Here is a 53,165-nt window from a genome sequence, read left to right on the forward strand (position 1 = left end):
GCCTCAACGTGTTCGACGCCGGCTGGGGCAAGCTGAACCACGACCGGCCCGAGGCCGTCGACTGCGCGGCGAGCTTTGCCTTCACGCAGGTGACCATGGTGACCACGTCCGCCGGCAACTGCCCCGAGGGCGGGGGCCGGCACGGCTGGGGACACGTCAACGCCGACGGGTCCTCCATCGCCCTGTGCCTGGACCGGCGGTTCGTCGCGGGCCAGTGCTTCCCCGCCGCACTGACCAAGCAGGCGGACGGGAGCATCAAGGGCACCGGGCTGCTGTTCACCGTCTGGGGCTGTGACCGGACGAAGGTGCCGACCGGCCAGAACGCGCTCATGGTCATCACCGCGCTGGTGAGTGACGGCCAGTGCCCTCAGCGCACGGGCCGCAAGACGCTCAACTGGACGGTCTTCAGCGGGTCGCGCACGTTGTGCGCGGTGCTGGTGCAGAGGTGAGCCCGCCCGCGTGCGTCGGGCCGTCGGCCCGGTCCGGGACACCCGGCCCGGGGCCGAACAGGTCGCCCTACTCCGCCAGCTCCGCCACGCCCGTGATCCGGTGGAGCGGATACGTGCGGATCTCGTCCGCCGTGTGGTCGTACGCCGTGACGTAACCGCCCTCCACGCGGACCGGGGCGATCACGCGCTGGCTCGCCGCGCCCTCCGCGTTCACGTAGCCGATCCACACCGCGGAGCCGGTCATCGCGGCGGCCTGGACGGTGACCAGGGTCTCCGCCGCGGTGGTGCGGGGCAGCGCGCCGGGCGGGGCGCCGGGGCCGGTCTCCGGCTGGGCCTTGACCACCGTCGCGGCGTCGTCCCCGGCCCGGATCGCCCGGACCGCCGCGCCGAGCAGCGTGGTGTCCGGCACGGGCGGGCCCTCGGGGACGGGGGCGGGCGCGGAGCGGGGCGGGGTGCGGTGGGCGCCGGCCCGGGTGATCAGGACGTCGCCGTCGGCGGACTCCGCGGCGGGGGCGTACCCCATCTCCCGCAACCCGTCGAGCAGGGACGCCGGATCGGCCCGCGCCGCCAGCACCGTCGGCGCGATCCGGCGCAGCCGCAGCCCGGCGGACCGCTTGTCGGCCAGGATCTCGCCGAGCACGGTCTCGTCGTCGCACCGTACGTACGAGGAGGCGGCGCCGATCCGGAGGTGCCCGTGGCGGCGGGCCACGTCGTCGATGAGATAGCTCAACGGCTGCGGCACCGGCGTACGGCTGTGCGTGGCGAGGAAGGCGTGCAGGTCGGCAGCGGTGCGCCCGGCGTCCAGGGCGCGGCGGACGGACCCGGGCGTGAAGCGGTACACCGTCGCCCCGCCCTTGGACTCGACGTCCGCGAGCGTGCCGAGCATGTCGGCCAGCGGGCGTTCCAGCGGGCCCGGCGCGACCGCCGTCAGGTCGGCCTGGAGCAGGACGTGGTCCAGCGGTTCCGGCAGCAGCGGGGCGAGCAGGCCGGCGGCCTTCGCGGGCCCCTCGGCGAGCAGGGCGCGGGTCTGGGCGGCGAGCGCGCCGCGCCCGGTGATGCCCAGGAGCTCCGACTCGTTCAGCGTCCACAGGGCGATCCGGGACCGCAGATCCGTGGTCCCCCCGGAGGCGGCGGCCCCGCGCAGCGGGCGCTCCCAGCGGAGCCGGGCGAGTACGGACTCGGGGTCGGGCGCGGTGCCGGCCGGCAGGGCGTCGAGCAGGGCGAGGACCCGGTGGCGTACCTCGGGCGCGGCGGACCGGTCCAGGTCCGGGCCGAGGGCGGACAGCGCCCGCCCCTTCGCGTCCTGGCCGCCGACCAGGCCGGAGGTCCGGGTGGCGGTGAGCCAGGCCGTCGCGAGGGAGACCCAGCGCTCCTGCGCGGGCAGCTCCAGCCACTCGTCGGACGCCGGCGTCGGCGCGTACCGCTCGTCCGCCTCGCCGTCGGAGGCCAGCAGTCCGGCCGCGTACGCGAGCTCCACCCAGAACGCGGCGACCGGCTCGGGGACGTCCAGCGCGGCGGCCGTCTTGCGCAGCTCGCGGACGCTCAGCCCGCCGGCGCGCAGGACGGCGGGGCCGCCGCCGTTCCAGTGCTTCAACAGCTCCTCGACGGTCGTCACCGCCAGGAACGCCTGGCCGGCCGCCGCGCTGTCCACAGCCTGTGGATCGCGTTCGGCGACGGCGGCCACCACCGGCGGCCGGGGCTCCGGCGTCCGGTGGGCGCGCCCGGCCCGCAGATGCAGCGCCGCCTCGCGCGGCAGCACGACGGTCCGGGTCGAGACGGGCAGCAGCAGACCCCGGTCCCGCAGCCACTTCACGGGCGGCGTCGGATTCGGCGTCACCTCCCCGTACGGCGGCCCCCACACGAGCCGGTCCAGGACCGCCAGGGCCTCCGTCGGCGCGGTGTCCAGCAGCTCGCCCATCCGGGCGCGGTCGGTGAACAGCCCGGTCAGGGCCGCCACCGCGGACACCGGGTCGTGCGTGGCGGGCAGCCCGGCGGCGGCCAGGATCTCCTGGAGCCGGCCGGGGGACATCCCCGCGGTGGCCTCGGCGACGGTCGGCCCGAGACCGGTGGGGGAGGGGTGCTGCGGCGACGGCGACAACAGCTCCCGCGCCGTGCGTACGAGCCGCAGCCGGTTGTCCTCGCCCCACACGAGCGCCTGCTCGCGCAGGGTCCCGACCGCGCCGGGCAGCGCCGCCACGATCGCGGCCCCCGCGTCGTCGCGCTGCTCGCCGTCGTCCTGCCCGTCCCCGGTCAGCAGCCCGAGCAGCGTTTCGTACGGTGCCGGGTCGGGCGCGACCGCCAGCGCCTCGGCGGCCTGGAGCGCGAACCGGTCCAGGCGTTCCAGGGCGCGTACGACGGACGCACGGGTGCCCGCGCGCGTGGCGAGCTGCGTGATGTCGCCCGGCACGGGGGAGAGGAGATCGGGACGCGCCCGCAGCAGCCCGGCCAGTGACTCGTCGTCCCGGGCGCGCAGTGCCTCGGCGAGCGTCCGCGGTGGTGTGGTCGTCCCCATCCGACCCACGGTAGCCGCTCCGGACAGCCCTGAGGGCGCTACCGTCGGTGCAGGCCGTGGCGGGGAACCGAGGGGAAGCGACGCGTGGGGATCGAGAGCGACCAGCTCGTCTACGACTACCTGAGCCGGGTCGGCGACCTGGCCCAGCGGCAACAGCTGCCGTCCGGCGCCCGGATGAGGCTGGTGGCGGAGCTCCGGACGGAGATCGACCGCCGGCGCACGGCCCAGCGGGCGCACACCCCCGGCCAGGTCCGCCGCATCATCGGCACCCTAGGCACCCCGGACGAACTGGTCGCGGCGGCGGCGAGGGCGAGGGCGTCGGAGCCCCCGGAGCCGCCGGAAATCCCGGAACCGCGCCGCGCGCGTCTTCCCGGCGGGGGGCGGCGCGGGGCGGACGCGGATGCGGGCGCGACCGGTCCGCGCCGGGTGAACCCGGACCCCGCGCCGCGCGGGCCGGGCGCGGACGCTTCGGCGTCGCGTGAGGCGGATCCGGACGCCGCCGCCCCGGGCAGGGCCGACGAGGACGCGTCGGCCGCGCGCCGAGCGGGCAAGGGGGCCCTCTTCCGGCGCCGGGCGGACCGGGACGCCGAGGCCCCGGACGTCTCCGTCCCGTCCCAGGCGGACCCGGACGCCTCCGCCCCGCACCGGCTGGGCATGGACGAGGCCGGTCCGGACACCGGTGACGGCGACTGGTGGCGTGACGAACCCGGGCCGTTCGGTGAGACCGGGCCCGGCGCGTTCGGGGAGTTCGGCCCGGGGACGGAGGTGCCGGGCTTCCGGGGCGGCGTCGAGATTCCGGCGCTGCTGCGGCCGCCGGAGGCGGAGGAGGAGCCGGAAGAGGAAGCGGAAGCGGAGGACGAGGCCCCGGAAGAGGCGGAGCCGGAGGCCCAGGCGCCTCCGGAGAAGGCCCGCCGCCGATTCCGCCGCGCCCGCCGCCCGGCCCCGGCGGCCCCCGAGGCGGCCCCGCGCCGGGGCTTCGGCCACCCCGTCCTGCTGCTGGCGGCGGCGCTCCTCGTGGTGGGCGCGGTGATGGGCTCCCTGCTCGCCCTGGCGGGCGGCTGGCTGCTCGCGTACAGCTCCCGCACCCTCTCCCGCGCCGAAGCGAAGTGGGCCGCGATGGGCCTGCCCGGCGCGGTGGCGGCGGCGGCCCTGGTCTGGCTCTGGGGCCGCATGGACGGCCGCTGGGGCGCTCCGATCCCGGAACACGGCATGCGGGACGCGCTGGGTGACGTATGGCCGGTCACGGTCCGCACGGCGGCGGTGGCGTCGGCCCTGTTCCTGGTGTGGCGGGCGAGGCGTCGGTAGAGGGGGCCGCCCGGCCGGGTCCGTACGGCGTTCAGAATGGGGGCATGACCCCCTCACCCCTCACGGTCGGCTTCGACCTGGACATGACGCTCATCGACTCCCGGCCCGGCATCAAGGCCGTCTACGACGCCCTCGTCGCCGAGACGGGCACCCCGATCGACACCGAGCTGGTGGTGAGCCGCCTGGGCCCGCCGCTGGAGGACGAGCTCGCGCACTGGTTCCCCGCCGCCGACGTACCCGCCGTGGCGAACCGGTACCGGGCGATGTACCCCGCGTACGCCATCGAGCCGACCCTCGCCATGCCCGGTGCCCGGGAGGCGATCGAGGCGATACGGGAGCGCGGCGGCCGCACGATGGTCGTCACGGCCAAGTACGAGCCGAACGCCAAGCTGCACCTGGCCCACCTCGGCATCGAGCCGGACGTCGTCGTGGGCGACCTCTGGGCCGAGCAGAAGGCGGTGGCGCTGAAGGAGCACGGCGCCACGGTCTACGTGGGCGACCACGTCGGCGACGTGCGCGGCGCCCGGGCCGCGAACGCCGTCCCGGTGGGCGTCACGACGGGCCCGTGCGACGCGGAGGAACTGCGTGCCGCGGGCGCGGACGTGGTCCTCACCTCGCTCATGGAGCTGCCCGCCTGGCTGGAGGCTCACGCGCAGCGCACGGCGTCCTGACCACCGTCCCCGAGCACGAAGTGCAGGCCCGGCCGGACGGCCGGCCCAGACGGCGGGGGGTCACACCGGCGACGGCTTCCCGGACGCGTGCGAGGCCGAGACCGGCGACGGCGTCGGGCCCCAGCGTGAGGGAGACCGGCACCGGAGGCGGTTGGAGCAACGAAGCTCAGGCATCTGGGCTGACCGGGGAGTAGAGTCCGCACGTGCGTTGATTTTCCGGGCGGCGGCCAAGCGCCGCCGCAGATGGTGCAGGAGCGACCCTGATGAGTTCGGGTCGCCTCATTGTTATGCCCATCATGATGATCCCGGAGATCACGAAATGACTGCTCAGAACCCCATTACCTACGATGCGTTCGTCGAACTCGCCGTCGCTGATCCATCTGTTGTTGGTCTTGTCCTCAAGGGATCCCGGGCTCACGAGGGGATGACCACCGAGCACTCCGACCACGACCTGTACGTCGTTCTCGCTGATGTCGCGACAACCGACCTCACCCGGTTCACGGGCCACCGCACCCCGGAACTCGACCTCGTCGTCCTGTCTCTCGACGAGTTCCGCGCCGCCGGAATGCCAGGCTTCGAGCGGTACGCCCTTGCCCGCGCCCGGATTGTGCTCGACCGGCTCGACGGGGCCATCGCCCAGATCCTGGCCGAAAAGGCACGGCTCGACGCCGACGAAGCCTTCCGAGAGGCGGACGCATGGCTCGATGCCTACGCCAACTCCCTCTACCGCTCGGTCAAGAACGACCGCGACGGGCACACGCTCGCGGCCCAGCTCGACGCCGCCGACAGCATCCGCTCCCTGCTGGAGCTGCTCTTCGCACTGGACCGTCGCCCCCGCCCGTACAACAAGTACCTGGAATGGGAGCTCGCCCGATTTCCGCTGCCCGGCTGGGACACCGGAATGCTGCTCGACGCTGCGGACCGCATCGCGGGAACGGGCGACGTATCCGCACAGCGCCGCCTCTTCGCCCAGGTCGAGGTGGTGGCCCGGCAGGCCGGGCACGGCGCGGTGCTGGACGCCTGGGGCGAGGACCTCCACCTGATGCGACCGCAAGAGAAGCGCGGTGTGAGAGCTCCCGGCCTCCAGGGACCAAGTTAAGCGGCAGGAGAAGCCCTCGGGTACAGATGGTCAGGCGGCCTGGCCGAGGCCGGCGGGGGGCAGGTCCTCGCGCAGCGGGGTGAAGTCGCTGTCGAGCTTTGAGTCGTACGCGTCGGGCTGGATGCCGAGTTCGGGTGTGGAGTACTCGCCGAACCGTTGCAAGTGCAACGCATTTCCGGCCAAAGGGGGCAGGGTGTGACTACCGCTCCCGCGACCCCGCCCGTGCCGAGCGGATCACGCCGGCCGCGGCGATCAGGAAGCCGACGCCCATCAGCATGCAGAGGGACCAGGCGATGGACGGCAGCGGATGGGTGCCGAGGAAGAGCGGGGCCATGGTGGCGACGGTGGAGAGGGCGCCGATGAGGAAGACGATCGCGCCGATCCGGACCAGCCGGTCGCCCGCGCCGGAAGATGAGGTACTCACCCCGTCAGGGTAGTTCCCGGGCACCGCGGAACCGGGTCCGGGTGGCGGGCGCAACCGTGTCCGGGTGACGCAGGTGCCGTTTCCGGACACAGTCCGGATGACCAGGCTTGACGAGGGGTACTTCCCCTGTGGAGGCTTCAGCCAGCAGGGGAGCACGACCACAGGACGGCCTGACCTGCTGAGGGCATTCGTTCCGGCATACGGGTTGAGATGGGGTGCGTGCTTTGCCGACTGGCAAGGTCAAGTGGTTCAACAGCGAGAAGGGCTTCGGCTTCCTCTCCCGCGACGACGGCAGCGACGTCTTCGTGCACTCGTCCGTGCTCCCGGCCGGGGTCGACGCTCTCAAGCCCGGTCAGCGCGTCGAATTCGGCGTGGTCGCCGGCCAGCGCGGTGACCAGGCGCTCTCCGTGACGGTCCTCGACCCGACCCCGTCCGTCGCGGCCGCCCAGCGCCGCAAGCCGGACGAGCTGGCGTCGATCGTCCAGGACCTGACGACCGTCCTGGAGAACATCACCCCGATGCTGGAGCGCGGCCGGTACCCGGACAAGGCGGCGGGGGCCAAGATCGCCGGCCTGCTGCGGGCGGTGGCCGACCAGCTGGACGTGTAGGGCCTCGGCCATGAGCGCCGGCCACGCCCCGCCGCGTCAGTCCGCGACCTACCGCGCCATCGCCGGCTGCGGCGGGACTCTCGCGGCCGTCGTCGTCATCGGGTTCGTGTGGGTGATGGCGACGCTCCCCGAGCCGCCACCGCCCGGCACCACGACCGAGAGCCAGACGGGTCCCGGCATGGAGCGCGACGCCGGGGACTACGCCAGGGCGCTCTTCGACGCCTCCCGCGACGCCCCGCTCACCGAGGCGCGGCTCGCCGCCGTTCCGGTGCCGCACGCGGGGGGCATCGAGGTCGCCGGGCTCTCCCGGGAGGGTGACACCGCTGTCGTCACCTTCTCCACGCACGCCCGCTACGGCCGCCCCGACGACCTCAAGGAGACGATGGCCTGCTTCCAGGTCGAGCTGGTCGCGCGGCTCGACTACCCGAATCTGAAGAAGGCACCCGACGCGTTCTGTACCGGGCGGGCCGGGAAGCGGCACAGGGAGCCGCCCGGCTCTCAGACGAACGACAGCGCGTCCGGGGCCAGCGGCGGGACCAGGCCCTCGGCCGCCGCGCGGGTCAGCAGGCCGCGGACCGCCGCGTAACCGTCCTCACCCAGGTCCGCGGTGAACTCGTTCACGTACAGCCCGATGTGCTGGTCCGCGACGGACGGGTCCATCTCCTGGGCGTGGGCCAGGACGTACGGACGGGAGGTCTCCGGGTCGTCCCACGCCATCCGGACCGAGGCACGGGCCGACTCGGCGAGCAGCTTCAGCCTGTCCGCGCCCAGCGAGCGCTTCGCGATGATCGCGCCGAGCGGGATCGGCAGGCCGGTGGTGTCCTCCCAGTGCCGGCCCATGTCGGCCAGGTTGTGCAGGCCGTAGTTCTGGTACGTGAAGCGCGCCTCGTGGATGACCAGGCCGGCGTCGACCTTGCCGTCCCGGACCGCGGGCATGATCTCGTCGAACGGCATGACGACGATCTCGCCGACCCCGCCCGGCACCACGTCGGCGGCCCAGAGGCGGAAGAGGAGGTACGCGGTCGAGCGCTCGCTCGGTACGGCGACGGTCTTCCCGGTCAGGTCGGTGCCCGCCTCGCGGGTGAGGACGAGCGGGCCGCAGCCCCGGCCCAGCGCCCCGCCGCACGGCAGGAGCGCGTACTCCTCCAGGACCCAGGGCAGCACCGCGTACGACACCTTGAGCACGTCCAGCTCGCCGCGCTCGGCCATGCCGTTGGTGATGTCGATGTCCGCGAACGTGACGTCCAGCGCCGGCGCGCCGGGGACCCTGCCGTGCGCCCAGGCGTCGAAGACGAACGTGTCGTTCGGGCAGGGCGAGAAGGCGATGCGCAGCGCGTCAGCCTGCGGTGTCGTCTCGGTCATGGCGGGTCCAGCCTTCCAGTACGGGTATGAGCTTCCCGAACGCCTCGGCCAGCGCGGTCAGCGCGTCGCCGATGCGCCAGGCGTCGCGGTCGCGGGGACCGACGGTGTTCGACACGGCCCTGATCTCCAGGACCGGTGCGCCGGCCAGGTCCGCCGCCTCGGCGACCCCGAAGCCCTCCATGGCCTCGGCGACGGCGTGCGGGTGGGCGGCCAGCAGGGCGGCGGTGCGGTCCGCCGTGCCGGTGACGGTGGAGACGGTGAGGATGTCGCCGGTCGCCGCCCCGGTCGCCCCGGCGGCGGCGCGGACGAGGGAGTGGGGCGGTACGTGCGCGGCGCGGCCGAAGCCGAGCTCCGTCACCGGCACGAAGCCCGCGGAGGTCTCGGCGCCCAGGTCCGCCGCGACGATGCGGCGGGAGACGGCCAGCGAGCCGACCGGCGCGGCCGGCGCGAACCCGCCCCCGATGCCCGCCGAGACCACCAGGTCGTAGCGGTCCGCCGCCAGCGCGAACGCCGTCGACGCCGCCGAGGCGGCCGGGCCCGCGCCGCCCGCGAGCACGTCCAGCGGGCCGGCGCGGTGGATCTCCGCGCCGCGCACGGGGCGGACCGCCGGCCCGGCCCCGTACGCGCGCGTGACCGCGTCCCGTTCCACCGGGACCGCGGTCACGACGAGTACACGCACGTCAGTCGGTCTTCTCCAGCTTGAAGTGCCAGATGCCGATCACCTTCGCGCCCTTGGTCTCCACGATGCTGATCCGCGTGTTCTTCGGGGCGGCCTCGCCGGTCTGGCTGGAGAAGAAGGCGCTGCCCGAGATGGACCGGTAGGTCTTCTTGAACGGCTCCGGCTCGCCGCGCTGGCCCTCGATGAAGAGCGTCCAGCCGTTGTCCGCGATCTCCGGGTCGACCCCGAAGTGGACCGTGTCCGACATCGAGACCTTGACGGTCTTCTCCGCCTTCTTGTTGAGGCACTTCTCGGCCTCGGAGTTCTTGAGCGCGTCGCCGTCGTTGTAGCAGGCGGCCTCGGAGCTCACCGAGTTGTCGCCGACCGTCACGGTGGCGAGCGGCGTCGGCTTGTCGCAGGCGGAGAGGACGAGGAGTCCCGCGGACACGGCACCAAGAGCGACGCCGATTCGACGGCCCTTACCGGAGAAGAACGCAACGGTCATGGGCCGAAGGCTATCGGTCGCTCCCGCTCACGCCACGCGGGGGTGCGGCGAGCCGCCCCGCGCGGCGCCCAGCAGCCCCCGTACGGAGGTGGAGGCGCCCAGTGCCAGCAGCCCTGCGGCGACGGACATGCCCAGTACGCCGTTGAGGGGGAGGGCGATGCCGATCGCGCCGCCCACCACCCAGGCCATCTGGAGCAGCGTCTCGGAGCGGGCGAACGCGGAGGTCCGCACCTCCTCCGGCACGTCGCGCTGGATCATCGCGTCCAGCGACAGCTTCGACAGCGCCTGCGTGAGGCCCGCCGTCGCGGCGAGCGCGGCGACCATGACCGTGGAGAAGAAGACGGCCGCCAGGACCGCCACGGCCAGGGCCAGGCCCAGCACCGAGGCGACGATGACCTCCGGGCCGCGGGCCCGCAGCCAGGAGCCCACCGCCGTGCCCAGCGCGTTGCCCACGCCCGCCGCCACGCCGACGATGCCCAGGGAGATCGCGGCGCTCTGCCCGGCGAGCGGGTGCTCGCGCAGCAGGAACGCCAGGAAGAAGATCAGGAACCCGGAGAGCGCCCGGTGCGCCGCGTTGGCCTGGAGGCCGTGCAGCACGGACGGGCCGACCGACCGCAGCCCCGGCCGCCGCTCGCGGCCCTTGGACCCGGCCTTCGTCGCCCCGTTCTTCGTCGCGGACGACCGCAGTGGTTCCGGGCGCGGCGCGCCCCCGCCGTGCGGCGGCACGAGCCGCGCCCGGTGCTCGCCCTTCGCCGAATCCACCTTCGGCGGCAGCGTGAACGCCAGGATCCCGCCGCCGACGAAGATCGCGCACGCGCCGTACAGCGGCCACTGCGGGCCGATCGTCTGGAGCCCGGCCCCGACGGGCGCGGCGGCCCCGGTGGCCAGCAGCCCGGCGAGGGTGACCCGTGAGTTGGCCTTCACCAGCGAGAACTTCGGTGGCAGCAGCCGGGGCACGACGGCGCTGCGCACCACCCCGTACGCCTTCGAGCAGACCAGCACGCCGAGCGCCGCCGGGTACAGCTCCAGGTCACCGGTGGCGACGGCGCCCGACATGGTCAGCGCCAGCACCGCCCGCGCCAGCATGGAACCGGCCATCGCGGCGCGGCGGCCGTGCGGCAGGCGGTCCAGGAGCGGGCCGATGACCGGGGCCAGCAGGATGAACGGCGCCATCGTCACCGCGAGGTACAGCGCGACCCGGCCGCGCGCCTGGTCCGTCGGTACGGAGAAGAACACGGTGGACGCGAGTGCGACGGTGATCATCACATCGCCCGCGCCGTTCACCGCGTGCAGTTCGATCAGCTTGCCGAGGCCGCTCTCGCCGGCGCCGTGCGCGTGCGTCGCCTTGCGGATGCCCCGGGCGGTGCCGGTGAAGGGGGCGCGCAGGGCATGACCGATCGACCGGCCCGCACTGCGGAGCGGGCCGGGACCGTCGTGCGACCTGGCAGAAGCCACTTGGTCATAGTGCCCCAGGACCGGGCCGGGCGAACCGGTCTCCCGGCGGGGCGCGGCCGGGACCGCCCCGTCGGGCCAGTGCCCGGCCGGGTCGCGGGGTGCGCAGCGAGGCCGGGAACGGTGGGTGCGCGGCGCCGGTCCGGGGTGCGGATACGGCGGCGTTTCGGACGGCAGGTGGGCGGGGAGCGGCGGAGAGGGTAGCGTGCGTAGCGCGCCACCGGCGGTTGTTCTCGGCCGCGCGCCTCTCGGCGATCCCGCAGAATGGATCGTGGAAGGCGTGCCCGAGGTCGGCTCAACGGGTGCGGACGTCGACGCGGCCCCCAGGTCCGCTCCGTCCTCGACCGTATGGCCGAAATCGATGGTCGATGTGTTGGCGCGCTCGTGAGACTGGCGTAGGAGAGAAGCGAGACCTGTGAGTGCTGCGACGACGCGAGGCCGTACGGCCCGTACCGCCCGTACCCCCGCTCCCGACCGTCTGTGCGCCGAGGCGGTAGACCTCGCCCGCGCGGCGGCGGAGGAGGCGGCCGCGCCGGGGGTCGTGGGTGAGCATGTGGCGGTGGTCTCCGAGGGGGACCGGGTCGTCACCCACTACTTCGAGTGCAAGGACCCCGGCTACCGGGGCTGGCGCTGGGCCGTGACGGTCGCCCGGGCCTCCCGCGCGAAGAACGTCACGCTGGACGAGACCGTGCTGCTGCCCGGCAGCGACGCGCTGCTCGCGCCGGAGTGGGTGCCGTGGAGCGAGCGGCTGCGGCCGGGCGACATGGGGCCGGGCGACCTGCTGCCGACCGAGGCGGACGACCTCCGGCTGGAGCCGGGGTACACCGGCGCGGACGAGGTCCCGCCGAACTCGGCGGTCGCCGCGGTCACCGGTGAGCTGGCCGACGTCGTCGACGTGGAGGACGCGGAGCTGACGACGCGACCGCAGGCGCCGCGGCGCGGGTCGATCGCGGCGGTCGCGGAAGAGCTGGGTCTGCGGCGGGCGCGGGTGCTGTCGCGTTACGGGCTGCACGCGGCGGCGGAGCGCTGGGACGAGGAGTTCGGCCCGAAGACGCCGATGGCGCAGGCCGCGCCGGCCTCGTGCGCGTCGTGCGCCTTCCTGATGCCGCTGGCGGGCTCGCTGCGGCAGGCGTTCGGTGTGTGCGCGAACGAGTTCGGCCCGGCGGACGGGCACGTGGTGTCGCTGTCGTACGGGTGCGGGGGGCACTCGGAGGCGGCCGTGATGCCGAAGCCGCCCGCGGCGGTGCCGCACGCGCTGGACACGGTGCGGGTGGACGAGTACCCGTTGCACGGTGAGCGGTCCTCGGACCCGGGCGACGCGTAGGGCCTGGCGCCCGGGCCCACGCGGGCTCGGGTTGCTCCGGCGCGCCGGTTCCGTCCTCAATCGCCGGACGGGCTCGATGCGGCCGGTATCGGCCTTCGGGTGCGGCGGGGGCCCTCTGCGGAACCCCGCGGACGACCCAGCCCGTCCGGCGTTTGAGGACGGAACCCTTGAGGCGGGGATCCCGCACCCCGGGGGGCGGCGAGTCGGAGGGCCCGGGCGGTACCCGGTAGCTTCGCGGGGTACGCGTTACCGGCACCGGCAGAGGGAGTACCCCCATGGGCATCAACGCGACGGAGGGCGACCCGTTCGGCACCGCGCGGCTGCGACGCGGCGTGCTCGCGGCCTGGGGTGCGGGACCGGCCCGGTTCCGGGAGGACGCCAACGCCGAGGAGGACCTCGCGCTCGGCGGCTACCGCGACCGCCTCGTGGTCGAGCTGGCCCAGAACGCCGCCGACGCCGCCGCCCGCGCCGGAGTCCCCGGCCGCCTGAGGCTCACCCTCCGCCCCGCCACCGACGGCACCCCCGCCGTCCTCGCCGCGGCGAACACCGGCGCGCCCCTGGACGCCACCGGCGTCGAGTCGCTGTCCACGCTGCGCGCGTCCGCGAAGCGCGAGGGTCACGAGGGCGCCGTGGGGCGGTTCGGCGTCGGGTTCGCCGCCGTGCTCGCGGTGAGCGACGAGCCGGCGGTCACCGGCCGGCACGGCGGCGTCCGCTGGTCCCTGGCGGAGGCCCGCGAACTCGCCCGGGAGGCCGCCGTCGGCAGCCCCGGCCTGGGCGACGAGCTGCGCCGCCGCGACGGCCACGTACCGCTGCTGCGGCTCCCGCTGCCCGCCGAGGGCACCGCGCCCGAGGGCTACGACACCGTCGTCGTGCTCCCGCTGCGGGACGGCGTCGCCGAGGACCTGGTCGAACGGCTGCTGGCCGCCGTGGACGACGCCCTGCTGCTGACGCTCACCGGCCTGGACGAGGTGGTCGTGGAGACCCCGGAGGGCGTACGCACCCTCCGCCGCTCCCAGCACGGCCCGTACACGCACATCGAGGACTCCGCGCACGGCACGCACCGCTGGCGCACCGCCGTCCACCACGGCCCCATCGAGCCCGCCCTGCTCGCCGGCCGCCCGCTGGAGGAACGCCTCCGCCCGCACTGGTCGGTGACCTGGGCCGTCCCGGTGGACGCGGACGGCGCCCCGGTCCACCCCCGTACCGCACCCGTCGTCCACGCGCCGACGCCCACCGACGAGCCGCTCGGCCTGCCCGCGCTGCTCATCGCCTCGCTGCCGCTGGACACCACCCGCAGGCACCCCGCCCCCGGACCGCTCACCGACTTCCTGGTGCAGCGCGCCGCCGACGCGTACGCGGAGCTGCTCGGCGGCTGGGAGCCGGTGTCCGTCGCGACGATCTCCCTGGTCCCGGGGCCCCTCGGGCAGGGCGGGCTGGACGGCGCGCTGCGCGGCGCGATCCTGGAGCGGCTGCCGCGCGTGGCGTTCCTGGAGCCCGCCGCCCCGCGCGAACCGGAGCGCTGGGAGGACTGGGACGAGGGCCTCCGGAAGGACAAGGACACCGTCGGGCTGCGCCCGGTCGAGGCCGAGGTGGTGGAGGGCGCCGGCGCGCTGACGGTCGCCGTGCTGGCCGAGGTGCTGCCGTGCCTGCTGCCCGCGGGTCTCGAACGCCGCGTCGAGCTGCGCACGCTCGGCGTCGCCCGCGTCCCGCTGACCGAGGCGATCGACCGCCTGGCCGGCCTGGAACGCGAACCGGCCTGGTGGCGCCGGCTCTACGACAGCCTGGCCGGGGTGGACCCGGACCGCCTGTCGGGGCTCCCGGTGCCGCTGGCGGGCGCCACAGCCGAGGCGCCTCCCCGTACGACCATCGGCCCCCGCCAGGTCCTCCTCCCGCTCCCCGACGCCCTGTCCGGCCCCGTCCTCGACCGCCTCGGCCGGCTCGGGCTCAAGGTCGCGCACCCGGACGCCGCGCACCCGCTCCTGGAGAAGCTGGGGGCCCTGCCCGCCACGCCGCGCGCCGTGCTGACGACCCCGCAGGTGCGGGCGGCCGTCGCCGGGTCGCTGGACGCGGGCGAGGTCTGGGACGAGGACGCACTCGACGGCGACGAGCTGGTGGAGACCGTGCTGACCCTGGTCCGGGACGCCGCCCTGGAGCCGGGCGAGGAGCCCTGGCTCGGCGCGCTCGCGCTGCCCGACGAGGACGGCGAACTCGCCCCCGCCGGGGAACTCGTGCTGCCGGACAGCCCGTTCGCCGGGATCATGCGCGAGGGCGAACTCGCGCTGTGCGACGCGGACCTGGCCGAGCGCTGGGGCGAACAGCCGCTCACCGCCTGCGGGGTGCTCGCCACCTTCGCGCTCGTACGGGCCACCGATGTCGTCCTGGACCCGGACGAACTGGAGCCCCGGGACGGCGACTTCGCGGAGCCGGGCGACGCCGGGCTGCTGGACGCGGTCGACGTGTGGTGCGAGGACATCCTCGACCAGTGGCCGGACAGCCCGGTGCCGCCGGTCGCCACCGAGCTCGTCGCCGTACGCGATCTGGACCTGGTGGACGACGACGCCTGGCCGCAGGCCCTCGCGATGCTCGCGCGGCCGCCGCTGCGGGACGCGCTCACCCAGCCGGTCCGGGTGCTGCTCCCGGACGGCACCACGGAGTCCGTCCGCCCGTACACCGCGTGGTGGCTGCGCGGCCACCCGGTGCTGGGCGGCCGCCGCCCGGCGGGACTGCGCGTCCACGGCGGCGACCCCCGGCTCGCGGGGCTGTACGACTCCGCCGACGCGACCGGCTTCGAGGACGCCGAGGTGCTGCGCGCCCTGGGCGTACGGACGTCGGTCGGCGCCCTCCTGGACGAGCCGGGCGGGGCCGCCGATCTCCTGGGCCGGCTCGCCGACGAGGACCGCCCGGTCACCGCCGTGCAGCTGCACGCGCTGTACACGGAGTTGTCCGCGCTCGACCCGGAACAGGTGACGCTGCCGGACGAGCTGCGGGCGGTCGTGGACGGCGAGGTGCGGGTGGTCGACGCGGCGGACGCGGTGATCGCGGACGCGCCGGACCTGCTGCCGCTCACCGGCGGGCTGCCGCTGCTGCCGGTCGCCCCGGCGCGGGCGGCGGAGCTGGCCGAGCTGCTCCAGGTGCGGCGGCTCGGCGAGAGCGTGGCGGCCGAGGTCACGAGCGACGGCGAGGAGCACGAGGTGCCCGAGTCCGTGCGCGTGCTGCTGGGGCCCGCCACCCCGGCCGCGTACGTCGAACACGCCGAACTCCGCGCGGGCGGCGTGGAACTGGACTGGCGGCGCACCCCGGACGGCGTGGTGCACGCCTCGACGCTGGAGGGCGTCGCGGCGGGCCTGGCCTGGGCCTCCGGCCAGTGGCCCCGCCGCTTCGAGGTCGCGGCGCTGCTCGAAGACCCGTCCCGTACGGAGGAGCTGGCCCGCGACCGCTGGTTCGACTGAGTCCGGTCGGCGGTGCGCAGCAGTCTGTGGCGTCTACACCGATATGGGCGGTCTTCGCAGAATCTTCAAATCCCGTACAACCGTTCACCTCGTTCGCCCGTCTGGTCTGTCGAGCCGTTCCGGCTCGACAGACCACCGGCCCCTGAGGTCCGCGCGCGGACCGGGCCCTTTCCTGCGGGGAACACACATGCGCATGCGCACAACCGCCGCCGTCGCCGTCGGCACCCTGGCCCTGACCGCCCTCGCCGTGCCGGCCGCCCAGGCCGACGGTGGTTACGGCGACACCGCCATCACCAAGGTCACGGTCAACGGCGGCAAGAACGTGGTTCTCGGTGTCAGCGAGGTCAAGAAGTTCACGGTCTCCGTGACGGCGAGGGACGACTCCGGGATCGAGGGCGCCGACATCAGCGTCCACGGACCGGGCTTCGGCTACATGTCCAGCACGACCAGGTGCTCCGGCAGCACCTGCTCGGCGACGTTCACCGTCGACCCGAAGGCCGACCTCATGTACTCCAACGACTACGCGGGGACCTGGTACGTCGACGCGTGGGTGGACGCCGGGGACGGCGACTACATCTGGAAGGAGAAGGCGGCCTCCTTCAAGTTCCAGCGTGCCTCGCGGCAGACCGTCAACGCCTCCCCCGAGCCCGTCAAGAAGGGCGGGACCATCACCGTCACCGGCTGGCTCTCGCGTGCCAACTGGGACGACTTCAAGTACCACGGGTATACGAGCCAGTCCGTGAAGCTGCAGTTCCGCAAGAAGGGCAGCAGCACCTACACCACGGTGAAGACCGTCAAGACGAACAGCAAGGGCGACGCGAAGACCACCGTCAAGGCGTCGGTCGACGGCTACTGGCGCTACAGCTTCGCGGGGACGTCCACCACCCCGGCGGCCACCGCCACGGGTGACTACGTCGACGTGAAGTAGTCCGGACGGGGCCGCCGTCTCACCCTCCGAAGCGGCGGCCCACCAGGCGCCACGCGTACTCCAGCACCACCGACGCCACGACCGCGACGCCCACCGCCGTCCACGGCATCCGGCTGCCCACCAGCTTCAGCGCGAAGAAGTCCTGGAGCCACGGCACCGCGAGCACCACCAGGAAGGCCAGGCCCATCGCGGCCACCAGGCAGACCCGCCACCAGGTGTACGGGCGGGCGATGATCGCCAGGACCCACATCGAGACCAGGAACAGCGTGAGCGTGGCCGCGCTCGTCTCCGCGTCCAGCGCGCCCGTGCCGGAGTAGTGGTGGCGGGCGATCAGGTACATCACGAAGGTCGCGGCGGCGGCGATGACGCCCGAGGGGATCGCGTACCGCATGACGCGGCGCACGAAGTGCGGCTGCGCGCGCTCCTTGTTCGGGGCGAGCGCCAGGAAGAACGCCGGGACGCCGATCGTCAGCGTGGACAGCAGGGTCAGGTGGCGCGGCAGGAACGGGTACTCGACCTGGAAGCAGACCACCAGGACGGCGAGCAGCACCGAGTACACGGTCTTGGTCAGGAACAGGGTGGCGACCCGGGTGATGTTGCCGATCACGCGGCGGCCCTCGGCGACCACGGACGGCAGGGTCGCGAAGCTGTTGTTCAGCAGCACGATCTGGGCGACCGCGCGCGTCGCCTCGGAGCCCGAGCCCATGGAGACGCCGATGTCGGCGTCCTTCAGCGCGAGGACGTCGTTGACGCCGTCGCCGGTCATCGCGACCGTGTGGCCGCGCGACTGGAGCGCGGCGACCATCTCCCGCTTCTGCTGCGGGGTGACCCGGCCGAACACCGCGTTCTGCTCCATCGCGGTGGCCATCTCGTCGGTGTCCTTCGGCATCCGGCGCGCGTCCAGCGGGTGCTCCGCGCCCTCCATCCCGAGCTTCGCGGCCACCGCGCCCACCGAGACCGCGTTGTCGCCGGAGATCACCTTCGTGGCGACCCGCTGCTCGCCGAAGTACGCGAGGGTCCGCCCCGCGTCGGGCCGCAGCCGCTGTTCCAGGACGACGAGGGCGGCCGGCTCCGCCCCCTCGGCCGCGTCCGGCGCGTCCAGCTCGCCCCGCGCCCGGGCCAGGAGCAGCACCCGGAGGCCCTGTTCGTTGAGGTGCCCGACCTCCGCGAGGGCCGGGTCGTCCTCGGAGAGCAGCACGTCGGGCGCGCCCAGCAGCCAGGCGGAGGACACCCCGCCGTCCTCGGTGAACGCGGCGCCGCTGTACTTGCGGGCGGAGGAGAAGGGCAGCGTTCCGGTGGTCGTCCAGCCGCCGTCCGCCGGGGCCGGGCAGGCGTCGATGATGGCCTGGAGGCTGGCGTTCGGCCGGGGCTCGGACGCGCCGAGGGCCCCCAGGACGCGGCGCAGATACGGTTCCTCGGAGCCGCCCAGCGCACGCAGCTCCGTGACGTCCATGCCGCCCTCGGTGAGCGTGCCGGTCTTGTCCAGGTAGACGACGTCGACCCGGGCCAGGCCCTCGATGGCGGGCAGCTCCTGCACCAGGCACTGCTTGCGGCCCAGGCGGACGACCCCGATCGCGAAGGCCACCGAGGTCAGCAGGACCAGGCCTTCCGGGATCATCGGGACGATCCCGCCGACGGTGCGGGCGACGGAGTCCTTGACGTTGTTGTCCTTGACCACCAGCTGGCTGATCACCAGGGCGGTCGCGGTCGGCACCATCATCCAGGTGATGTACTTCAGGATGGTCGAGATGCCGCTGCGCAGCTCCGACCGGACGAGCGTGAAGCGGGACGCCTCCTCGGCGAGCTGAGCCGCGTACGCCTCGCGCCCGACCTTCGTCGCGGTGAACGCGCCGCCGCCGGCGACCACGAAGCTGCCGGACATCACCGTGTCGCCGGCCTTCTTGAGGACCGGGTCCGCCTCGCCGGTGAGCAGGGACTCGTCCACCTCCAGGCCGTCCGCCTCGGCGACCGTGCCGTCCACGACGACCTTGTCCCCGGGGCCCAGTTCGACCAGGTCGCCGAGGACGATCTCGGAGGTGTGGATCTCGGCGGCCGCCCCGTCGCGCCGGACGACGGGTCTCGCCTCGCCGATGACCGCGAGGCTGTCCAGCGTCTTCTTGGCCCGCCACTCCTGGACGATGCCGATGCCGGTGTTGGCGATGATCACGAAGCCGAACAGGCTGTCCTGGATCGGCGCGACGGCCAGCATGATCACCCAGAGCACGCCGATGATCAGGTTGAACCGGGTGAGGACGTTGGCCCGGACGATCTCGGCGAGCGACCGCGAGGACCGCACCGGTACGTCGTTGACCTCGCCCCGCGATATCCGCTCGGCGACCTCGGCCGCCGTCAGCCCGCGTCCGGGAGCGCCGGCGCGCTGCTCCCCGGGAAGTTCGGATGCCCGCTGCGTCATGGTTCCGACGGTACGGGCGGATGGTCATGGGCACCCGCCGGAGCGGACGAAGACCGTACCGGGGGAGGAGGGGAATCGTCCCGTGGTTGTACGGAGGCTCAGCCGTCCTGGGCGGCCGCCGCGGCGGCCGCGCGCTTGAGGGCCGCGTCCCGGCCCCGTACGTACCAGATGCCGATCAGGCCGAGGCCCGCCCCGGCCAGGCAGGTCCACACCCACCACAGGTGGCCGTGGTCGTCGTACCAGCTGTAGAAGGGGATCTGGACGAGGAAGAGGACGAACCAGAGGATCGTGCCGCCGGTGATGGTCGCGACGACCGGGCCCTCCAGGGGCTCCGGCGCCTCGTGCTTGGGTGTCCACTTCGCCATGCGGTCAGTGTATGCGGCGCGTATGTAAGACCGTCGGGCCAGTCGGCCCAAGGGTCTACGCGCGGAGATAGCGATCTTCGCCTTATGTATTCATACTGAATCTGCTTACGGCTGGCTCGAATTATTCGTGTGAAAGTCCAAAGCTGACCACTTTTGAACCCCTCTACGCACCCGACTGAGGTCATACATGTCCCCCTCGGCCACCGCTAAGGTCGACGCCACGCCGCCTCCGCCCTCCCCGTCCTCCGGCGGCCTCGACGGCTTCTTCAAGATCTCCGAGCGGGGGTCGTCGGTAGCCCGCGAGATCCGTGGCGGATTCGCGACCTTCTTCGCGATGGCCTACATCATCGTGCTGAACCCGATCATCCTGGGCAGCGCGAAGGACATGTACGGCCACCAGCTCGACGGCGGCCAGCTGGTCACCGCGACCGTGCTCGCCGCCGCGTTCTCCACGCTGCTCATGGGCGTCATCGGCAACGTGCCCATCGCGCTGGCCGCGGGCCTCGGCGTCAACACCGTCGTCGCCCTCCAGCTCGCCCCCCGGATGAGCTGGGCCGACGCCATGGGCATGGTGGTCCTCGCGGGCATCGTGGTCATGCTGCTGGTCGCGACCGGGCTGCGGGAACGCGTGATGAACGCCGTACCGGGCTCGCTGCGCAAGGGCATCGCGATCGGTATCGGCCTGTTCATCCTGCTCATCGGCCTGGTCGACTCGGGCTTCGTCTCCCGCATCCCGGACGCCGCGCACACCACCGTGCCGCTCCAGCTCGGCTCCGACGGCCACCTCAACGGCTGGCCGGTCCTGGTCTTCGTCCTGGGCGCGCTGCTCACCCTGATCCTGATCGTCCGCAAGGTGCCGGGCGCGATCCTGATCTCCATCGTGGCGATGACCGTCGTCGCGCTGATCATCGACGCGGTCGCGGACCTGCCGGGCGAGGCGTGGGGGCTGACCGTGCCGGAGTGGCCGGGCAATCCCGTGGCCACCCCGGACTTCGGTCTGCTGGGTCACTTCAGCCTGTTCGGCGGCTTCCACAAGGTCGGCGTCCTGACCGGCATCCTGTTCGTCTTCACCGTGCTGCTGTCCTGCTTCTTCGACGCGATGGGCACCATCCTCGGCGTCGGCGACGAGGCGAAGCTGACGGACGCCAAGGGCAACTTCCCGGGCATCAACCGGGTGCTCTTCGTGGACGGTGTCGCGGTCGCCGCCGGTGGCGCCACCTCCTCCTCCGCCTCGACCTGCTTCGTGGAGTCCACGGCGGGCGTCGGCGAGGGCGCGCGCACGGGTCTGGCCAGCATCGTCTCCGGGCTGCTGTTCACGGTGGCGCTGTTCCTCACACCGCTGGCGACGATGGTCCCGTCGCAGGCGGCCACCCCCGCCCTGCTGGCGGTGGGCTTCCTGATCATCGCGGGCTCGGTGCGGGACATCGACTGGAGCGACTTCACGCTCGCGATCCCGGCGTTCCTCGCGATGGTCATGATGCCGTTCACCTACTCGATCACCAACGGCATCGGCATCGGCTTCATCGCGTTCAGCGTGCTGCGGCTGGCCACCGGACGTGGCCGGGAGGTGCCGGCGGCGATGTACGCGGTGTCGGCGGTCTTCGTCTTCTACTACATGATGCCGGCGCTCGGCCTCACGTAAGGGCGGTCCGCGGGCCGGCTCCGGTGGTCAGTTGACCTCCTCGGCCGGCACGCCGTCCGCAGGGCAGAGCTTCTCCGGCCCGTAGAACTTCTCCGTCTCGTCGACGGCCGCCTGGAAGCGCTCGTCGAAGTCGTCGCGAATGAGCGTCCGGACCACATAGTCCTGGACGCTCATTCCGCGTTTTGCGGCGTGCTGCTTGAGCCGGTCGAGCAGCTCACCGTCTATGCGCAGGCTGAGCACTGTCGATCCCATGCCAAGCAGGGTTACGCCCCACCGGCCCGCCGCGCGAGAATTTCGGCCGTCGGCTCACTCGTTTGGGTGATCGATTGGTAAACCTGCCCCTTTCACACCCCGTGCCGATCCGGACGGGCGGAGTGATCTCGCTCTCGCGCGTGTACCACAAGTGGTCTTTAGAGTAAGTAATGAGTTACGCTAACGAACATGCCTGACCTGATCCACGACAGCGACAGTGCCGCCGCCGTGAGCTCCCTCCGTTCCGCCGTCATGCTGCTCGGACGGCGCCTGAAGCATCAGCGCGTCGACGAGTCGCTGAGCCCGACCGAGATGTCGGTGCTCGGGACGCTCGCCCGTTGTGGTTCCGCCACCCCGGGTGAGCTGGCCCGCAGGGAACACGTCCAGCCGCCTTCGATGACCCGCATCGTCGCGTTGCTGGAATCGAAGGGTCTGGTCAGGCTGGAACCGCACCCCGATGACCGTCGTCAGAAGATGGTCAGCCAGACCGAGCAGGCCGAGGCGATGCTCGCCGAGAGCCGCAAGAAACGGAACGCCTGGCTGACCACGCTCGCCGAGGGCCTGGACGAGGACGAGTGGGAGACGCTGCGCAACGCGGCGCCCGTGCTGGAGAAGCTCGCCCACCTGTGAGAGACACGTCCCCGTCAGCCAGCAAGATGTCCACGCCGAGGAGGCGAACCCTTTTGAGTACGGGATCCGGAGCAGACTCCGCCCCCGCACCGACTTCCACCCACGAGAGCAAGACCGGCGGGACCTTCTCGTCGCTGAAGATCCGCAACTACCGCCTGTTCGCCACGGGCGCCGTGATCTCCAACACCGGTACCTGGATGTCCCGCATCACGCAGGACTGGCTCGTCCTGAGCCTCACCGGGTCCGCCGCCGCCGTGGGTATCACCACGGCGCTCCAGTTCCTCCCCATGCTGCTGTTCGGCCTGTACGGCGGCGTCATCGCCGACCGGCTGCCGAAGCGCAAGCTCCTGCTCGTCAGCCAGGCCGCCCTGGGCGCCTGCGGTGTCGTGCTCGCCGTCCTCACGCTCTCCGGCGTGGTCCAGGTGTGGCACGTCTATCTGATCGCGTTCCTGCTCGGCATGGTCACCGTGGTCGACAACCCGGCCCGGCAGGCGTTCGTCTCCGAGATGGTCGGCCCCGCGCAGCTGCGCAACGCGGTCAGCCTGAACTCGGCGAACTTCCAGTCGGCCCGGCTCATCGGTCCCGCCGTCGCGGGTGTGCTGATCACCTCGGTCGGCAGCGGCTGGGCCTTCATGTTCAACGGCCTGTCGTTCCTCGCCCCGCTCGTCGGCCTGATGATGATGCGGACGAGTGAGCTCCACAAGTCCTTCGTCGTGCCGCGCGCCAAGGGGCAGCTCCGCGAGGGGCTGCGCTACGTCTCCGGGCGGCCCGAGCTGATCTGGCCGATCGTCCTGGTCGGCTTCGTCGGCACCTTCGGTTTCAACTTCCCGATCTGGCTGACGGCCTTCGCGGACGAGATCTTCCACGGCGGCGCCGGGATGTATTCGTTCTTCAACATCCTCATGGCCGCCGGCTCGCTGGCCGGTGCCCTGCTCGCCGCCCGCCGCCGCTCCTCGCGGCTGCGGATGCTGGTCGCCGCCGGTACGGCGTTCGGCCTGCTGGAGATCGTCGCGGCGCTCGCGCCGAACGTCTGGATCTTCGCGATCCTGCTGGTGCCGATCGGCATGATCGGCCTGACGACCAACATCAGCGCCAACACGAGCGTCCAGATGGCGTCCGACCCGGCCATGCGCGGCCGGGTGATGAGCCTGTACATGATGGTCTTCGCCGGGGGTACGCCGGTGGGCGCCCCGATCGTCGGCTGGATCAGTGACGCGTACGGCCCCCGCACCGGCATGGTGGTCGGCGGCGCGCTGTCCCTCGCGGCGGCGGTCGGCATCGGTGTGATCCTGGCCCGCCTCGGCGGTCTGCGCCTCAAGGTGGACCTCCGCCCGGGACGCCCGCACGTCCGCTTCGTGCAGCGCGAGCAGCTGGCCACGGCGGCGTAGCGGTTTCGACGTCCGTACGCATGCGACGCGGCCCCGCTCCCGGTTCTCCGGGGCGGGGCCGCGTCGCATGCGCGCAGGCCGGGCCGGTTACGCTCGTCGGGTGGACCCGAAGACCAGAAACCGCATCATGGCGGCCGTGCTCGTACTGATGTTCGCCGTCGTCGCCGTGACGGCCGCCCTCGGCTGACGGGCGCTCCTACCAGGCGAAGTTCTCCGGCGACGGACCCGGGCCCGGGAAGATCTCCTCCAGCGCGTCCAGCACCTCCGCCGACAGCTCCAGCTCCACCGCGCGCAGCGCCGAGTCGAGCTGCTCCCGCGTGCGCGGGCCGGAGATCGGGCCGGTGATCCCGGGCCGCGTCAGCAGCCAGGCGAGGCCCACCTCACCGGGCTCCAGGCCGTGCTTGTCGAGCAGGTCCTCGTACGCCTGCACCTGCGCCCGCACCTTCGGGTCGGCCAGCGCGTCACCGGAGCGGCCGGAGGTGGAGCGGGCGCCGCCGCCCTCGCGCTCCTTGCGGAGGGCGCCGCCGAGCAGGCCGCCGTGCAGCGGCGACCACGGGATGACGCCGAGGCCGTACTCCTGGGAGGCCGGGATGACCTCCATCTCGGCGCCGCGCTCCATCAGGTTGTAGATGCACTGCTCGCTGACCAGGCCGTAGCTGCCTCGCTGCCGGGCGCGCTCGTTGGCCTGGGCGATCTTGTAGCCGGAGAAGTTCGAGGAACCGGCGTACAGGATCTTGCCCTGCTGGATCAGTACGTCGATGGCCTGCCAGATCTCCTCGATCGGGGTGTCCCGGTCGACGTGGTGGAACTGGTACAGGTCGATGTGGTCCGTCTGGAGCCGCTTCAGGCTGGCGTCGACGGCCCGGCGGATGTTGACGGCCGACAGCTTGTCGTGGTTCGGCCACGCCTCGCCGTCGGGGCCCATGTTCCCGTAGACCTTGGTGGCGAGGACGACCTTGTCGCGGCGGTCGCCGCCCTTGGCGAACCAGGTGCCGAGGATCTCCTCGGTGCGGCCCTTGTTCTCGCCCCAGCCGTAGACGTTCGCGGTGTCGAAGAAGTTGACGCCCGCGTCCAGCGCGGCGTCCATGAGGTCGTGACTGTCGCTCTCGTTGGTCTGGGGGCCGAAGTTCATCGTCCCCAGGACGAGGCGGCTTACCTTGAGTCCGGTGCGTCCGAGCTGCGTGTACTTCATGGGTCCCCAGCCAACTCCTTCGAGCGCGCTCGAAGCAAGCGTGCGCCCCCTACGGCCGTGCGAACCGGTCCAGCGCCGCGAGGATCGCCCGCCTCATCGCGGCCCCGCCCAGGTGCCCCGCGTCCTCGAACACCGTCAGCTCCGCCTCCGGCCACGCCTTGGCCAGCTCCCACGCCGTGCCCAGAGGCCCGCCCATGTCCCGCCGCCCGTGCAGCAGCACCCCGGGAATCCCGGCCAGCCGCCCCGCGTCCCGGATCAGCTGCCCCTCCTCCAGCCAGGCGCCGTGCGAGAAGTAGTGCGAGCAGATCCGCACCAGCGCCTCCCGCGCCCGGCCCGGCCGCCCGCTGTACGGGGGAGGCCCCGCGTGCGCCTCGCCCGAGAGCACCGCGTCCTCCCAGGCGCACCACTCGGCCGTCGCGCCCGCCCGTACCGCCGGATCGGGGTCCACGGTGCGCCGGGCGTACGCGGCGAGCACGTCCGGGGTCGCGTCGCTCGCGGCCTCCGGGACGTGGGCCCGGAAGCGGTCCCACGCCTCCGGGTAGAAGAGTCCGGCGCCCCGGTACAGCCAGTCGATCTCGGAGCGGCGGGTCGTGGTCACCGCCGGGATCACGATCTCGCTCACCCGCTCCGGGTGCCGCTGGGCGTACGCCAGGATCAGGGTGGACCCCCAGGAGCCCCCGAACAGCAGCCAGCGGTCGACGCCGAGGTGTTCGCGGAGCCGTTCCATGTCGGCGATCAGGTGGTCCGTGGTGTTGTGCCGCAGGTCGACGGCCGGGTCGCTCGCGTGCGGGACGGAGCGCCCGCAGTTGCGCTGGTCGAAGAGGACGACGCGGTAGCGCTCCGGGTCGAAGGACCGCCGGGGCCCCTCGGTGCAGCCGGAACCGGGGCCGCCGTGGACGACGAGGGCGGGCTTGCCGGCCGGGTTGCCGCAGACCTCCCAGTACACGTGGTTGCCGTCGCCGACGTCGAGCATGCCGTGGTCGTGGGGTTCGATCGGCGGGTACCTGTCGTCGGACATGACGCTGCGTCTCCCTGGGTCGGCGGCGTACACCCTAGGCATACGCGGTCGTAGCCTGGGCGGCGTGAACGCGACTCCCGAGGTACTCGCCGTGCTCGACGACCTGCTCGCCGCCGCATCCCCCGACGACCGGGGCGCCCTGTGGCAGCTCGACCGGCGGGGGAGGGAGCTGGACGCGAACCTCGTGCGGCTGCCCCCGGGCGCGGAGGTCGGGGAGCACCAGGAGGACGTGCTCGACGTCCTCCTGGTGGTCCTGGCGGGCAGCGGCCGGCTGACCCCGGGCGACGGCGCGGAGCCGCTGGCCCTGACCCCGACGACGGCGACCTGGCTGCCCCGCACCTCGCGCCGCTCCCTGCAGGCGGGCCCGGACGGTCTCGCCTACCTCACGGTCCACCGCCGCCGCCCCGGCCTGTCGCTGAAGCCGACGGTGTACGCGCGGGAGGGCGGCGAGGCGCCCTGCGCGCTGGACCGGGTGTGCCCGGAGTGCGGGCGGATGTCCCCGGAGTCGGCGCCGGTGTTCTGCAGCGCGTGCGGGGAGCGGTTCCCGGGGCGGTGAGGCCGCGTCAGTGCTTCGGCCTGCGCCTGCGGCCCATCAGGAGGATCCCGGCCGTGGCCAGGGTGAAGGCGCCGGCCACCGCGTAGAGGGTGGAGGACGTGCCGGTGTCGGCGAGCCAGCCGCCGTGCGGAGGCCGGTGGTGGCCGCCGTGGTCGGGCGGCCGGTGGTGGCCGCCGTGGTCGGGCGGCGCGGGGTGGGTGTACGTCGGGTGCGGGCCGGGGGTGGTGTCCGTGGGTGTCGGTGTGGGCGTCGAGTCCGTGGGGGACGGGGTGGGCGTCGGTGTCGAGTCCGTCGGGGAAGGGGTGGGGGTCGGGGTGGAGTCCGTCGGGCTCGGCGTGGGGGACGGCGACGGGCCCTCGCCCTCGCAGTCGATGTCGGTGGCGAACGGGAACTCGTGGATCTCGCCGGCGTTCACCGCTGTGCCGTCGTCGTTGAGCGGACCGGCCGTCAGCTCCCGTACGACGACCGAGCCCTCGATGTTGGAGGCGTCGAGGTCCGTGAGGTGGGCGCGGGGCGCGTAGATCGTGCCCTCCAGCGAGTCGCCGTCGGCGATCGTGATGTCGGTGGCGTCGGGGAAGTTCCACAGCATGTACGGGGCCTGGTCGCCGGAGACGCCCGCGAGGTTCGGGATGTGCCAGACGTACGTGCCGTCCGTGCCGGTCGTGTCGACGTCGACCACGAACGGGGTGTCCGCGTCCGGCTGGTTGTCGAAGGTGATCTCGGACAGGTTGTTCAGCTGCTCGCCGGTGAGCCGGAGCACGTTCGTCTCGCCCTCGGTGAGGGTGATGTGGGCGCTCGTCCCGGCGGGGAAGTCCGTCTGGTCGGGCAGCGGGGTGCCGGAGGCGTCGCGCAGGACGACGTTGGTCTCGCAGGTGTCGATGGCGTCCGAGCGGTCGCGGAAGTCCGCGAAGAGGGCGTCGAGGTCGGGCAGGCCCGTGGTGTCGGTGACGGACTCGACCGGCTGGCGCACCGTTTGCTGCACGCGGGGCGTCGAGTTGTACCCGGCCCCCTCGGCGACGATCTGGGTGTTCACCTCGGCGCCGTTGGAGTCCTCGTCCAGGACCGAGGAGCCGGTCGGGTCGCCGACCTTCACATAGCCGTCGTTGAGGACCTGGAGCACGCCCTGCGGGGAGCTGGCCGCGTGATCGATTCTGCCGCCGACGAGCAGGGCGGTCGGGTGGTCGTCGCCGGGCGCGGTGAACGTGCCGGGGGTGTGCAGCGCGACGTTGTACCCCGGCCCGTAGGTGAGGTTCCCGCCGATGGCCACCGACCCCTCGGTCTCCGTGCTGCCCAGGACGGCGTCGTCCTGGACCAGGATCCCGAAGCCGTTGTCCCCGGCCAGCGGGTTGCCGGAGTAGTCGGCCGCGGCGGGGGCGGTGGCGGCGGTGGCGGCGGCCAGGCACAGGAGGCAGGCCGTCGCGGCGAAGGCAGCGGTGCGTTTCATGCCCGGGAACGTAAGCCCGTGCGCCCGGCGGCCCCGGGCGGCGGGGCCGCGTGCCACCCGCACGCACGCGCCCGCGTCCCCCCACTGGCGGTCACCCGGCCGGACGCCGGTGCTCCGCGGGGCGGGGAACCGGGCGCGCGGGGGATACCGTCGTGAGGGGCGAGGGCAGGGGGCGGACGGCAGCTCATGGCGAAGCGGATGCTCAGCGTGGCGGTCGCGGCGGGGAGGGCCGTCGTCTCGTCGCGGGCCCGGGTGCGGGGCCGTCCGGACCGGTGGCGGCGCGGCAAGGTCCTGGCCGTCCTCGCCGCCCTGGCCGCGCTCCTGCTCCTCGCCCCCGGCCTCGTCCCCAACACCCCCGGCCGCCTCGGCAGCCTGCTGGAATCGTTCCTGCCCTGGCTCGGCCTGGCCGTCGTCCCCCTGCTGACCCTGGCCGTACTGCGCCGGTCCGCGCTCGGGCTGGTGGCGGTGGTCCTGCCGGTGGCGGCGTGGGCGTACGCGTGCGGCGGGCTGCTGCTTCCGGCGGCGGACCCGGGCCCGCGTGACCTGGTCGTGGTGCAGCACAACGTCAGCGACGTGAACGAGGACCCGGCGGGCACGGCCCGTACGCTGGCGGCCCGGGGCGCCGACCTGGTCGCGCTGGAGGAACTGGTCCCGGAGGCGTTGCCGGCGTACGAGAAGGAGCTGGCGGGGGCGTACCCGTTCCACGAGGTCCGGGGCACGGTCGGGATCTGGTCCCGGCACCCCCTGACCGGCACCCGGGCGGTGGACATCAAGCCGGAGTCCGTCGCGGAGCCGTGGAGCCGGGGCCTGCGCACGGTGGCCCGCACCCCGCACGGCGAGGTCGCGGTGTACGTGGCGCACCTGCCGTCCTTCCGGCTCGGCGCGGGCGGCCTCGGCACCGCCCGCCGCGACGAGAGCGCCCGGCTGCTCGGCCGGGCGCTGGACGCGGAGACGACGGGCCCGGTGATCCTGCTCGGCGACCTCAACGCCACGGTGGACGACCGGGGGATCGCCCCCCTGGCCTCCCGGCTCAACGTCTCGGAGCGCGGGTTCGCGTTCAGCTTCCCGGCGTCCTTCCCGCTGGCCAGGATCGACCAGGTGATGGCGAGGGAGGCCACGGTGGGCCGGGTCCGCACACTCCCGGCGACGGGCAGCGACCACCTGCCGGTGACGGCGCGGGTGACGCTGGACTGAGGGCGCCCGAAACCGGGTGGCACCTTCCGTGCGCCGTGCCTGGGGGCGCGCGGCGCGGGCCGGACGGGGTGTTAGGACGGCAACGAGTTCTGCGTCGTGCGCACGCCGACGGCGTAGTAACGCGCCTGTAACGGGCGTTCCCTAGCGTCCGGTTGCCAGCCGGTTCGCACCAACCCACATGTGGACCGGCCACGTTCGGAGAGCGCGGTCACCCCTACGCGCCCAACTGCAAAGGAATACCCTCATGTTGCGACACAACGTCATGCGCGGAGTTCTGGTCGGCGCCACCCTGGCCGGCCTCACCGCCTTCGGCTCGGGCGCGGCGACCGCGGCCGACGTCACCCCCTGCCACATCGACGGGTACGTCTGCATGACCACGAACGACATCTACCAGCCGAACGTGTACGTCGCCGACGGGAACGAGTACACCTTCCTGCGGGCCACCGAGGTCACCACCATCTCGAACGACACGTCGGTGCTGTACTGCGTCGACGCCGAGTACAACTTCACCGTGCGCCCGGGCCAGACGGTCCAGATCCCGCACACGGTCACCTCCCTGGGCCCCGCGTCCGGCGGTTGCCTCTCCTGATCCACGCCCCGGGCGCCCGCTCCGCGCTCCGGCGCGAGGGGGCGCCCCGGGGTTCACCGCCCCCCGCTCCCCGGCAGCCCCAGCCTCCCCGCCCGCAGCCCCGCCTGGAAGCGGGACGCCGCCTGCAGGGTGACCATCAGGTCGGCGACGCGGCGGCGGTACGTGCGGAGGGAGAGGCCGAGGTGGCGGGCGGCCGAGTCGTCGGTGCGGCCCGTGCTCAGCGCCTCCAGGATGCGGCGGGACTCCGGGGTCAGCTGCGGGGTGTCCGTGGCCAGGTAGGTGTCGTAGTCCGCCGACCGGTCCCACATCGCGTCGAACAGCGAGTGCACCCCGTCGATCATGTTCTGGGCGGTCGTCACGGAGTACGCGCGGCCGGCGGGCGCCTCGCGGCCCGCCAGGATCATCACCCGGCGGTCGATGATGATCGTCTCGTGCGGGAGCTCCGCGTCGGTGATGCGGACCTGGGCGCCCGCGCCCAGTACGAGGCGCAGGTGGTCGCGGGTGGCCTCGTCCGTCAGGGCCGCCGGGGTGAGCAGCTTCCGGGTCGTGAAGCCGGGGCCCGGGGTCGTCCAGGTCTTCGGCCGGGGCCAGGTCGTCAGGGTGCGGGCGGCGCACAGGAACTCGGTGCGGGCGGATTCGAGGAGGTGTCCGGCGCGCGTCAGCAGCTCCGCGTCGCCGTGGACCGAAAAGATCTGTTCGTTCCGCATACCGTCAGTCTGGCAGCACGTCTGGCAGTAACCTGCCACGCGCTGGGCCGTCTCCGGGGCGCCGGAGAGCATGAATCCATGACGACCACCACCTTCGCCCTCGGCGGCGACCTCCCCGTCAACCGTCTCGGCTTCGGCGCGATGCGCCTGGCCACGGGCACGTTCGACGGCCCCACCCGCTCCCCGGAGAACGGTGTCGCGGTCCTCCGCCGGGCCGTCGAGCTGGGCGCGAACCACATCGACACCGCCGCGTTCTACGCCCGGGGCGACGTCCGCGCCAACCGCCTCATCCGGGAGGCGCTGGCCCCCTACCCCGACGACCTGGTCATCGCGACCAAGGTCGGCCCCCTGCCCGGTCCGAACGGCATGCCCAGCGGCGAGGCCACGCCCGATCAGCTGCGCGCCCTGGTCGAGGCGGACCTGAGCGCCCTCGGCGTCGACCGGCTCGACGTCGTCAACCTCCGGGTGGGCGGCATGGGCGGCCCCGGCGGCGAGTCCGTGGCCGAACGGTTCGCCGTCCTGGCGGCCCTCCGCGAGGAGGGCCTGATCCGCCACCTGGGCGTCAGCAACATCGACGCCGCCCAGCTCGCGGAGGCCCGCGCCATCGCCCCGGTGGTCTGCGTGCAGAACCCGTACGTGGACGACCTGGCCCTGCTCGCGGAGTGCGAGGCCGCCGGGATCGCGTACGTCCCGTTCTTCCCGCTCGGCGGCGGACACGCCCCCCTGGACACGAGCCGCCTGGAGAAGGTCGCGGCCCGCCTGGACGCGACGGTCGCGCAGGTCCAGCTCGCCCGCCTCCTGGCCTCGTCCCCGGTCATGCTCGCCATCCCCGGCACGGGCGACCTCACGCACCTGGAGGAGAACATGGCGGCGGCGGACCTCGTGCTGAGCGAGGAGGACCTGGCGGAGCTGCGGGGCTGACGACCGCCGTCGGCTGGATCCGGTCGCTCGGAAGAGGACGTCTCGACCGGTGGCGGTCCTCTGCGCGAGGGTGGGGGCGAGGGGGTCGCCATGAGGGGAAAGCCGGGCGGGGCGGTTCGATGGCTGGCACCTGTGGTGGTGCTGGTGGAGGTAGGACTCGTCTGGGGCGGGGTCTTCGGGGTCGGTGAGGCCGTTGTCGTGGGGCTCGTCGTCGAGGGGGTGCTCGGCGGGGTCGTCCTCGTCGAGGTCGTCCTCGCCGGCCGGGCCTACAGCGCGTCCCGGCGGGCGGGTGCCGACGGGCAGGACGCGCTGGACCGGGCCCTGAGGGTCGTGCTGCCCGGGCCCCTCGCCAAGGTGGTCGGGATGGAGTTCGGGCTGTTCCGGGCGCTGTGGCGGTGGGTACGGCGGAAGCCGGACGTGCCCGACGGGTGCGCGGTCCTGGCGTACGGGGCCGAGATCAGGCCCATCATGTGGGTGATGGTCTTCCTCGCACCCCTGGAGATCGCGCTCGCCGAATTCCTCGTGCCCTGGGCCCCCGTGCGCATCGCCCTCCTCGTCCTCTCCGCGTACGGCGTGCTCTGGCTCATCGGGTTCGTCGCGGCCCTGTCCGTCCGGCCGCACGTGGTCGGGGGCGGCCGGCTCGTCCTCCGCTTCGCACACTTCGTGCAGGTCGCCGTCCCCCTCGACCTCGTCGAGTCCGTCCGCGTGAGCCGCCACAGCGGTTACCGCAGGGCCGTCCAGATCGACGACGGCGTCCTCGCGATGCCCATCGGCGACTCCACCACCCTCAGCGTCACCCTGCGCGAGCCGTACCCCGTCGCGCCCAAGCCCGGGCAGCCGCCGCGGGACGTCCGCGAGGTGCGGTTCGCCGTGGACGACCCCCGGGAGGCGGTACGGGTCCTCGACGCGAGGACGGCCTAGGTGTATCTAGCCCGCAGGATGGGGACCGGCCGCACGAGATCAGACGAGCGCCCTCAAGGCTGCGGCGGACGCGACAAGGCGGTTCTTGTCGAGGCGTTCGATCACGTCGGCGATCGTGCCCGGCGGATTCCTCCAGCTGTCGGCAATGCGCTGGATCTCCCCGTACACGATCTCAGGCGCCAGGTCGATCTGCGCTTCGAGGAACGCGTCCGGGTGGACGGCCTCCACATCCCAGGGTGCCAAGGCTTCCGCGGGGAAGTCTTTGAGGTTGAACGTCACGATCACCTGGGCCTTGGCGCGGATCGCCGCAGCGAGGACGTGCCGGTCGTCCTTGTCCGGCAGCTCCAGTATGTCGATGAGAGGTTCGTACCCCTTGATGAGGCAGTCCCGGACGGCCGCTTTCATGAGCCGCCGTGTCCGGGCCAGGGTTTCGGGGGCCAGGTCCGGGCGGTTGGCCCTCACGTTGCGAAACGTCTCGTCGAGGATGGCCTCCGTCCACTTCGCCTGCACGAGGCCGGCCCCCGCGACGCGGATGAGCACGTCGCGGAGGATGTTCGGGTAGAGCACATTGGCGTCGTAAACGGCGACGAAGGCCATCGACTACATCAGTCCTGTCTCCTGGCCGAGCTGAGAGAGCTCGTCCGCCGCTTCGCGACGGCGCCGGTCGTCGGCCTGCTTGTACTCCAGGAGCGACGAAGCGGTGATTCTGCGGTGCGTTCCGACCATGCGGCACTTGATTTCGCCGGCCTCCAGGAGGCCGATGAGGAAGGGCCGGGAGACGTTGAGGAGGTCCGCCGCCTGCTGGGTGGTGAGCTCGGCGGTACTGGGGACGATGGACACGCCTCGGCCGGCCCCCAGGTGGGCGAGGAGACCCGCGAGGAGCTCGACGGCCTCACGGGGCAGGGTGAGCGGCTCGCGCTCGTCGTCATCGAGGGGCTTGACGGCGATCTGCCCGAGGTCGGGGTGCTCGGTGAGGTAGCCGCGGACGCGACTGAGGGCCCGGTTCGCCGCGGCGGTCTTCTCGGGTGGGAGCTTCACGGGCCTGATGTCTGTCTTCGTCACGGTGCGCCCCTAAGTTTTTCGTGGCGGGTGGGCGTCGTTGATGGGCGGAGGGACTCAGTATCCGCAATATCCGCAACATGCGCAATAAATGTACGCGGGCGTGGCGGTCCGTTACCCCCATAGCGTCGCCTTGTCCCGGTCGCTCCTCGGACGTCGGGCCCACCAGGACCGCGTGCGGACCCGGCAGGCCGGCAGCTGGGTCGGCAGGGTGGGTGCGGCGATCACGCGATCGCGCCCGTGCTCTGCGTGCAGCCCGCACGCGGGCGCCCCGGCGGAGCCGCAGGCGGCTCGTCCGGCCCCGTTTCAGAGAGAGGCGTCGTCCACGAAGTCGGCTCCGGCGGCGATCGCGAGGTCGGGGCCGAGGGCGGCGGACGGGGTGTGGGCGCCGGGGCGGCCCTTGCCCGCGGCGAGACGGAGCGCGGTCTGCGCGGCCACGGCGGAGGTGAAGTCCATGGCGTCGCCGGCCCGCAGCCAGCCTTCGCGGACGGTTCCGTCGGGCCAGGTGACGACGGCGTGACCCCAGGTGTGGGGGCGCGGGCGCGGCGCGGCCTTGGCCTTGATCCCGGACATCCGGCCGATCGCGAAGGTCCGTACGGCGCGGATGCGCAGGACCGCCGACACCAGGGGCAGCATCGCCCGAACGGCGAACGAGGCGGGCACGAGGCCCGAGGTCGCCGAGGCCGAGGGGGCGCCGCTCACCCGGTGCGCGGCGACGAGTTCGCCGGAGGGGACGCCGACCGATGAGACGCGCTCCCCGTCCGGCAGGGTCAGGTGACGGACCTCCCCGCCGAGCCGGGTCCTGACCAGCCGGCCGTCGTCGTAACGGCGGCCTCCCATCGCGAAGCCGTCCACGATGCTGGTGGCGAGGGCGGCGCCCAGCACCCCCTCCTCGACGGCGGTAGAGGCGAGGGCGTCCACCCGCACGTGGCTGGGCACGGGCCGGCTCTCGCACAGGCGGGCCACGATCGCCTCGGTTCCGGCGACGCCGAATCCCGCACCGGTCACCAGGGTGCTTCCCGCGGCGGCGGCCTCGTCGTGCAGGGCGAACAGGCGGTGGAAGGCGACCGGGTCGTTGGCCTGGTCCAGGTAGTGGCCGCCCGGCAGGCAGGCGCGTGCGAGCGCGACGGCGCTCTCGGCGTAGTCGCCGATGGTGTTGACGACCACGGCGGGCCGCTGCCGGGAGATCTCGGCCGCCATGGCGTCCACCCCCGACGCGACGACGATCTTCGACTCGGCGTCGAGCCCGAGGCCGGCGGCGGCCTCCCGCAGCCGGCCGGCGTCGCGCCCGACCAGCACCGGGACGGTCCCGGCCGCCATGATCCGTGCCGCGACGGCCCGGCCGACCCGGCCGGTGGCCCCCAGAATCCACATCTCACTCCGTGCCATGACGCTTCCCCCTTCGAACGTGATGTCTCACTGTGTCATCACAAGGCTAGCACCGATGTCACAGTGAGACATCCCGATGGGTAGGATGGGGGCATGGCACGTTGGGACGCTGGAGCACCGGAGCGCCTGCGTCAGGCGGCGCTCGACCTGTTCGGCGAGCGCGGCTACGACGCCGTGACGGTGACGGAGATCGCGGAGCGGGCGGGGCTGACCCGCCGGACCTTCCACCGGTACTACCCGGACAAGCGGGAGATCCTCTTCGCCGGCTCCGAGCGGCTTCCGCCCGCCGTGGCCGACGCCGTCCTCGCCGCGGAGCCCGGACTCACGCCCCTGCGCGCCGCGCTGTCGGCCCTCCGCCGGATCGGCACGGAGGCCAGCGCGGTCGTCACCGACTCGGGGCGGCGCAGGACGATCATCGAGTCCAGCGCGGAGTTGCGGGAACGCGAGCGCAGCAAGGCGGCCGAGATCACCGCCGCTCTCCGGGGCGCTCTGGAGCGGCGCGGGGCCGGACCGGCCGAGGCGCGCGTGGCCGCACGGGTGGCCTCGATCGTCTCCGAGGAGGCGTTCGGGCGCTGGGTCGACGGCGAGGGCCCGTTCCCCGCGTGCTTCGACGCCGCCGAGGCCGCGCTCCAGGCGGTGCTGGCCGAGGGCGCCTGAGGCCGTCGGGGGAGCGCGCTACAGCCAGTCCGCCGCGTCCGCCATCAGCGCCTCCACCTCGTCGACCAGGCGCGCCGTGTGGAACCCGTCCGCCGCCGCGTGGTGCACCTGCACCGCGAGGGGGAGCAGGACGCGGTCGCCCCGCGACACGTACCGGCCCAGCGTGAAGATCGGGGCCAGGTGGTCGTAGCCGTCGCGGATGTTGAGGTTGAAGCCCGTGAACGACCGCCACGGCAGGCTCGACACGTCGAAGGAGTTCGGCGGGGGCGGGCCCTGCGGGAAGAACTCCGTCGCGCGGCCGTGCTCCGCCAGCAGCGGCGCCGCCGCGTCGTGGAACGCCCCGAAGTCCGCGTCGTAGGCCGCCCACACGCACGCGAACGTCTCCCGCTCCGCGTTGAACACCGTGAACGCCGGATGCGCCACCGGCCACACCGCCGGATCACCCGACTCCGTCAGGCACATCCGGAACTCCTCGTGCCGGTTCACCACCGTCGCCAGCGCCCACACCTGCGCCACATACGACTTGCGCGGCGAGCGCTGCAGCGCGGCGGTGAACTCCGTGACGTCCACCTCCACCGTCATCGAGTACGTGCACGGCACGCGGCGCCGGTAATGTGCGAAGTGCTCCCGGCGCGGCCAGGTGTCCAGGTCGATGGGGGTCGGAGCGTTCATCCGGGCATCATCGCAGCCACCGGCGCGCCCGCTCGAAGGGTTTTCGCGGCACTCGCTTGCCTTGGAGCGCACTCCAACTCCTACCGTCTGCCCCATGACCAGCGAACAGCAGAACGACCGGCACGAGCGTGGTTACGCGGCCCTCAGCGAGGTCGCGGACGGAGCCCAGGACGCCGTCATCGACGGCCTCGCCGACATCGCCCCGCACATGGGCCGGTACATCGTGGAGTTCGGCTTCGGCGACATCTACACCCGCCCCGGACTCACCCGCCGCCAGCGCCAGTTGGCCACCGTCGCGGCCCTCGCCGCCCTGGGCAACGCCGCGCCGCAGCTCCGCTTCCACATCGGCGGCGCGCTCAACGTCGGCTGCACGCGTGAGGAGATCGTCGAGGTCCTGATCCACGTCACCGTGTACGCCGGATTCCCGGCCGCGCTCAACGGCCTCACCGCCGCCCGCGAGGTCTTCGAGTCCCGCCCCGACGAGCCCGCGTTCGTCCCCGCCGACACCTCCGCCGACCAGGGCGGCGACCGCTTCGAACGCGGCCGGCAGGCCCTCGCCGACATCGACGGCCACGCCGGACAGCAGGTCATCGACTCCCTCAAGGACATCGCGCCCGACCTCGCCCGCTACGTGCTGGAGTTCTCGTTCGGCGACGTCTACTCCCGCACGGGCCTCGACCTCCCGACCCGCGAGCTCGTCACCGTCGCCCTGTGCACCGCCCTCGGCACGGTCGGCCCGCAGCTCCGCGTACACCTCCACGGCCTGCTCAACGTGGGCGGCACGCGGGAGGAGGCCGTGGAGGTCATCACGCAGATGGCCGGTTACGCCGGTTTCCCGGCCGCGCTCAACGGCCTCACGGCCGCGCGCGAGGTGTTCGCGGAGCGGGACGCCGCGTAGCCGCGCCGCCCCCAGGGCCCTACGTGGCGAGGGGCACCGGTTCGTCCAGCCTCGTCAGCTTCCGGGGGTTGCGCACCAGGTAGACCCGGCTGACCCGGCCGTCCTCCACCATGAGGCTCACCGCCGTGGCAAGCTCGCCGTCGATCTCGATGCGGCCCGCGGGTGCCCCGTTGAGCCACACGGCCGTCGCCGTGAGCCCGGCCGCCCGCGCGAGGACCTTCGCCACGAGCTCGACCCCGCGGATCGGGGCCAGCGCGGCGGGCGCGAGTCCGCCACCGTCGGCGATCAGGACCACGTCGGGCGCCATGACCTCGACCAGGGACTCCAACTCCCCGGTACGCAGGGCGAGCAGGAACCGTTCCACCACGGCCTGCTGCTCCGACCGGCTCACCCGCACGCGCGGCCGCCGGGCCGCCACATGCTCGCGTGCCCGCCGCGCGATCTGCCGGACGGCGGCCGCCGACTTCCCGAGAGCCCCGGCGATCTCGTCGTACGGCAGCTCGAACACCTCGCGGAGCACGAACACCGCCCGCTCGGTCGGCCCGAGTGTTTCGAGGACGGTCAGCATCGCGATCGAGATGTTCTCCGCGAGCTCCACGTTCTCGGCGACGTCGGGCGTGGTCAGCAACGGGTCCGGCAGCCACTCGCCCACGTAGTCCTCGCGGCTGCGCGCCAGCGTCCGCAGCCGGTTGAGCGACTGCCGGGTGACGGTCCTGACGAGGTACGCCCGTGGGTCACTCACCCGTGACCGGTCGACCCCGGCCCACCGCAGCCAGGACTCCTGCAACACGTCCTCCGCGTCGGCCGCCGAGCCGAGCATCTCGTAGGCGACCGTGAACAGCAGGCTGCGATGGGTGACGAACGGGTCCCGCGTCATGCCGTCGGCGCCGCGTCGGACGTCCCGGGCCGCGCGGCCAGGGGGATCTCGCAGGCTTCGGAGTAGCCCTGCGAGGTGACCCCGTGCGCCGTGTTGCACCTGGCCGCGAGGTTGGCGAAGCCGATGAACACCGTGAGCTCGACCAGCGCGGCCGGCCCGAGCCGGTCGAGCAGGCTCGCCGACAGCTCATCGGTGACCGTCGGCGGTGTGTTCGTCATCGCCTCCGCGTACTCCATGACCTCCCGCTCCAGCGGCGTGAACACCTCCGACTCGCGCCAGCGCGGGACCTGGCTCGCCTTGGTCAGGTCCAGACGCTGGTTCAGCGCCGCGAAGTAGTTGACGTCCAGGCACCAGCTGCAACCGATCTGCGCCGCGACCGCCATGTGCGCGAACGTCTTGAGGCTCGCGTCGGCCGCGTCCCAGGTCGCCACCTGGGACGCGAACTGCTGGTTGGCCTCAGCGAGCACAGGGTGGTTCCACAGCACCTCGTGGGGCTCCGGCACGGAGCCGAGCTGCTTGATCAGGTTATCGCGGAGCTCGGTGGGGATCTCGGCCTTGGGAATGCGCAGCGCCATGGTGTTCTCCGTAGTCGTTCGGCTGTTTGACATGGAGACACCGCCCGGCCGACGAATGTGACATCGGAGCGGGGCGCCGCGTTACGCGGCGGTGTGGCGGATGAACGTGTCCCAGGCGTCGGGGGAGACGGCGAGCGCGGGGACGGTGATGTCCTTGGAGTCGCGGACGTGGACGGTGTGCGGGCAGGTGGCGACCTCTCCGCAGGTGGAACAGTCGCCAACAGGCTGCGGTCAAGCGACGGCCGGCATCAAGCGTGGTCCGAGGCGAGCCTCTGCACAAGGGTGGCCGTGCAAACACAGGCGGCATCGCCACGAGGTACAAAAACTCGCCGTCCGCTACGAAGCGACCGTCCAACTCGCCTTGATACGAAAGTCACTGTGACTGCAGGTCGACCTCGCTGAGGAAAGTCAGCACCCGGCGCCAGGTCAGTTCGGCTGCTGTCGGGGAGTGGTCGGGGAGTTCATGGTCGGTGTAGAAGTGGCCGACGCCTGGGTAGCGGAAGACCTCCAGGTTGACGGCAGACTCCTCAGCCGACCGACAGAGGGCGGCAACGCGATCGGGTGGCGCGAACTCATCGTGCTCTGCCGCGTGCAGTTGCACCCTGAGACCTGGACCAACGGTGGCGGGAAGGTCGGCAGCGGCATGCAGGAGGAGAACGCCCGCGGTGGCGGAACGCTCGGGCCAGAGATCGGCGACGACACCTGTCCCCATGGATACGCCTGCGAGAACAGTCTGGTCCGGCATCCCCGCGAGGGTCTGCCGGGCGCCCTTGACCACTGCTGCCCATCCGATCCGGTCGAGCAGCTCGAACCCCCCGTCGAGAGCGGAAGCGGTCTCTCCATCGAAGAGGTCCGGAGTGACAACCTCATGCCCGGCACGACGCAGTCGCTCGGCAGCGAAGAGTTCGACGGAGCGCAGGCCAAGAACGGAATGGAAGAGAGCAACGTGGGCCATCAGATCATCGTGCCGCACGAGACGGCAGTCGTGACCAGCACATGCACAACACGCCCTAACCGACCTCGGCCAGGGAGACGATCCTGGACGCCGTCTGCCGGGAGACCGCTGAGGAGACCGGCCTGACCCTCGACCGGGTCACCGGCTACATCGGGCACTTCGACCACTGGAACAGCCGGGGCGGAACCACCCGCCAGTGCAACTTCGCGGTCACCGTGAAGAAGACCGCACCCGCCGTTTCCACCGAGCACGATGCCCACCAGTGGGCCCTCCCCGGCGAGCGGCCCGAGGTGAGCGACGTTGTACGCGCCCTGCCGACCAGCAGACGCCGAACACGGAAGGCCCTTCCGCTCCGCCCGGGACGCGTTCCCGGGCGGAGGCGTCGGTCATCCCGCACTCACTGCCGCGCGCGAGGCGTTCGCGGAGCGGGATGCGGCGTAGCCTTACGCGGCGGTGTGGCGGATGAACGTGTCCCAGGCGCCGGGGGAGACGGCGAGTGCAGGGACGGTGGTGTCCTTGGAGTCGCGGACGTGGACGGTGTGCGGGCAGGTGGCGATCTCTACGCAGTCGCCGCCGTTCGAGCCGCTGTAGCTGGACTTGGACCAGGAGAGTGCGACCTCGACGCAGTTGCCACCGTTGGTGCCGCTGTAGCTGCTCTTAATCCACTTCAGGTCAGTGCTCATAGTCCTTCGCCGTCTGCTTGATTAGCTCGCGCGACTCTTCCAGCCCGTGAGCATGGGTCCGCAGCATTCCATACGTGCTGAACAAGATTCCCAGCTGGGGCTGCTCGCTGACAAGAAAGTTTTGTCCCTGCACCTCCAGGTAGGCGAGCCGCCGCCGGTCGACGGTTTCCAGCAGGACGAAGGGGCCGTTCAGCCCGACGTGCGTCTCCCGATGGGGCGACATCACCTGGATGCTCACGTTCCGCAACTCGCTTACGTCAAGGAGGTGTTGAAGCTGCGCCCGATGAACCCTTCGTCCGCCGATAGGGCGAGTAAGTGCGCTCATTTCCAGGACGAAGCTGACGTCCACCAGTGGCCTGCGTGTCAGCAGCGCCTGCCGCGCAAGGCGTCCGGCTACCAACCTGTCGATCTCGTCGTCATCGAGGGGCGGACACGCTGCGCGGTGCAGCGCGTAGGCGTGCGCCTCGGTCTGGAGCAGGCCAGGCACGGTGCTCGACTCGTACTCGTACCGTGCGACGCATTTGGCTTCCTCGTCAGCGAACGGCGCGAACCAGGAAGCCAGATGGCTGAACTTCAGCTTCAGCGCCGCGGCGATCAGCGCACCGCTCGCACCTGTGGCCGAGTCCGCCTTCGGGACGAAGTCCCCCTTCGGCGGCCTGTGCCCCCGTTCCACCATCGCTACCTGCGACTTGGAGAAGTCGATCTTGAGCCCCAGCGCCTCCTGGGAGAGTTCAGCCAACTCGCGGTAGTGCCGTAGCAGCGCCCCGAACATCGCAACGGTTCCACCATCGGCACCACTGGAGTGCACAGCCCCACCTCCAAGTTCACAAGAGTGCACAGACTGCCTGTGTCCCTGGTCACGTTAAGTGCGGGCGCCGACGCTTACCGTATGGAACCGAAAAATTCACCGAACCCGGTGCCCTGCTGGATTCCCGCGAGCGGCCATGCCCTGCGTCACGCGGGCATCCACTTCGACGCGGTCCGGATCTCCGGCGTACTCGGCGAGCAAGTCTCGTACGAGATCATGCAGTTCACGGACTTCCAGGCCGGGCCGATCATCCGCTCCTGGATCGGGATGCGGAGCATGTACTTCCTCGTCCCGCCGGGCACGGCGAGTGCCTATCGCTGGCCGGCGGGCGTGGACGCGCTCGTGCGGAAGGGCTCGGACTTCGTGGGCGTGCCCGCGCTGCGCGGGCTGACGTACCCGCTGGACTGGCGTTCGGAGCCGACCGCCGAGGATCCGTTCGTGGATACAGCACTTCTGTTCGAGCTGCTGACCAAGGTGGTGTCGGGCGGAATTTCTGCTGTACGGTGACGGCGTCGTTACGCTCCGTGCGCATCGCGCACGGGGCGGCCCCCGGGGGTGCTAGCAACACCTGGTCCGGGGGCCTTCACCCACAGATGGATCTGAGGTCCACCGAAGATGCTTTGGCATGCTATCTCGCCCTCCCGCGCCTATGTGAAGGCCGCGCACGATGTCGTGCGTCATTCGAATCTGAGCAGTGACGCAAAGGTTCTGATCATGTATGTGCAGGGTTTGCCCGAGTCCTGCGCGAGCGAGGCGCTGAGCGATCACGCGAAGAAGATCGGGATCAAGGGCCGGGCGTATCAGCGGGCCAAGGGCCAGCTGAAGGAGGCCGGTTACGTCCACGAGTGGCGGTGGCAGGGCCAGGGCGGGCTGTGGATGACGGATCAGCTGTTCTCCAACGTGCCGCTCTCGGACGAGGAGGCGCGGAGGCTCAGGAGCGCGAACGCGCAGGCCGAACCGGCTGATCGGTCACCGGCGGGCGGTCAGGCGAGCACTCGGTCGGTCGGTCCTTCCCAACCTTCGGTTGAGGAAGAACGTGAGGAGAACAACCCCCACCCACCCACCGAAGCGCCTGCGGCCGAAGCGCCCGCAGTCGAGGCGCCCGCGACCGACGCGCCTGCGGCCGAAGTGGCCGGGCCGGTCGCGGCGGCCGACCCGGACGTCGCCCAGGCCGAGCGCGTGCTGCTCTCGCTGCGCCACGCGAACCCGCAACTGCACCTCGGCGTACGCGAGGCGCGCAGCCTGTCCGGGACGGCGGCGGACTGGCTGCGCAGGGGCGTGAAGGCGTCGGAGCTGCGGCAGGCGCTGGTGAACGGGCTTCCGCCGGAAGGTGTGCGGTCGGCGTTCGGCTTCGTACGCCACCGCCTCGTACAGAAGCTGCCGGAGGCACCCGCGCCCATCGCGCCGGTGGCGACGGTCAGGCCGCCCGTGACGTGCGAGGGGGGCGGGCCGGAGCATGTGTTCCGGCCCCGGGCGGACGAGACGTTGTGCGGTCCGTGCGCCCAGCAGGCGGCCGAGGAGGCGCACTTCGCGAAGTGGCCGCCGCGACGGCCGGACGAGGATGTCGAGGTGCCGGAGCGGCGGCCGTGGCGGGAACGGGTCACGGCGGTCCTGCAAGCGGGCGCGGAAGCGCCGTGATGCGCACGTCCGTTCGTGGTGTGGCGGTCTTTGCCGTGGATGCGGCGAGGCGTGGACAGTGGTGGCCGGGGGACGGTTCGGACTGAGGAGGACCCGTGGTGGATACCGTGGTGCAGCTTTGGGACGGCGTACGAGCGGTGCGCGACCCCGCGCGGGTGCGTGCGCAACTCATGGAGGCCGGGCGTACGTTGTTCGCCGTGTACGGCTACGCCCACACGTCCGTCGAGGACCTGTGCGCGGAGGCGCAGGTGGAGGTGCGTGACTTCCACCGCGAGTTCGCCTCGCGCGAGGCGCTGCTCACCGACCTGTACGACGAGGTCGCGATGACCGGGATGCAGGCGGCGCAGGCGGAGCTGGCGGCGGAGGGCATGGAGACCTGCCCGACCGAGGAGCGCGTCCGCAGGCTCTTCGACGCGTACGTCCGGGCCGTCACGAGGGACCCGCGGGCGGCCAGGGTGGCCTTCGTGGAGGTGCTGGGCGTGAGCCGGGCGATGGAGGAGCACCTCACGATGTGGCGCTCGGTGTGGGTGGAGTTCCTGACGGCGGAGTCCGAGCGGGCCCGGACGCGGGGGCACGGGGTGGACGGCGACCTCGCGGTGGTGGTGAAGGTGCTGACGCGGTCGGTGGACGAGCTGCTCGCCCACCACGGGCGCAGGCCGCGCCAGGTGCCGCCGGCGTGGCTGACCAGTGAGTTCACTCGGCTGTCGATGGCGATGATCGGTCCGGCGCATCCGGACGCCCCGGGGTCCGCCGGTGGTGCCACCGTTTGACAAGACGCGTTGCCGGGTCGGCAAATGGAACCATGGCAGACCCGATGGGTGACGAGGACCTGGCCGCCGTCCTGACCGGCGTCGGACCCCGCCTGCGCGCGTTGCGCACCGAGCGCGGGACGACGTTGACGCAGCTGAGCGAGACGACGGGCATCTCGCTCAGCACGCTCTCCCGCCTGGAGTCGGGCGGCCGCAAACCGACCCTTGAGCTCCTGCTGCCCCTGGCGAAGGCGTACGGCGTGCAGCTGGACGAACTGGTCGGGGCGCCGGACACGGGGGATCCCCGCGTCACCTTCCGCCCCTTCAAACGCCACGGGATGACCTTCGTCCCGCTCACCCGGCACCTGGGCGGCGTGAACGCGTACAAGCAGGTGATGCCGGGTGCGACGGGCCCGGCCGGGCCGGTCGAGCAACGCGTCCACGAGGGCTACGAGTGGCTGTACGTCCTCTCGGGCCGACTCCGCCTGGTCCTGGGCGACCACGACCTGGTGCTGACGGCGGGCGAGGCGGCCGAGTTCGACACCCATACGCCGCACTGGTGGGGGGCGGCCGGGCCGGAACCGGTGGAGTTCCTGAGCCTGTTCGGTCCGCAGGGCGAGCGGATGCACGTACGGGCGAAGCCCTCGGGGCGCGAGTGAGGGGGGCGTCCTGGTCCGGAGCACCTCCGGCAAGGCGGAAGTCCTGGGGCGAGGTGCTGCGACGAGGAACGCCTGATGGCTTCGACCAGCCGGGTGATCCATACGGTCCGGCCGGTCAGAGGGTCCAGGCAGGTCGCCACTCGATGGTGTCCTGGGCACGCCTCAACGCCTGAGTGGGGAGTGGGTCTCCCCGCACGAAGAGGGTCCAGCGCCAGGGGCCGTCCTCCCATTGCTGTCATCCTCGCGGCCCGGTACCGCTCCTGACCGCGGAGACGGCTCCGGTGGGCCCGTGATGCCGGGGTCACGTCCAGGCGACGGCCACGACGACCGCCCCGGCCGTGAGCGTGCCGACGCCGTAGAAGGCCCACGCCTTCTTGTTGCGCATGCCGATCAGTGCGACCGCCGCCACCAGGACGTCCAGGGCGAGCTTCACCCACATCTTGGCGTCGATCACCGGCAGGTCCAGGGAGTGCCTGGTCCAGATCAGCCCCGCACCCGTGACCAGCTGGACGACAGCGCTGACCGCCATGTAGCCGGCCGTCACCGGGTCCTTGCCCCGCAGCTGGTAGAAGAGCCCGCCCATGATCGCGGCGAAGCCGAAGAGGTGGAAGACGAGAAAGACGTACCGGAGAGCGTCCATGGCGATGAACCTCGCTCCTTCTGAACTCACGGGACAGCGCGAAGAACCTCTGAGGGGACGCGGCCGGCCCTGATCGATGACTTCCTCATCTGCGACGAAACGGCCGACCGACCTGTGAGGTCCGGAGGCCCGAGGTCCGGGGAGATGCGGGTCACACGGCGGGGCCAGGCCGTCTCATCCGTCCAGCAGGGGGCGCTGCCGACCGGCGAGTCCCGGCGCCCCGGACTCCTGCCTCGGCGGCTCCGGCGAGGCGACTTTGGCCCACGCGTGCGGATCCGGCCAAACGGCCCTCACTTTCCGGGCTCTTTCCTGGCCGTTACATGGAGTTAACCTTGCTCACGACTTTGCCTGCCTATGGTGTTCTTGACCAGCGATTGACGATCTTTTGGTTCGAGCCAGGGGCGTGCACCTGCCGGAAGGGAAGAGCGTGCTGCGAGCCACTACGACCCGAAGCGTGTCGGCGTTCTGTGCCGTCCCGCCGCCCGCGTCTCCGCTCCTCGCGGCTACGGCTTCCCTGACGCACCCCCACACCTCTGGCCGTCCCGCCAACGGCAGCCGGGCCCGGGACCATCCCTCCCGTCCGGAAGCCGCTCGGTGAGGCTTCGACGCCTTCGGCCCGTTCGACCTGCGGTGACCTGATCGGGTCACCCCAGGCTCGCCACCGTCCCACACGGACACGCGTCGAGCGGATCCGCAGCCCCCTTCGGGGCCGCACCCCAGATGTTCCGCTGCTGACCGAGCGGAACGGCCCCCCATATCTCTGTCAGGCAAGTCCGACGCGCCGTTTCGACGCGCCAGGAGGAATCACCACACCATGCAGCCCTTCATCGACAACGCACGTGCCTTCGGCCGGCGCCCCGAGAAGTTAGCGGGCCTCGCCGCGGGCCAGTCTCCCGAGGCCCTGTTCATCACCTGCTCCGACTCCCGGGTCGTACCGGCTCTGATCACGGGCGCCCGGCCCGGCGAGCTGTTCGAGCTGCGCACCGCCGGCAACATCGTTCCCCCGTACGCCTCGGCCACCCCCACCGGCGAGGCGGCGACGATCGAGTACGCCGTCGAAGTCCTCGGCGTCAAGAGCATCGTGGTGTGCGGCCACTCCCACTGCGGCGCGGTCGGTGCCGTGGTGCGCGGTGACGACCTGGCCTCGGTTCCCGCCGTACGGGACTGGCTCGCGCACGCCGCGAAAGAACCCGCGTGCTCCGATCCCGCCGACCCGACGGTCGCCGAGGCCGTGCAGAACCACGTCCTGACGCAGCTCCTGCGGCTGCGCTCCTACCCCTGCGTCGAACAGCGCCTGCAGATCGGTGAAGTCCGGCTGCACGGCTGGTACTACGAGGTCCACACCGGACTCGTACGCGAACACCACGCGGGCACCGACACGTTCGAGACGCTCTGAAGGGACGGGTGATCACCATGCTGACCAGGTTCCCTCATTTACGTGAGGACTTCCTCGCCTCCGTCGTCGTCTTCCTCGTCGCTGTGCCCCTGTGTGTGGGGGTGGCGGTCGCCTCCGGCGTCCCGGCCGAACTGGGGCTCGTCACCGGCATCGTCGGCGGCCTCGTCACCGGCCTCATGCGCGGCAGCAGTTTCCAGGTGTCAGGACCGGCCGCCGGCCTGACCGTGATCGTCTTCGAGGCGGTCAGCGAGTTCGGGGTGGGCACGCTCGGAGTGATCGTGCTGATCGCCGGGCTGCTTCAGCTCGCCATGGGGTTCTTCCGGATCGGCCGCTGGTTCAGGGCGATATCCGTCGCCGTCGTCGAGGGCATGCTCTGCGGCATCGGCCTGGTGATCATCGCCGGGCAGATCTACGCCGCAGCGGGCCTGAAGGCTCCGGAGACCGGCATCGGGAAGATCACGGGCCTGCCCCGCGCGTTCGCCGACGCGTTCGGGAGCACCGAGGCCCTGGCTTCCCTCGCCACGGGCGCGGGCACCATCGCCGTCATCGTGCTGTGGAGGAAACTGCCTAAGCGGGTGCAGTCCGTGCCGGGGGCCCTCGCCGCGGTGGTGCTGGCGACGGCCACCACACTCGCCCTCGGACTGCCGGTCGCCACCGTCGAGGTGGAGGGCCTGCTCGGTGTCGTCCAGCCGCCCGACGCCGAGGCCTTCGGTGACCTGGCCACTCCCGCCATCTGGGGCACGATCATCGCGTTCGCGCTGATCGCCTCGGCGGAGAGCCTGTTCAGCGCGGCAGCCGTGGACCGGCTGCACGACGGTCCGCGCACCGAGTACGACAAGGAGATGGTCGCCCAGGGCACGGGCAACACGGTCTGCGGACTGCTCGGTGCCCTGCCCATGACCGCGGTGATCGTCCGCAGTTCGGCCAACGTCAACGCCGGTGCGAAGACCAAGGCCGCACGGGTTCTGCACGGTGTGTGGCTGCTGCTGTTCGCCGCCGCGCTCCCGTCCGCCCTGGCGCTGATCCCTCTGCCCGCGCTCGCCGGCATCCTCGTGCACGCGGGCTGGAAACTGATCCCGTTCCGCCAGGTCGCCGCGTTGTGGCGGGAGCACCGGGGCGAGGCGGCGATCCTGGTGGTCACGGCCCTCGCCATCGTCGTGGTGAACATGTTCGAGGGCGTCCTGATCGGTCTGGCCCTGGCAGTCGCCAAGACCGCCTGGGAGGCCTCTCACGTCAAACTGGAAGTCATCGACAAGGGCGCCGGCCCCATCGAGGCCCACCTGGCAGGCAACGCCACGTTCCTCCGCCTGCCGAAGATCCTCGACACACTGGAGTCCCTCCCGCAGGACCGCCCGGTCGAACTCGACCTGACAGGACTGCACCACCTCGACCACGCCTGCCGCACAGCGCTGGAGAGCTGGGCCGAACGGCACAGTGCGACCGGCATCGAACCGGTGAAGCTCACCACCGTGTCCTGAACTGACGAACGAAGGTCTCGGGCACACCACCACCGACATGGCAGCCGGCGGCTGGAACGTTTCAGCCGCCGGCTGCCGCGACCGTCGCCCCCGCGTACGCGCCGCCCACCCCCCACGCCTGGTGCATCGCGTCCGCGAAGGCCGCCGCCAGGTGGTGTTCGCCCGTGGGGTTGGGGTGGGTGCCGTCGTACGTGGAGGTGTGGATGTCGTACGCCGGAGGGTGGGAGGCCAGGAGGAGGGGGGAGGCGGGGGTGGCCAGGTCGGCTGTCGCCTTCGCCAGGAGGTCGTTGAAGCGGGCGCACTCCGCCGCGAAGGGCGCGTCCGTCTCCGCGCGGATGTTCGGGATCACCGGGAGCAGGACCACGCGGATGCGCGGGTCCGCCTCGCGGGCCGCGGTCAGGAACGCGGCGGCGTTCTCCGCCGTCTGCGCGCTGTCCGTGTAGAAGCCGAGGTCTATCAGGCCGAGGGAGACGAGCAGGACGTCCGGGCGGTGCGCGGTGACCGCGTCCGCGATCAGCGGGGCCATGTGGAGCCAGCCCTCGCCCCAGCCCGCGAGGTGACGGCGGGCGGCCGGCGGGAAGTCGCCGGCGGCGTACGCGGACGAGGAGGCCGTGCCCGTGTCCGCGTCGTACAGGCCCGTGCGCGGGCCCACCAGCTCGTGGGGGCCGTCCGGTGCCGCCTCCAGGTGCTGCCACATGCGGTAGCGCCACGTGAAGTCGCCGGCGCGCCCGATGGTCATGGAATCGCCGACACACATGAAACGCATGGCGTCATCATGGCGGATCTTGGCTACGCGCCGGTAGGTGACGATGGACACTTGTGCCATGCGTTCGTACCGACTGACCTCCTCCCTCGGCGCCGCCGTGCTCCTCGCCCTCGCCGCGGCCCCCGCGCTCGCCGACGGCGGGGCCGACCGGAGCTTCACCATCGAGGACCCCCGGATCACCGAGTCCAGCGGCCTCGCCGCGAGCCGCCTCCACCCGGGGATCTACTGGACGCACAACGACAGCGACGACGGTCCGTACGTCTTCGCGGTCGACTCGCGGACCGGGAAGACCGTCGCGACGATCACCATGAAGGGCGTCGGGCAGCCCCGCGACGTCGAGGCCATCTCGATCGGGCCGGACGGGAACGTCTACGTCGGCGACATCGGGGACAACCTCAACGGCAGCTGGGACCACGTCTGGATCTACCGGTTCCCCGAGCCGAAGACCCTGAAGGACGCCACCGTCCGGGCCACCCAGTTCGACGTGACGTACGCGGACGGGCCGCGCAACGCGGAGGCGCTGATGGTCCATCCCAGGACGGGGCGCGTCTACATCGCGTCCAAGAACGAGGACGGCGGCGGCCTCTACGAGGGCCCCGCGAAGCTCACGACCGGCGGCGACAACGTCTTCAAGCGGGTCGGCGAGGTCCCCTGGGTGACGGACGGGGCCTTCTCGCCGGACGGCAAGGAGCTCGTCCTGCGCTCCTACTTCAGCGCCCGCGGCTACGCCTTCGCCGACGGGCGCCTCGGCAAGGACTACGACGTCGAGGCGCCGCTGCTCCGGCAGTCCGAGTCCGTGACGTACACGGCGGACGGCTCCGCCCTGATGTACGGCTCCGAGGGCGAGCGGAGCAGTGTCGTGCGGGTGGACCTGAAGACGAGCGGCGACGGAGGCGGCGGCGGGGCCGCGCACCGGGCCGGGGGGACGAAGGACTCGGCCGACGAGGGGGACGGGGTGCCGGTGAAGAACACGACGCTGACCGGCGGCATCGTGCTCGCCGCCTTCGCCCTCGTGCTCTTCCTGGGCAGGCGGCGCCGCAAGGGGTGACCGGTCAGGACTCCATGGGCCGGATCTCGTAGTGCAGGGTCCGGTCCCGTTTCAGCCGGTGGGTCAGCGGGACCAGGACCCCCTGTGTCGCCGGGTACTTGCGGGACAGCATCCGCGACGCGTGCGTGTTCTCCTTCGAGCCCGCCTGGAGGAGGCGCGCGTGGGCCTCGATCTGCGGGCCCGTGGGGTGGCCGCGCACGGTGCACGGGCCGATCCGCACCACGGGGTGGTTGCGCATGCGTTCCACCTTCCACGCCGAGGAGAACGTCCGGATGTACGCGTGGTCGCCCTCGACCGCGATGTGCACGGGGGTGTCGGCGTGCGTCCCGTCCTGCCGCCGCGTGCTCAGCAGGACGGTGTACTGCTTCACGAAGGGCTTGAGCTGGGGGACCGTATCCATACCTCCATGGTCCGCCCGTACGCTCCCGCGTTCATCCGGGCGGCGGGCACCGCGCAGGCGTTTCGCGTAAGGTCCCCGGACCATGAGCCACCGCACCCCCGAGCCCTTCGCCACGCCCCGCCTGGAGGCCCTGCCTCTGCGGGTCGAGTACGCGGAGGAGATGGCCGCCGTCCTGGCGGACCCGGCCCTGCACACCTTCACCGGGGGCGCCCCGGAGACCCCGGAGGCGCTGCGGGCGCGGTACGCACGGCAGACGGCCGGCTCGCCGGACGCGGGCGAGCTGTGGTGGAACTGGGTGCTGCGGGCCGGTGACGGTCTCGTGGGGTACGTGCAGGCCACCGTGCGCGGCGACCTCGCCGGGATCGCGTGGGTGGTGGGCGTTCCGTGGCAGGGGCGGGGGTACGCCCGCGAGGCGGCCGGGGGCCTGGTCGCGCATCTCCGCGAGGCGGGCGTGCGCACTGTGATCGCCCACATCCACCCCGAGCACGCGGCGTCGGCCGCCGTGGCCGCCGGGGCGGGCCTGGCGCGGACGGGGGAGCGGGAGGACGGCGAGGAGCGGTGGGAGCTGGCCTTCTAGCGCCTCAGGCGTCCGGCGTAGGGGGCTTGGCGCGGCCCGCCTGGATCAGTTCGGCGACATCGAGGCACACCTCGGCGCCGATCGATGCGGGCAGCGGCGCCTGCTGGCCGGGGGCGTACACCTCGTGGCGGTCGTACGAGCTGCCCAGCGGTTCCGTGAGGACGTGGACGCGGCTGTGCTTCCGGTCGAGGATCACGTACACGGGGATCTTCGCCTCGGCGTACGCGGAGACCTTGTGCCGGAGGTCGCTGGCGTAGTTGCTGGAGGTGACTTCCAGGACCAGGCGGAAGACGGCGGGGTCGTAGCTGTTGTTCTTGACCAGGTGTTCAGCGTAGTCCGCGTCCACCAGGGCGAGATCGGGGATCGCGAAGTCCTCGGGGCCGCCCGGCAGCCACAGGCCGATGCCTTGGAGGACTCGCGATTCCGTGCTGTGCAGACCTGCGGCGAGGAACGGGATCATGAGCGTGGTCAGCGCGTCCGCGTGCGGGCCGTCCGGGGGTGGAGCCACGGTGATGATGCCTCCGATGATCTCGACGCGATGGCCGGGATTCTGCTCGGCGAGCCGGTTGGCCGTGACGAGCAGGGGCTCCGGTCCATCGTCACAGGGGTGCTCGACTGCTGCTGCAGACATTGCGGGCCTCCTGGAATGGCTGGTGTCGAGACCATCATCGTAGGGCGGGACAGCCCCAGACCGTGTTCCTGGCATATGCCACACGGTCGAGTGAAGCAGAAACGGCCCTGCGCACCTCTCGGTGCGCAGGGCCGTTCCGGGGCGTACGGGCTACAGCTTCTCGATCACGTAGTCGATGCAGGCCGTCAGGGCCTGGACGTCCGCCGGGTCGATCGCCGGGAACATCGCCACGCGGAGCTGGTTGCGGCCCAGCTTGCGGTACGGCTCGGTGTCCACGATGCCGTTGGCGCGGAGCACCTTGGCGACGGCGGAGGCGTCGATCTCGTCCGCGAAGTCGATCGTGCCGATGACCTGGGAGCGCTTGGCCGGGTCGGTGACGAACGGGGTCGCGTACTTGGACTCCTCGGCCCAGCCGTACAGGTGGCCGGAGGAGGCGGCCGTGCGGCCGGTCGTGAAGTCCAGGCCGCCCTGGGTGTTCATCCACGTGAGCTGCTCGTTCAGCAGGAAGAGCGTGGCGAGCGCCGGGGTGTTGTACGTCTGGTTCTTCAGCGAGTTGTCGATCGCCGTGGGCAGCGAGAAGAACTCCGGGATGTGCCGGCCCGAGGCGTGGATACGGGCCGCGCGCTCCAGGGCGGCCGGCGAGAAGACGCCGATCCAGAGGCCGCCGTCGGAGGCGAAGGACTTCTGCGGGGCGAAGTAGTAGACGTCCGTCTCGGCGATGTCGACCGGCAGGCCGCCCGCGCCGGAGGTGGCGTCCACCAGGACGAGCGCGCCCTCGTCGGCGCCCGCGACGCGCTTGATGGGCGCGGCGACACCGGTGGAGGTCTCGTTGTGCGTGAAGGCGTAGACGTCGACGCCCGCCTCGGCCTTCGGGTCCGGGTGGGTGCCCGGGTCGGACGCGATGACGGTCGGGTCCGCCAGCCACGGGGCCAGCTTGGCGGCCTTCGCGAACTTCGAGGAGAACTCACCGAAGTTGAGGTGCTGGGACTTCGACTCGATCAGACCGTGCGTCGCGATGTCCCAGAAGGCGGTGGAGCCGCCGTTGCCCAGGATCACCTCGTAGCCCTCGGGGAGGGAGAAGAGGTCGCGTACGCCCTCGCGCACCGCGCCGACCAGGTTCTTCACCGGGGCCTGGCGGTGGGACGTACCGAGCAGAGACGTGCCGGTGGCGGCCAGCGCGTCGAGCGCCTCGGTCCGCACCTTGGAGGGACCGGCGCCGAAGCGCCCGTCTGCGGGCTTGATGTCAGCGGGAATCTGGATGTCGGCCACGAGTCGGAGCGTAGCCGCTCGGTGCGGCGGGCTGCGCCCCCTGTCCGTCCGATGAGACAGAGAGTCCGACTCGTGGTCTTCGGAGGAACCTCCGTACGTACGGCGTCAGCGCAGCGTGACCGGGAGTTCGTACAGGTCGTTCTGCGTGACGATCGGCTTGTTGCGCAGCTCGGACGCCGGGACGGCGAGGGACAGCTCCGGGAAGCGGGCGTACAGCGCGGGCAGCGCCACCGACGCCTCCAGGCGGGAGAGCGCGGCGCCCGGGCAGACGTGCGGGCCGTGCCCGAAGGAGATGTGGCGGTTCGGGGAGCGGGTCACGTCGAACTCCGTGGCCGACGGCCCCCACTGGCCCTCGTCGTGCGCGATCGCCGCGAACGAGGTCATGACGCCCTCGCCCTTCGGCAGCACCCGGTCGCCCACCGGGATGTCCTCCGTGGCGAACCGGATCAGGATGTGCGAGGTCGGCGCCGACCAGCGCAGCGTCTCCTCGATCACCGCGTCCCAGCCCACCTCGCCGGCCAGCACCGCCCGCCGCTGCTCGGGGTGGGTCTCCAGGGCCACCACGGCGTTCACGATGAGGCTGATCGTCGTCTCGTGGCCCGCCGCGATGATCAGCTTCAGGGTGTTGAGGATCTCGGCGTCGGTGAGGTGGTCCCCGTCCTCGGACGCCAGGAGGAGCGCCCCGGTCAGGTCGTCGCCGGGGGCCTCCTTCTTCTCGTCCAGGATGCGCGAGAACAGGGTGTGGATGTCCGCCATCATCTGCGGCACCTCGGCGCGGGGCGTCATGTTGGAGAAGAACTTGTCGAACAGTTCCTTCATCCGGGGCAGGTCCGCCGAGTCGATGCCCATCAGCTCGCTGATCACGTTCATCGGCAGCGGGTAGGCGAACTCCGCCTTCAGGTCCACCGTTTCGCCCGCCGCGTGCTCCTCCAGGCGGTCGAGCAGCACCTTCGTGCGGGCCTCGATGCCCTCGCGCAGCCGCTCCACCCGGCGCACGGTGAGCGCCTGCGCGACCAGGCCCCGCAGCCGGCGGTGCTCGGCGCCGTCGGCGGTGAGCATGGTGCGGCCGGGGTTGACGAGGCCGATGAGCGGCCAGTCGAGCGGGATCTCGCCGCGCTGCCAGGCGCCCCACACGTTGATGTCCTTGACCAGGCGGCTGTCGGTGAGCAGCGCCTTCGCCTCGGCGTAGTGCGTGACGGTGTAGACGGGCACGCCGCCCGGCAGTTCGACCTGGACGAGCGGGCCCGCCGCGTGCAGCCGCGCGCTCTCGCCCGCGAGGTCGGTGACGAAGGGGTCGAGGACGATGCGGTCGGTGGCTTCTGTGGCGGGCGCGGTGGTCATCTGGGGCCTCCAGGGGGTGTCT

57 protein-coding genes and 2 pseudogenes (1 of these 59 only partly in view) are annotated in these 53,165 nt (G+C 72.2%); 28 read left to right on the forward strand and 31 right to left on the reverse strand.

All coding sequences use genetic code 11. From position 1 onward, the window contains the following. Window positions 1-449, forward strand: the 3' portion of a protein-coding gene (locus ACLQ2N_RS23030; protein ID WP_425815958.1) for a hypothetical protein. Its footprint begins 427 nt before the window's first position; only the last 449 of its 876 coding nucleotides appear in the window; its start codon lies off the left edge, out of view; its stop codon occupies window positions 447-449. Window positions 450-516: 67 nt separating this feature from the next. Here ACLQ2N_RS23030 and ACLQ2N_RS23035 read toward each other — a convergent pair whose 3' ends face one another. Then, window positions 517-2,961, reverse strand: coding sequence for a helicase C-terminal domain-containing protein (locus tag ACLQ2N_RS23035; protein WP_425815960.1), 2,445 nt, complete (start codon window positions 2,959-2,961; stop codon window positions 517-519). Between the two features lie 84 nt (window positions 2,962-3,045). On the opposite strand from ACLQ2N_RS23035, the gene ACLQ2N_RS23040 reads away from it, so the two are divergent. Then, a complete protein-coding gene (locus ACLQ2N_RS23040) occupies window positions 3,046-4,266 on the forward strand; it encodes a hypothetical protein (protein WP_425815962.1) in 1,221 nt (406 codons plus the stop codon). 44 nt (window positions 4,267-4,310) lie between these two features. Then, the gene (locus tag ACLQ2N_RS23045; protein ID WP_425815964.1) at window positions 4,311-4,937 is read left to right on the forward strand and encodes an HAD family hydrolase; all 627 of its coding nucleotides are present in this window, start codon (window positions 4,311-4,313) and stop codon (window positions 4,935-4,937) included. On the opposite strand, the gene ACLQ2N_RS23050 is transcribed toward ACLQ2N_RS23045, so the two are convergent. Beyond that, window positions 4,885-5,097: a DUF6177 family protein gene (locus ACLQ2N_RS23050; protein WP_425815966.1), complete on the reverse strand. Its 213-nt coding sequence runs from the start codon at window positions 5,095-5,097 to the stop codon at window positions 4,885-4,887. The genes ACLQ2N_RS23045 and ACLQ2N_RS23050 overlap by 53 nt on opposite strands. Window positions 5,098-5,256: 159 nt before the next feature. Between ACLQ2N_RS23050 and ACLQ2N_RS23055 the strand changes: the two genes are divergently transcribed. Continuing rightward, window positions 5,257-6,036 carry a hypothetical protein gene (locus ACLQ2N_RS23055; protein ID WP_425815968.1) on the forward strand — a complete coding sequence of 260 codons (780 nt, stop codon included), beginning with the start codon at window positions 5,257-5,259 and terminating at the stop codon, window positions 6,034-6,036. A 30-nt stretch (window positions 6,037-6,066) separates the two neighbouring features. On the opposite strand, the gene ACLQ2N_RS23060 is transcribed toward ACLQ2N_RS23055, so the two are convergent. Continuing rightward, on the reverse strand, window positions 6,067-6,204 hold the full coding sequence (locus tag ACLQ2N_RS23060; protein ID WP_425815970.1) for a hypothetical protein: 138 nt from the start codon (window positions 6,202-6,204) through the stop codon (window positions 6,067-6,069). A 31-nt stretch (window positions 6,205-6,235) separates the two neighbouring features. Further along, window positions 6,236-6,460, reverse strand: coding sequence for a hypothetical protein (locus ACLQ2N_RS23065; RefSeq protein WP_365679101.1), 225 nt, complete (start codon window positions 6,458-6,460; stop codon window positions 6,236-6,238). A 224-nt stretch (window positions 6,461-6,684) separates the two neighbouring features. On the opposite strand from ACLQ2N_RS23065, the gene ACLQ2N_RS23070 reads away from it, so the two are divergent. Both ACLQ2N_RS23070 and ACLQ2N_RS23075 read left to right on the forward strand, forming a co-directional pair. Next, entirely contained in the window at window positions 6,685-7,068 is a 384-nt protein-coding gene (locus tag ACLQ2N_RS23070; RefSeq protein WP_073964676.1) for a cold-shock protein, read from the forward strand. Between the two features lie 10 nt (window positions 7,069-7,078). After that, window positions 7,079-7,654 (forward strand): hypothetical protein, encoded by a 576-nt coding sequence (locus ACLQ2N_RS23075; protein WP_425815972.1) that lies wholly within the window; start codon window positions 7,079-7,081, stop codon window positions 7,652-7,654. Here the strand turns inward: ACLQ2N_RS23075 and ACLQ2N_RS23080 are convergent. The 4 genes from ACLQ2N_RS23080 to ACLQ2N_RS23095 are packed head-to-tail and all read right to left on the reverse strand — an operon-like array spanning window position 7,567 to window position 11,048. After that, window positions 7,567-8,430, reverse strand: coding sequence for a 1,4-dihydroxy-6-naphthoate synthase (locus ACLQ2N_RS23080; RefSeq protein WP_425815974.1), 864 nt, complete (start codon window positions 8,428-8,430; stop codon window positions 7,567-7,569). The genes ACLQ2N_RS23075 and ACLQ2N_RS23080 overlap by 88 nt on opposite strands. Beyond that, the gene (locus ACLQ2N_RS23085) at window positions 8,405-9,109 is read right to left on the reverse strand and encodes a futalosine hydrolase (protein WP_425815976.1); all 705 of its coding nucleotides are present in this window, start codon (window positions 9,107-9,109) and stop codon (window positions 8,405-8,407) included. Before ACLQ2N_RS23085 ends, ACLQ2N_RS23080 begins: the two co-directional genes overlap by 26 nt. 1 nt (window position 9,110) lies before the next feature. Then, window positions 9,111-9,593: a DUF2771 domain-containing protein gene (locus ACLQ2N_RS23090; RefSeq protein WP_425815978.1), complete on the reverse strand. Its 483-nt coding sequence runs from the start codon at window positions 9,591-9,593 to the stop codon at window positions 9,111-9,113. 27 nt (window positions 9,594-9,620) lie between these two features. Then, window positions 9,621-11,048 carry an MFS transporter gene (locus tag ACLQ2N_RS23095; protein WP_425815980.1) on the reverse strand — a complete coding sequence of 476 codons (1,428 nt, stop codon included), beginning with the start codon at window positions 11,046-11,048 and terminating at the stop codon, window positions 9,621-9,623. Window positions 11,049-11,460: 412 nt separating this feature from the next. On the opposite strand from ACLQ2N_RS23095, the gene ACLQ2N_RS23100 reads away from it, so the two are divergent. From ACLQ2N_RS23100 to ACLQ2N_RS23110, 3 genes are all read left to right on the forward strand, one after another. After that, on the forward strand, window positions 11,461-12,369 hold the full coding sequence (locus ACLQ2N_RS23100) for a DUF3027 domain-containing protein (RefSeq protein ID WP_425815982.1): 909 nt from the start codon (window positions 11,461-11,463) through the stop codon (window positions 12,367-12,369). 275 nt (window positions 12,370-12,644) lie between these two features. Then, window positions 12,645-15,818 carry a sacsin N-terminal ATP-binding-like domain-containing protein gene (locus ACLQ2N_RS23105; RefSeq protein WP_425815984.1) on the forward strand — a complete coding sequence of 1,058 codons (3,174 nt, stop codon included), beginning with the start codon at window positions 12,645-12,647 and terminating at the stop codon, window positions 15,816-15,818. Window positions 15,819-16,005: 187 nt separating this feature from the next. Beyond that, complete coding sequence (locus ACLQ2N_RS23110) at window positions 16,006-16,746, forward strand: calcium-binding protein (protein ID WP_425815986.1); 741 nt, start codon at window positions 16,006-16,008, stop codon at window positions 16,744-16,746. A gap of 19 nt (window positions 16,747-16,765) precedes the next feature. Here the strand turns inward: ACLQ2N_RS23110 and ACLQ2N_RS23115 are convergent, their stop codons facing one another. Together ACLQ2N_RS23115 and ACLQ2N_RS23120 are read right to left on the reverse strand one after the other, a co-directional pair. Further along, window positions 16,766-19,159 carry an HAD-IC family P-type ATPase gene (locus ACLQ2N_RS23115; RefSeq protein WP_425815988.1) on the reverse strand — a complete coding sequence of 798 codons (2,394 nt, stop codon included), beginning with the start codon at window positions 19,157-19,159 and terminating at the stop codon, window positions 16,766-16,768. A 98-nt stretch (window positions 19,160-19,257) separates the two neighbouring features. Continuing rightward, window positions 19,258-19,524, reverse strand: a complete 267-nt coding sequence (locus ACLQ2N_RS23120) for a DUF2530 domain-containing protein (RefSeq protein WP_425815990.1) — start codon at window positions 19,522-19,524, stop codon at window positions 19,258-19,260. Window positions 19,525-19,711: 187 nt separating this feature from the next. Between ACLQ2N_RS23120 and ACLQ2N_RS23125 the strand changes: the two genes are divergently transcribed. After that, window positions 19,712-21,166, forward strand: coding sequence for an NCS2 family permease (locus ACLQ2N_RS23125; RefSeq protein WP_425815992.1), 1,455 nt, complete (start codon window positions 19,712-19,714; stop codon window positions 21,164-21,166). Window positions 21,167-21,193: 27 nt separating this feature from the next. On the opposite strand, the gene ACLQ2N_RS23130 is transcribed toward ACLQ2N_RS23125, so the two are convergent. Beyond that, complete coding sequence (locus ACLQ2N_RS23130; protein ID WP_203600613.1) at window positions 21,194-21,418, reverse strand: hypothetical protein; 225 nt, start codon at window positions 21,416-21,418, stop codon at window positions 21,194-21,196. Window positions 21,419-21,607: 189 nt separating this feature from the next. Here ACLQ2N_RS23130 and ACLQ2N_RS23135 point away from each other — a divergent pair, with 189 nt between their 5' ends. After that, a complete protein-coding gene (locus ACLQ2N_RS23135; protein WP_018519548.1) occupies window positions 21,608-22,048 on the forward strand; it encodes a MarR family winged helix-turn-helix transcriptional regulator in 441 nt (146 codons plus the stop codon). A gap of 53 nt (window positions 22,049-22,101) precedes the next feature. Further along, window positions 22,102-23,436, forward strand: coding sequence for an MFS transporter (locus tag ACLQ2N_RS23140; RefSeq protein WP_425815994.1), 1,335 nt, complete (start codon window positions 22,102-22,104; stop codon window positions 23,434-23,436). 196 nt (window positions 23,437-23,632) lie between these two features. Here ACLQ2N_RS23140 and ACLQ2N_RS23145 read toward each other — a convergent pair whose 3' ends face one another. After that, window positions 23,633-24,628 carry an aldo/keto reductase gene (locus tag ACLQ2N_RS23145; RefSeq protein ID WP_425815996.1) on the reverse strand — a complete coding sequence of 332 codons (996 nt, stop codon included), beginning with the start codon at window positions 24,626-24,628 and terminating at the stop codon, window positions 23,633-23,635. A 49-nt stretch (window positions 24,629-24,677) separates the two neighbouring features. Then, window positions 24,678-25,646 carry a prolyl aminopeptidase gene (gene pip / locus ACLQ2N_RS23150; protein ID WP_425815998.1) on the reverse strand — a complete coding sequence of 323 codons (969 nt, stop codon included), beginning with the start codon at window positions 25,644-25,646 and terminating at the stop codon, window positions 24,678-24,680. A gap of 64 nt (window positions 25,647-25,710) precedes the next feature. Here pip and ACLQ2N_RS23155 point away from each other — a divergent pair, with 64 nt between their 5' ends. Continuing rightward, window positions 25,711-26,202: a hypothetical protein gene (locus tag ACLQ2N_RS23155; RefSeq protein WP_425816000.1), complete on the forward strand. Its 492-nt coding sequence runs from the start codon at window positions 25,711-25,713 to the stop codon at window positions 26,200-26,202. A 7-nt stretch (window positions 26,203-26,209) separates the two neighbouring features. Here ACLQ2N_RS23155 and ACLQ2N_RS23160 read toward each other — a convergent pair whose 3' ends face one another. After that, on the reverse strand, window positions 26,210-27,646 hold the full coding sequence (locus ACLQ2N_RS23160; RefSeq protein WP_425816002.1) for a collagen-binding domain-containing protein: 1,437 nt from the start codon (window positions 27,644-27,646) through the stop codon (window positions 26,210-26,212). A 186-nt stretch (window positions 27,647-27,832) separates the two neighbouring features. Between ACLQ2N_RS23160 and ACLQ2N_RS23165 the strand changes: the two genes are divergently transcribed. After that, window positions 27,833-28,840 carry an endonuclease/exonuclease/phosphatase family protein gene (locus ACLQ2N_RS23165; RefSeq protein ID WP_425816004.1) on the forward strand — a complete coding sequence of 336 codons (1,008 nt, stop codon included), beginning with the start codon at window positions 27,833-27,835 and terminating at the stop codon, window positions 28,838-28,840. Between the two features lie 244 nt (window positions 28,841-29,084). After that, window positions 29,085-29,429, forward strand: coding sequence for a hypothetical protein (locus ACLQ2N_RS23170; protein WP_425816006.1), 345 nt, complete (start codon window positions 29,085-29,087; stop codon window positions 29,427-29,429). Window positions 29,430-29,482: 53 nt separating this feature from the next. Here the strand turns inward: ACLQ2N_RS23170 and ACLQ2N_RS23175 are convergent, their stop codons facing one another. Continuing rightward, complete coding sequence (locus ACLQ2N_RS23175) at window positions 29,483-30,136, reverse strand: DNA-binding response regulator (protein ID WP_425816008.1); 654 nt, start codon at window positions 30,134-30,136, stop codon at window positions 29,483-29,485. Window positions 30,137-30,214: 78 nt separating this feature from the next. Between ACLQ2N_RS23175 and ACLQ2N_RS23180 the strand changes: the two genes are divergently transcribed. After that, entirely contained in the window at window positions 30,215-31,057 is an 843-nt protein-coding gene (locus ACLQ2N_RS23180; protein ID WP_425816010.1) for an oxidoreductase, read from the forward strand. A gap of 90 nt (window positions 31,058-31,147) precedes the next feature. Then, complete coding sequence (locus ACLQ2N_RS23185) at window positions 31,148-31,978, forward strand: hypothetical protein (protein WP_425816012.1); 831 nt, start codon at window positions 31,148-31,150, stop codon at window positions 31,976-31,978. A 39-nt stretch (window positions 31,979-32,017) separates the two neighbouring features. On the opposite strand, the gene ACLQ2N_RS23190 is transcribed toward ACLQ2N_RS23185, so the two are convergent. From ACLQ2N_RS23190 to ACLQ2N_RS23200, 3 genes are all read right to left on the reverse strand, one after another. Continuing rightward, complete coding sequence (locus tag ACLQ2N_RS23190; protein WP_425816014.1) at window positions 32,018-32,575, reverse strand: PIN domain-containing protein; 558 nt, start codon at window positions 32,573-32,575, stop codon at window positions 32,018-32,020. A gap of 3 nt (window positions 32,576-32,578) precedes the next feature. Then, entirely contained in the window at window positions 32,579-33,040 is a 462-nt protein-coding gene (locus ACLQ2N_RS23195; protein WP_425816016.1) for a helix-turn-helix domain-containing protein, read from the reverse strand. Window positions 33,041-33,343: 303 nt separating this feature from the next. Continuing rightward, the gene (locus ACLQ2N_RS23200) at window positions 33,344-34,426 is read right to left on the reverse strand and encodes a saccharopine dehydrogenase NADP-binding domain-containing protein (RefSeq protein ID WP_425816018.1); all 1,083 of its coding nucleotides are present in this window, start codon (window positions 34,424-34,426) and stop codon (window positions 33,344-33,346) included. Between the two features lie 93 nt (window positions 34,427-34,519). Here ACLQ2N_RS23200 and ACLQ2N_RS23205 point away from each other — a divergent pair, with 93 nt between their 5' ends. Then, the gene (locus ACLQ2N_RS23205; RefSeq protein WP_425816020.1) at window positions 34,520-35,083 is read left to right on the forward strand and encodes a TetR/AcrR family transcriptional regulator; all 564 of its coding nucleotides are present in this window, start codon (window positions 34,520-34,522) and stop codon (window positions 35,081-35,083) included. Window positions 35,084-35,101: 18 nt separating this feature from the next. Here the strand turns inward: ACLQ2N_RS23205 and catA are convergent, their stop codons facing one another. Continuing rightward, a complete protein-coding gene (gene catA, locus ACLQ2N_RS23210; protein ID WP_425816022.1) occupies window positions 35,102-35,755 on the reverse strand; it encodes a type A chloramphenicol O-acetyltransferase in 654 nt (217 codons plus the stop codon). Between the two features lie 94 nt (window positions 35,756-35,849). Between catA and ACLQ2N_RS23215 the strand changes: the two genes are divergently transcribed. Then, entirely contained in the window at window positions 35,850-36,653 is an 804-nt protein-coding gene (locus tag ACLQ2N_RS23215) for a carboxymuconolactone decarboxylase family protein (RefSeq protein ID WP_425816024.1), read from the forward strand. A gap of 19 nt (window positions 36,654-36,672) precedes the next feature. Here ACLQ2N_RS23215 and ACLQ2N_RS23220 read toward each other — a convergent pair whose 3' ends face one another. The 4 genes and pseudogenes from ACLQ2N_RS23220 to ACLQ2N_RS23235 all read right to left on the reverse strand — a co-directional run bounded on the left by ACLQ2N_RS23220 (window position 36,673) and on the right by ACLQ2N_RS23235 (window position 39,060). Then, window positions 36,673-37,530 carry an RNA polymerase sigma-70 factor gene (locus tag ACLQ2N_RS23220; RefSeq protein WP_425816026.1) on the reverse strand — a complete coding sequence of 286 codons (858 nt, stop codon included), beginning with the start codon at window positions 37,528-37,530 and terminating at the stop codon, window positions 36,673-36,675. Next, on the reverse strand, window positions 37,527-38,105 hold the full coding sequence (locus tag ACLQ2N_RS23225; protein WP_425816028.1) for a carboxymuconolactone decarboxylase family protein: 579 nt from the start codon (window positions 38,103-38,105) through the stop codon (window positions 37,527-37,529). Before ACLQ2N_RS23225 ends, ACLQ2N_RS23220 begins: the two co-directional genes overlap by 4 nt. Before the next feature lie 81 nt (window positions 38,106-38,186). Continuing rightward, window positions 38,187-38,309 (reverse strand): annotated as a pseudogene (locus ACLQ2N_RS23230) (DUF397 domain-containing protein); the annotation flags it as partial. Window positions 38,310-38,478: 169 nt separating this feature from the next. Beyond that, entirely contained in the window at window positions 38,479-39,060 is a 582-nt protein-coding gene (locus ACLQ2N_RS23235; RefSeq protein WP_425816030.1) for a dienelactone hydrolase family protein, read from the reverse strand. Between the two features lie 83 nt (window positions 39,061-39,143). Between ACLQ2N_RS23235 and ACLQ2N_RS23240 the strand changes: the two are divergent. Beyond that, window positions 39,144-39,314, forward strand: a pseudogene (locus tag ACLQ2N_RS23240) (NUDIX hydrolase); the annotation flags it as partial. A gap of 189 nt (window positions 39,315-39,503) precedes the next feature. On the opposite strand, the gene ACLQ2N_RS23245 reads toward ACLQ2N_RS23240, so the two are convergent. Both ACLQ2N_RS23245 and ACLQ2N_RS23250 read right to left on the reverse strand, forming a co-directional pair. Beyond that, entirely contained in the window at window positions 39,504-39,743 is a 240-nt protein-coding gene (locus ACLQ2N_RS23245; protein ID WP_425816032.1) for a DUF397 domain-containing protein, read from the reverse strand. After that, complete coding sequence (locus tag ACLQ2N_RS23250; RefSeq protein ID WP_425816274.1) at window positions 39,733-40,515, reverse strand: helix-turn-helix domain-containing protein; 783 nt, start codon at window positions 40,513-40,515, stop codon at window positions 39,733-39,735. The genes ACLQ2N_RS23245 and ACLQ2N_RS23250 overlap by 11 nt, the downstream gene beginning before the upstream one ends. 117 nt (window positions 40,516-40,632) lie before the next feature. Here ACLQ2N_RS23250 and ACLQ2N_RS23255 point away from each other — a divergent pair, with 117 nt between their 5' ends. The 4 genes from ACLQ2N_RS23255 to ACLQ2N_RS23270 all read left to right on the forward strand — a co-directional run bounded on the left by ACLQ2N_RS23255 (window position 40,633) and on the right by ACLQ2N_RS23270 (window position 43,597). After that, window positions 40,633-41,058, forward strand: coding sequence for a hypothetical protein (locus ACLQ2N_RS23255; RefSeq protein ID WP_425816034.1), 426 nt, complete (start codon window positions 40,633-40,635; stop codon window positions 41,056-41,058). 207 nt (window positions 41,059-41,265) lie between these two features. Further along, window positions 41,266-42,189 (forward strand): hypothetical protein, encoded by a 924-nt coding sequence (locus tag ACLQ2N_RS23260; RefSeq protein WP_425816036.1) that lies wholly within the window; start codon window positions 41,266-41,268, stop codon window positions 42,187-42,189. A 95-nt stretch (window positions 42,190-42,284) separates the two neighbouring features. Further along, window positions 42,285-42,959 carry a TetR/AcrR family transcriptional regulator gene (locus ACLQ2N_RS23265; RefSeq protein ID WP_425816038.1) on the forward strand — a complete coding sequence of 225 codons (675 nt, stop codon included), beginning with the start codon at window positions 42,285-42,287 and terminating at the stop codon, window positions 42,957-42,959. 44 nt (window positions 42,960-43,003) lie between these two features. Next, the gene (locus tag ACLQ2N_RS23270; protein WP_425816275.1) at window positions 43,004-43,597 is read left to right on the forward strand and encodes a helix-turn-helix domain-containing protein; all 594 of its coding nucleotides are present in this window, start codon (window positions 43,004-43,006) and stop codon (window positions 43,595-43,597) included. A 301-nt stretch (window positions 43,598-43,898) separates the two neighbouring features. Here ACLQ2N_RS23270 and ACLQ2N_RS23275 read toward each other — a convergent pair whose 3' ends face one another. Then, entirely contained in the window at window positions 43,899-44,237 is a 339-nt protein-coding gene (locus ACLQ2N_RS23275; protein WP_425816040.1) for a hypothetical protein, read from the reverse strand. A gap of 814 nt (window positions 44,238-45,051) precedes the next feature. On the opposite strand from ACLQ2N_RS23275, the gene ACLQ2N_RS23280 reads away from it, so the two are divergent. Both ACLQ2N_RS23280 and ACLQ2N_RS23285 read left to right on the forward strand, forming a co-directional pair. After that, entirely contained in the window at window positions 45,052-45,633 is a 582-nt protein-coding gene (locus tag ACLQ2N_RS23280; RefSeq protein WP_425816042.1) for a carbonic anhydrase, read from the forward strand. Window positions 45,634-45,650: 17 nt separating this feature from the next. After that, on the forward strand, window positions 45,651-47,111 hold the full coding sequence (locus ACLQ2N_RS23285) for a SulP family inorganic anion transporter (protein ID WP_425816044.1): 1,461 nt from the start codon (window positions 45,651-45,653) through the stop codon (window positions 47,109-47,111). A 61-nt stretch (window positions 47,112-47,172) separates the two neighbouring features. On the opposite strand, the gene ACLQ2N_RS23290 is transcribed toward ACLQ2N_RS23285, so the two are convergent. Beyond that, window positions 47,173-47,937, reverse strand: a complete 765-nt coding sequence (locus tag ACLQ2N_RS23290; RefSeq protein ID WP_425816046.1) for a GDSL-type esterase/lipase family protein — start codon at window positions 47,935-47,937, stop codon at window positions 47,173-47,175. On the opposite strand from ACLQ2N_RS23290, the gene ACLQ2N_RS23295 reads away from it, so the two are divergent. After that, window positions 47,936-48,925, forward strand: coding sequence for a WD40 repeat domain-containing protein (locus ACLQ2N_RS23295; RefSeq protein ID WP_425816048.1), 990 nt, complete (start codon window positions 47,936-47,938; stop codon window positions 48,923-48,925). The two genes, ACLQ2N_RS23290 and ACLQ2N_RS23295, sit on opposite strands and share 2 nt — an antisense overlap. 4 nt (window positions 48,926-48,929) lie before the next feature. On the opposite strand, the gene ACLQ2N_RS23300 is transcribed toward ACLQ2N_RS23295, so the two are convergent. Further along, a complete protein-coding gene (locus ACLQ2N_RS23300; protein WP_361023128.1) occupies window positions 48,930-49,325 on the reverse strand; it encodes a PPOX class F420-dependent oxidoreductase in 396 nt (131 codons plus the stop codon). A gap of 82 nt (window positions 49,326-49,407) precedes the next feature. Between ACLQ2N_RS23300 and ACLQ2N_RS23305 the strand changes: the two genes are divergently transcribed. Continuing rightward, a complete protein-coding gene (locus ACLQ2N_RS23305) occupies window positions 49,408-49,902 on the forward strand; it encodes a GNAT family N-acetyltransferase (protein WP_425816050.1) in 495 nt (164 codons plus the stop codon). Window positions 49,903-49,906: 4 nt separating this feature from the next. Here ACLQ2N_RS23305 and ACLQ2N_RS23310 read toward each other — a convergent pair whose 3' ends face one another. The 3 genes from ACLQ2N_RS23310 to ACLQ2N_RS23320 all read right to left on the reverse strand — a co-directional run bounded on the left by ACLQ2N_RS23310 (window position 49,907) and on the right by ACLQ2N_RS23320 (window position 53,143). Next, a complete protein-coding gene (locus ACLQ2N_RS23310) occupies window positions 49,907-50,533 on the reverse strand; it encodes a Uma2 family endonuclease (protein ID WP_425816052.1) in 627 nt (208 codons plus the stop codon). A 150-nt stretch (window positions 50,534-50,683) separates the two neighbouring features. Continuing rightward, window positions 50,684-51,802, reverse strand: coding sequence for a phosphoserine transaminase (gene serC, locus ACLQ2N_RS23315; RefSeq protein ID WP_425816054.1), 1,119 nt, complete (start codon window positions 51,800-51,802; stop codon window positions 50,684-50,686). Between the two features lie 105 nt (window positions 51,803-51,907). Beyond that, a complete protein-coding gene (locus ACLQ2N_RS23320; protein ID WP_425816056.1) occupies window positions 51,908-53,143 on the reverse strand; it encodes a cytochrome P450 family protein in 1,236 nt (411 codons plus the stop codon). Window positions 53,144-53,165 lie beyond the last annotated feature (22 nt).

Source organism: Streptomyces sp. DT224, from assembly GCF_049844595.1.
GTDB lineage: Bacteria > Actinomycetota > Actinomycetes > Streptomycetales > Streptomycetaceae > Streptomyces.

What these genes read in the sequence shown, in the direction of transcription:
- ACLQ2N_RS23205 (WP_425816020.1), top strand. Translation starts at nt 34,520, where the DNA reads ATGGCACGTTGGGACGCTGGAGCACCGGAGCGCCTGCGTCAGGCGGCG.
- ACLQ2N_RS23160 (WP_425816002.1), bottom strand. Translation starts at nt 27,646, where the DNA reads ATGAAACGCACCGCTGCCTTCGCCGCGACGGCCTGCCTCCTGTGCCTG.
- ACLQ2N_RS23320 (WP_425816056.1), bottom strand. Translation starts at nt 53,143, where the DNA reads ATGACCACCGCGCCCGCCACAGAAGCCACCGACCGCATCGTCCTCGAC.
- ACLQ2N_RS23215 (WP_425816024.1), top strand. Translation starts at nt 35,850, where the DNA reads ATGACCAGCGAACAGCAGAACGACCGGCACGAGCGTGGTTACGCGGCC.
- ACLQ2N_RS23285 (WP_425816044.1), top strand. Translation starts at nt 45,651, where the DNA reads ATGCTGACCAGGTTCCCTCATTTACGTGAGGACTTCCTCGCCTCCGTC.
- ACLQ2N_RS23275 (WP_425816040.1), bottom strand. Translation starts at nt 44,237, where the DNA reads ATGGACGCTCTCCGGTACGTCTTTCTCGTCTTCCACCTCTTCGGCTTC.
- ACLQ2N_RS23035 (WP_425815960.1), bottom strand. Translation starts at nt 2,961, where the DNA reads ATGGGGACGACCACACCACCGCGGACGCTCGCCGAGGCACTGCGCGCC.
- ACLQ2N_RS23235 (WP_425816030.1), bottom strand. Translation starts at nt 39,060, where the DNA reads ATGGCCCACGTTGCTCTCTTCCATTCCGTTCTTGGCCTGCGCTCCGTC.
- catA (WP_425816022.1), bottom strand. Translation starts at nt 35,755, where the DNA reads ATGAACGCTCCGACCCCCATCGACCTGGACACCTGGCCGCGCCGGGAG.
- ACLQ2N_RS23305 (WP_425816050.1), top strand. Translation starts at nt 49,408, where the DNA reads ATGAGCCACCGCACCCCCGAGCCCTTCGCCACGCCCCGCCTGGAGGCC.
- ACLQ2N_RS23300 (WP_361023128.1), bottom strand. Translation starts at nt 49,325, where the DNA reads ATGGATACGGTCCCCCAGCTCAAGCCCTTCGTGAAGCAGTACACCGTC.
- ACLQ2N_RS23120 (WP_425815990.1), bottom strand. Translation starts at nt 19,524, where the DNA reads ATGGCGAAGTGGACACCCAAGCACGAGGCGCCGGAGCCCCTGGAGGGC.
- ACLQ2N_RS23045 (WP_425815964.1), top strand. Translation starts at nt 4,311, where the DNA reads ATGACCCCCTCACCCCTCACGGTCGGCTTCGACCTGGACATGACGCTC.
- ACLQ2N_RS23280 (WP_425816042.1), top strand. Translation starts at nt 45,052, where the DNA reads ATGCAGCCCTTCATCGACAACGCACGTGCCTTCGGCCGGCGCCCCGAG.
- ACLQ2N_RS23055 (WP_425815968.1), top strand. Translation starts at nt 5,257, where the DNA reads ATGACTGCTCAGAACCCCATTACCTACGATGCGTTCGTCGAACTCGCC.
- ACLQ2N_RS23295 (WP_425816048.1), top strand. Translation starts at nt 47,936, where the DNA reads ATGCGTTCGTACCGACTGACCTCCTCCCTCGGCGCCGCCGTGCTCCTC.
- ACLQ2N_RS23260 (WP_425816036.1), top strand. Translation starts at nt 41,266, where the DNA reads ATGTATGTGCAGGGTTTGCCCGAGTCCTGCGCGAGCGAGGCGCTGAGC.
- ACLQ2N_RS23125 (WP_425815992.1), top strand. Translation starts at nt 19,712, where the DNA reads ATGTCCCCCTCGGCCACCGCTAAGGTCGACGCCACGCCGCCTCCGCCC.
- ACLQ2N_RS23135 (WP_018519548.1), top strand. Translation starts at nt 21,608, where the DNA reads ATGCCTGACCTGATCCACGACAGCGACAGTGCCGCCGCCGTGAGCTCC.
- ACLQ2N_RS23225 (WP_425816028.1), bottom strand. Translation starts at nt 38,105, where the DNA reads ATGGCGCTGCGCATTCCCAAGGCCGAGATCCCCACCGAGCTCCGCGAT.
- ACLQ2N_RS23130 (WP_203600613.1), bottom strand. Translation starts at nt 21,418, where the DNA reads ATGGGATCGACAGTGCTCAGCCTGCGCATAGACGGTGAGCTGCTCGAC.
- ACLQ2N_RS23255 (WP_425816034.1), top strand. Translation starts at nt 40,633, where the DNA reads ATGGAACCGAAAAATTCACCGAACCCGGTGCCCTGCTGGATTCCCGCG.
- ACLQ2N_RS23270 (WP_425816275.1), top strand. Translation starts at nt 43,004, where the DNA reads ATGGGTGACGAGGACCTGGCCGCCGTCCTGACCGGCGTCGGACCCCGC.
- ACLQ2N_RS23165 (WP_425816004.1), top strand. Translation starts at nt 27,833, where the DNA reads ATGGCGAAGCGGATGCTCAGCGTGGCGGTCGCGGCGGGGAGGGCCGTC.
- ACLQ2N_RS23175 (WP_425816008.1), bottom strand. Translation starts at nt 30,136, where the DNA reads ATGCGGAACGAACAGATCTTTTCGGTCCACGGCGACGCGGAGCTGCTG.
- ACLQ2N_RS23080 (WP_425815974.1), bottom strand. Translation starts at nt 8,430, where the DNA reads ATGACCGAGACGACACCGCAGGCTGACGCGCTGCGCATCGCCTTCTCG.
- ACLQ2N_RS23115 (WP_425815988.1), bottom strand. Translation starts at nt 19,159, where the DNA reads ATGACGCAGCGGGCATCCGAACTTCCCGGGGAGCAGCGCGCCGGCGCT.
- pip (WP_425815998.1), bottom strand. Translation starts at nt 25,646, where the DNA reads ATGTCCGACGACAGGTACCCGCCGATCGAACCCCACGACCACGGCATG.
- ACLQ2N_RS23185 (WP_425816012.1), top strand. Translation starts at nt 31,148, where the DNA reads ATGAGGGGAAAGCCGGGCGGGGCGGTTCGATGGCTGGCACCTGTGGTG.
- ACLQ2N_RS23110 (WP_425815986.1), top strand. Translation starts at nt 16,006, where the DNA reads ATGCGCATGCGCACAACCGCCGCCGTCGCCGTCGGCACCCTGGCCCTG.
- ACLQ2N_RS23250 (WP_425816274.1), bottom strand. Translation starts at nt 40,515, where the DNA reads ATGTTCGGGGCGCTGCTACGGCACTACCGCGAGTTGGCTGAACTCTCC.
- ACLQ2N_RS23310 (WP_425816052.1), bottom strand. Translation starts at nt 50,533, where the DNA reads ATGTCTGCAGCAGCAGTCGAGCACCCCTGTGACGATGGACCGGAGCCC.
- ACLQ2N_RS23245 (WP_425816032.1), bottom strand. Translation starts at nt 39,743, where the DNA reads ATGAGCACTGACCTGAAGTGGATTAAGAGCAGCTACAGCGGCACCAAC.
- ACLQ2N_RS23180 (WP_425816010.1), top strand. Translation starts at nt 30,215, where the DNA reads ATGACGACCACCACCTTCGCCCTCGGCGGCGACCTCCCCGTCAACCGT.
- ACLQ2N_RS23145 (WP_425815996.1), bottom strand. Translation starts at nt 24,628, where the DNA reads ATGAAGTACACGCAGCTCGGACGCACCGGACTCAAGGTAAGCCGCCTC.
- ACLQ2N_RS23290 (WP_425816046.1), bottom strand. Translation starts at nt 47,937, where the DNA reads ATGGCACAAGTGTCCATCGTCACCTACCGGCGCGTAGCCAAGATCCGC.
- ACLQ2N_RS23220 (WP_425816026.1), bottom strand. Translation starts at nt 37,530, where the DNA reads ATGACGCGGGACCCGTTCGTCACCCATCGCAGCCTGCTGTTCACGGTC.
- ACLQ2N_RS23075 (WP_425815972.1), top strand. Translation starts at nt 7,079, where the DNA reads ATGAGCGCCGGCCACGCCCCGCCGCGTCAGTCCGCGACCTACCGCGCC.
- ACLQ2N_RS23105 (WP_425815984.1), top strand. Translation starts at nt 12,645, where the DNA reads ATGGGCATCAACGCGACGGAGGGCGACCCGTTCGGCACCGCGCGGCTG.
- ACLQ2N_RS23200 (WP_425816018.1), bottom strand. Translation starts at nt 34,426, where the DNA reads ATGGCACGGAGTGAGATGTGGATTCTGGGGGCCACCGGCCGGGTCGGC.
- ACLQ2N_RS23170 (WP_425816006.1), top strand. Translation starts at nt 29,085, where the DNA reads ATGTTGCGACACAACGTCATGCGCGGAGTTCTGGTCGGCGCCACCCTG.
- ACLQ2N_RS23190 (WP_425816014.1), bottom strand. Translation starts at nt 32,575, where the DNA reads ATGGCCTTCGTCGCCGTTTACGACGCCAATGTGCTCTACCCGAACATC.
- ACLQ2N_RS23090 (WP_425815978.1), bottom strand. Translation starts at nt 9,593, where the DNA reads ATGACCGTTGCGTTCTTCTCCGGTAAGGGCCGTCGAATCGGCGTCGCT.